The sequence below is a fragment of the Campylobacter sp. IFREMER_LSEM_CL1846 genome (genome assembly GCF_025772105.1).
Lineage (GTDB): Bacteria > Campylobacterota > Campylobacteria > Campylobacterales > Campylobacteraceae > Campylobacter_D > Campylobacter_D lari_D.
This window is the reverse complement of the sequence record NZ_JAKMRM010000004.1, coordinates 1-57,671: the sequence shown is the minus strand read 5'-3', so window position 1 is coordinate 57,671 and position 57,671 is coordinate 1. Positions and strand designations below refer to the sequence as shown.

General features: G+C 28.6%; 56 protein-coding genes and 2 pseudogenes (1 of these 58 running past the window's edge). 32 read left to right on the top strand and 26 right to left on the bottom strand.

Annotated features, from left to right (window positions below; genetic code table 11):
• The 15 genes from L8W40_RS03020 to L8W40_RS02950 form a co-directional block, all read left to right on the top strand.
• On the top strand, nt 1–9 hold the final stretch of the coding sequence (locus tag L8W40_RS03020) for a hypothetical protein (RefSeq protein WP_261529512.1). Its footprint begins 567 nt before the window's first position; the window shows 9 of its 576 coding nt (coding positions 568–576); its start codon lies off the left edge, out of view; the stop codon is at nt 7–9.
• Nucleotides 10–11: 2 nt separating this feature from the next.
• Nucleotides 12–524 carry a FixH family protein gene (locus L8W40_RS03015; protein ID WP_263664631.1) on the top strand — a complete coding sequence of 171 codons (513 nt, stop codon included), beginning with the start codon at nt 12–14 and terminating at the stop codon, nt 522–524.
• The gene (locus L8W40_RS03010) at nt 524–2,911 is read left to right on the top strand and encodes a PD-(D/E)XK nuclease family protein (protein WP_263664630.1); all 2,388 of its coding nucleotides are present in this window, start codon (nt 524–526) and stop codon (nt 2,909–2,911) included. Before L8W40_RS03015 ends, L8W40_RS03010 begins: the two co-directional genes overlap by 1 nt.
• Nucleotides 2,908–5,652 carry a RecB-like helicase gene (locus tag L8W40_RS03005; RefSeq protein WP_263664629.1) on the top strand — a complete coding sequence of 915 codons (2,745 nt, stop codon included), beginning with the start codon at nt 2,908–2,910 and terminating at the stop codon, nt 5,650–5,652. Before L8W40_RS03010 ends, L8W40_RS03005 begins: the two co-directional genes overlap by 4 nt.
• Nucleotides 5,653–5,750: 98 nt before the next feature.
• Entirely contained in the window at nt 5,751–6,842 is a 1,092-nt protein-coding gene (locus L8W40_RS03000; RefSeq protein ID WP_263664628.1) for a DUF4268 domain-containing protein, read from the top strand.
• A 152-nt stretch (nt 6,843–6,994) separates the two neighbouring features.
• The gene (gene rplM / locus L8W40_RS02995; RefSeq protein WP_039617653.1) at nt 6,995–7,420 is read left to right on the top strand and encodes a 50S ribosomal protein L13; all 426 of its coding nucleotides are present in this window, start codon (nt 6,995–6,997) and stop codon (nt 7,418–7,420) included.
• Nucleotides 7,421–7,422: 2 nt separating this feature from the next.
• Complete coding sequence (gene rpsI / locus L8W40_RS02990; protein ID WP_039617655.1) at nt 7,423–7,812, top strand: 30S ribosomal protein S9; 390 nt, start codon at nt 7,423–7,425, stop codon at nt 7,810–7,812.
• A gap of 244 nt (nt 7,813–8,056) precedes the next feature.
• Nucleotides 8,057–9,043 (top strand): OmpA family protein, encoded by a 987-nt coding sequence (locus L8W40_RS02985; protein WP_263664627.1) that lies wholly within the window; start codon nt 8,057–8,059, stop codon nt 9,041–9,043.
• 3 nt (nt 9,044–9,046) lie between these two features.
• Nucleotides 9,047–9,691, top strand: a complete 645-nt coding sequence (locus tag L8W40_RS02980; RefSeq protein ID WP_263664626.1) for an HAD family hydrolase — start codon at nt 9,047–9,049, stop codon at nt 9,689–9,691.
• Nucleotides 9,692–9,808: 117 nt separating this feature from the next.
• Nucleotides 9,809–13,363, top strand: a complete 3,555-nt coding sequence (nifJ, locus tag L8W40_RS02975) for a pyruvate:ferredoxin (flavodoxin) oxidoreductase (RefSeq protein ID WP_133319384.1) — start codon at nt 9,809–9,811, stop codon at nt 13,361–13,363.
• Between the two features lie 2 nt (nt 13,364–13,365).
• Complete coding sequence (locus tag L8W40_RS02970) at nt 13,366–13,689, top strand: hypothetical protein (protein ID WP_133319383.1); 324 nt, start codon at nt 13,366–13,368, stop codon at nt 13,687–13,689.
• Nucleotides 13,661–15,052: a pilus (MSHA type) biogenesis protein MshL gene (gene mshL / locus L8W40_RS02965; RefSeq protein WP_263664625.1), complete on the top strand. Its 1,392-nt coding sequence runs from the start codon at nt 13,661–13,663 to the stop codon at nt 15,050–15,052. The genes L8W40_RS02970 and mshL overlap by 29 nt, the downstream gene beginning before the upstream one ends.
• Nucleotides 15,033–15,362: a CDC27 family protein gene (locus L8W40_RS02960; RefSeq protein ID WP_263660516.1), complete on the top strand. Its 330-nt coding sequence runs from the start codon at nt 15,033–15,035 to the stop codon at nt 15,360–15,362. The genes mshL and L8W40_RS02960 overlap by 20 nt, the downstream gene beginning before the upstream one ends.
• Nucleotides 15,355–16,872: a GspE/PulE family protein gene (locus tag L8W40_RS02955; RefSeq protein WP_263664624.1), complete on the top strand. Its 1,518-nt coding sequence runs from the start codon at nt 15,355–15,357 to the stop codon at nt 16,870–16,872. The genes L8W40_RS02960 and L8W40_RS02955 overlap by 8 nt, the downstream gene beginning before the upstream one ends.
• A complete protein-coding gene (locus L8W40_RS02950) occupies nt 16,869–18,029 on the top strand; it encodes a type II secretion system F family protein (protein WP_263660514.1) in 1,161 nt (386 codons plus the stop codon). Before L8W40_RS02955 ends, L8W40_RS02950 begins: the two co-directional genes overlap by 4 nt.
• Here the strand turns inward: L8W40_RS02950 and L8W40_RS02945 are convergent.
• The 11 genes from L8W40_RS02945 to L8W40_RS02895 are packed head-to-tail and all read right to left on the bottom strand — an operon-like array spanning nt 18,026 to nt 25,946.
• Nucleotides 18,026–18,778, bottom strand: coding sequence for a TSUP family transporter (locus L8W40_RS02945; RefSeq protein WP_263664623.1), 753 nt, complete (start codon nt 18,776–18,778; stop codon nt 18,026–18,028). The genes L8W40_RS02950 and L8W40_RS02945 overlap by 4 nt on opposite strands.
• Nucleotides 18,763–19,512, bottom strand: coding sequence for a TIGR02757 family protein (locus L8W40_RS02940; protein ID WP_263664622.1), 750 nt, complete (start codon nt 19,510–19,512; stop codon nt 18,763–18,765). The genes L8W40_RS02945 and L8W40_RS02940 overlap by 16 nt, the downstream gene beginning before the upstream one ends.
• On the bottom strand, nt 19,512–21,341 hold the full coding sequence (gene flgK, locus L8W40_RS02935; protein WP_263664621.1) for a flagellar hook-associated protein FlgK: 1,830 nt from the start codon (nt 21,339–21,341) through the stop codon (nt 19,512–19,514). Before flgK ends, L8W40_RS02940 begins: the two co-directional genes overlap by 1 nt.
• Nucleotides 21,342–21,351: 10 nt before the next feature.
• Nucleotides 21,352–21,786, bottom strand: a complete 435-nt coding sequence (flgN, locus tag L8W40_RS02930) for a flagellar export chaperone FlgN (protein WP_133319375.1) — start codon at nt 21,784–21,786, stop codon at nt 21,352–21,354.
• A 42-nt stretch (nt 21,787–21,828) separates the two neighbouring features.
• Nucleotides 21,829–22,035, bottom strand: coding sequence for a flagellar biosynthesis anti-sigma factor FlgM (locus L8W40_RS02925; RefSeq protein ID WP_263664620.1), 207 nt, complete (start codon nt 22,033–22,035; stop codon nt 21,829–21,831).
• A 60-nt stretch (nt 22,036–22,095) separates the two neighbouring features.
• The gene (locus L8W40_RS02920; protein ID WP_207921002.1) at nt 22,096–22,461 is read right to left on the bottom strand and encodes a rod-binding protein; all 366 of its coding nucleotides are present in this window, start codon (nt 22,459–22,461) and stop codon (nt 22,096–22,098) included.
• Nucleotides 22,461–23,507, bottom strand: a complete 1,047-nt coding sequence (locus L8W40_RS02915) for a flagellar basal body P-ring protein FlgI (protein WP_133319373.1) — start codon at nt 23,505–23,507, stop codon at nt 22,461–22,463. The genes L8W40_RS02920 and L8W40_RS02915 overlap by 1 nt, the downstream gene beginning before the upstream one ends.
• 58 nt (nt 23,508–23,565) lie before the next feature.
• Nucleotides 23,566–24,222, bottom strand: a complete 657-nt coding sequence (locus tag L8W40_RS02910; RefSeq protein WP_133319372.1) for an RsmD family RNA methyltransferase — start codon at nt 24,220–24,222, stop codon at nt 23,566–23,568.
• On the bottom strand, nt 24,215–24,610 hold the full coding sequence (locus tag L8W40_RS02905) for a hypothetical protein (RefSeq protein ID WP_263659833.1): 396 nt from the start codon (nt 24,608–24,610) through the stop codon (nt 24,215–24,217). Before L8W40_RS02905 ends, L8W40_RS02910 begins: the two co-directional genes overlap by 8 nt.
• The gene (locus L8W40_RS02900) at nt 24,594–25,298 is read right to left on the bottom strand and encodes a hypothetical protein (protein WP_263659832.1); all 705 of its coding nucleotides are present in this window, start codon (nt 25,296–25,298) and stop codon (nt 24,594–24,596) included. The genes L8W40_RS02905 and L8W40_RS02900 overlap by 17 nt, the downstream gene beginning before the upstream one ends.
• A 9-nt stretch (nt 25,299–25,307) precedes the next feature.
• Nucleotides 25,308–25,946: a DUF5644 domain-containing protein gene (locus L8W40_RS02895; RefSeq protein WP_263664619.1), complete on the bottom strand. Its 639-nt coding sequence runs from the start codon at nt 25,944–25,946 to the stop codon at nt 25,308–25,310.
• A 97-nt stretch (nt 25,947–26,043) separates the two neighbouring features.
• On the opposite strand from L8W40_RS02895, the gene L8W40_RS02890 reads away from it, so the two are divergent.
• The 5 genes from L8W40_RS02890 to fldA all read left to right on the top strand — a co-directional run bounded on the left by L8W40_RS02890 (nt 26,044) and on the right by fldA (nt 29,557).
• Complete coding sequence (locus tag L8W40_RS02890) at nt 26,044–26,865, top strand: thiamine-phosphate kinase (RefSeq protein WP_263660509.1); 822 nt, start codon at nt 26,044–26,046, stop codon at nt 26,863–26,865.
• Nucleotides 26,834–27,967 (top strand): tRNA pseudouridine(13) synthase TruD, encoded by a 1,134-nt coding sequence (truD, locus tag L8W40_RS02885; RefSeq protein ID WP_263664662.1) that lies wholly within the window; start codon nt 26,834–26,836, stop codon nt 27,965–27,967. Before L8W40_RS02890 ends, truD begins: the two co-directional genes overlap by 32 nt.
• A gap of 86 nt (nt 27,968–28,053) precedes the next feature.
• On the top strand, nt 28,054–28,371 hold the full coding sequence (locus tag L8W40_RS02880; RefSeq protein ID WP_039666680.1) for a DUF2325 domain-containing protein: 318 nt from the start codon (nt 28,054–28,056) through the stop codon (nt 28,369–28,371).
• Between the two features lies 1 nt (nt 28,372).
• Nucleotides 28,373–29,065 carry a hypothetical protein gene (locus tag L8W40_RS02875; RefSeq protein WP_263664618.1) on the top strand — a complete coding sequence of 231 codons (693 nt, stop codon included), beginning with the start codon at nt 28,373–28,375 and terminating at the stop codon, nt 29,063–29,065.
• A complete protein-coding gene (gene fldA / locus L8W40_RS02870; RefSeq protein ID WP_133319365.1) occupies nt 29,066–29,557 on the top strand; it encodes a flavodoxin FldA in 492 nt (163 codons plus the stop codon).
• Between the two features lie 24 nt (nt 29,558–29,581).
• Here fldA and L8W40_RS08120 read toward each other — a convergent pair whose 3' ends face one another.
• The 10 genes and pseudogenes from L8W40_RS08120 to gap all read right to left on the bottom strand — a co-directional run bounded on the left by L8W40_RS08120 (nt 29,582) and on the right by gap (nt 38,707).
• Nucleotides 29,582–30,106, bottom strand: coding sequence for a methyl-accepting chemotaxis protein (locus L8W40_RS08120; protein ID WP_393921402.1), 525 nt, complete (start codon nt 30,104–30,106; stop codon nt 29,582–29,584).
• An 804-nt stretch (nt 30,107–30,910) separates the two neighbouring features.
• Nucleotides 30,911–31,579 (bottom strand): annotated as a pseudogene (locus tag L8W40_RS08115) (cache domain-containing protein); the annotation flags it as partial.
• A 130-nt stretch (nt 31,580–31,709) separates the two neighbouring features.
• Nucleotides 31,710–32,114 (bottom strand): hypothetical protein, encoded by a 405-nt coding sequence (locus tag L8W40_RS02860; protein WP_263664617.1) that lies wholly within the window; start codon nt 32,112–32,114, stop codon nt 31,710–31,712.
• Nucleotides 32,107–32,817, bottom strand: coding sequence for an EI24 domain-containing protein (locus L8W40_RS02855; RefSeq protein ID WP_133319362.1), 711 nt, complete (start codon nt 32,815–32,817; stop codon nt 32,107–32,109). Before L8W40_RS02855 ends, L8W40_RS02860 begins: the two co-directional genes overlap by 8 nt.
• Entirely contained in the window at nt 32,814–33,506 is a 693-nt protein-coding gene (locus L8W40_RS02850; protein WP_133319361.1) for a dUTP diphosphatase, read from the bottom strand. The genes L8W40_RS02855 and L8W40_RS02850 overlap by 4 nt, the downstream gene beginning before the upstream one ends.
• Nucleotides 33,507–33,518: 12 nt before the next feature.
• Nucleotides 33,519–34,067, bottom strand: coding sequence for an ATP-binding protein (locus tag L8W40_RS02845; protein ID WP_133319360.1), 549 nt, complete (start codon nt 34,065–34,067; stop codon nt 33,519–33,521).
• Nucleotides 34,068–34,192: 125 nt separating this feature from the next.
• Nucleotides 34,193–35,827, bottom strand: a complete 1,635-nt coding sequence (locus tag L8W40_RS02840; RefSeq protein ID WP_263664616.1) for a hydrogenase small subunit — start codon at nt 35,825–35,827, stop codon at nt 34,193–34,195.
• Nucleotides 35,828–35,830: 3 nt separating this feature from the next.
• Nucleotides 35,831–36,511 (bottom strand): triose-phosphate isomerase, encoded by a 681-nt coding sequence (locus tag L8W40_RS02835; protein ID WP_220566302.1) that lies wholly within the window; start codon nt 36,509–36,511, stop codon nt 35,831–35,833.
• Nucleotides 36,508–37,710 carry a phosphoglycerate kinase gene (locus L8W40_RS02830; protein WP_263664615.1) on the bottom strand — a complete coding sequence of 401 codons (1,203 nt, stop codon included), beginning with the start codon at nt 37,708–37,710 and terminating at the stop codon, nt 36,508–36,510. The genes L8W40_RS02835 and L8W40_RS02830 overlap by 4 nt, the downstream gene beginning before the upstream one ends.
• Before the next feature lies 1 nt (nt 37,711).
• Nucleotides 37,712–38,707 carry a type I glyceraldehyde-3-phosphate dehydrogenase gene (gene gap / locus L8W40_RS02825; RefSeq protein ID WP_220566300.1) on the bottom strand — a complete coding sequence of 332 codons (996 nt, stop codon included), beginning with the start codon at nt 38,705–38,707 and terminating at the stop codon, nt 37,712–37,714.
• Between the two features lie 59 nt (nt 38,708–38,766).
• Between gap and nadD the strand changes: the two genes are divergently transcribed.
• From nadD to L8W40_RS02810, 3 genes are read left to right on the top strand one after another with little or no spacing between them, the layout of a single operon-like run.
• Nucleotides 38,767–39,312 (top strand): nicotinate (nicotinamide) nucleotide adenylyltransferase, encoded by a 546-nt coding sequence (gene nadD, locus L8W40_RS02820; protein ID WP_263664614.1) that lies wholly within the window; start codon nt 38,767–38,769, stop codon nt 39,310–39,312.
• Between the two features lie 13 nt (nt 39,313–39,325).
• A complete protein-coding gene (gene rsfS, locus L8W40_RS02815) occupies nt 39,326–39,655 on the top strand; it encodes a ribosome silencing factor (protein ID WP_012661160.1) in 330 nt (109 codons plus the stop codon).
• A 9-nt stretch (nt 39,656–39,664) separates the two neighbouring features.
• Nucleotides 39,665–42,040 carry a tetratricopeptide repeat protein gene (locus L8W40_RS02810; RefSeq protein ID WP_263664613.1) on the top strand — a complete coding sequence of 792 codons (2,376 nt, stop codon included), beginning with the start codon at nt 39,665–39,667 and terminating at the stop codon, nt 42,038–42,040.
• Nucleotide 42,041: 1 nt separating this feature from the next.
• On the opposite strand, the gene L8W40_RS02805 is transcribed toward L8W40_RS02810, so the two are convergent.
• The 5 genes from L8W40_RS02805 to L8W40_RS02785 form a co-directional block, all read right to left on the bottom strand.
• On the bottom strand, nt 42,042–42,416 hold the full coding sequence (locus L8W40_RS02805; RefSeq protein WP_214099947.1) for a DUF1090 family protein: 375 nt from the start codon (nt 42,414–42,416) through the stop codon (nt 42,042–42,044).
• 238 nt (nt 42,417–42,654) lie between these two features.
• The gene (locus L8W40_RS02800) at nt 42,655–43,029 is read right to left on the bottom strand and encodes an HIT family protein (RefSeq protein WP_263664612.1); all 375 of its coding nucleotides are present in this window, start codon (nt 43,027–43,029) and stop codon (nt 42,655–42,657) included.
• A 41-nt stretch (nt 43,030–43,070) separates the two neighbouring features.
• Nucleotides 43,071–44,462, bottom strand: a complete 1,392-nt coding sequence (gene fumC, locus L8W40_RS02795; RefSeq protein WP_263664611.1) for a class II fumarate hydratase — start codon at nt 44,460–44,462, stop codon at nt 43,071–43,073.
• Nucleotides 44,463–44,590: 128 nt separating this feature from the next.
• Nucleotides 44,591–46,390 carry a glutamine--fructose-6-phosphate transaminase (isomerizing) gene (glmS, locus tag L8W40_RS02790; RefSeq protein WP_263664610.1) on the bottom strand — a complete coding sequence of 600 codons (1,800 nt, stop codon included), beginning with the start codon at nt 46,388–46,390 and terminating at the stop codon, nt 44,591–44,593.
• A gap of 3 nt (nt 46,391–46,393) precedes the next feature.
• A complete protein-coding gene (locus L8W40_RS02785) occupies nt 46,394–48,748 on the bottom strand; it encodes a nucleotidyltransferase (RefSeq protein WP_263664609.1) in 2,355 nt (784 codons plus the stop codon).
• A gap of 120 nt (nt 48,749–48,868) precedes the next feature.
• On the opposite strand from L8W40_RS02785, the gene mqnE reads away from it, so the two are divergent.
• The 9 genes and pseudogenes from mqnE to L8W40_RS02740 form a co-directional block, all read left to right on the top strand.
• Entirely contained in the window at nt 48,869–49,933 is a 1,065-nt protein-coding gene (gene mqnE / locus L8W40_RS02780) for an aminofutalosine synthase MqnE (protein WP_263664608.1), read from the top strand.
• A gap of 8 nt (nt 49,934–49,941) precedes the next feature.
• The gene (locus tag L8W40_RS02775) at nt 49,942–51,258 is read left to right on the top strand and encodes an NCS2 family permease (RefSeq protein WP_263661047.1); all 1,317 of its coding nucleotides are present in this window, start codon (nt 49,942–49,944) and stop codon (nt 51,256–51,258) included.
• Between the two features lie 9 nt (nt 51,259–51,267).
• Entirely contained in the window at nt 51,268–51,708 is a 441-nt protein-coding gene (locus L8W40_RS02770) for a phosphoribosyltransferase (protein ID WP_133319347.1), read from the top strand.
• A 61-nt stretch (nt 51,709–51,769) separates the two neighbouring features.
• Nucleotides 51,770–54,164: pseudogene (locus tag L8W40_RS02765) on the top strand (molybdopterin guanine dinucleotide-containing S/N-oxide reductase).
• A gap of 1 nt (nt 54,165) precedes the next feature.
• The gene (locus tag L8W40_RS02760; protein WP_263660495.1) at nt 54,166–54,699 is read left to right on the top strand and encodes a hypothetical protein; all 534 of its coding nucleotides are present in this window, start codon (nt 54,166–54,168) and stop codon (nt 54,697–54,699) included.
• Nucleotides 54,700–54,705: 6 nt separating this feature from the next.
• On the top strand, nt 54,706–55,863 hold the full coding sequence (locus L8W40_RS02755) for a hypothetical protein (protein ID WP_263664607.1): 1,158 nt from the start codon (nt 54,706–54,708) through the stop codon (nt 55,861–55,863).
• Nucleotides 55,860–56,600, top strand: coding sequence for a Tfp pilus assembly protein FimT/FimU (locus L8W40_RS02750; protein ID WP_263664606.1), 741 nt, complete (start codon nt 55,860–55,862; stop codon nt 56,598–56,600). The genes L8W40_RS02755 and L8W40_RS02750 overlap by 4 nt, the downstream gene beginning before the upstream one ends.
• Before the next feature lie 78 nt (nt 56,601–56,678).
• On the top strand, nt 56,679–56,852 hold the full coding sequence (locus tag L8W40_RS02745; RefSeq protein WP_263664605.1) for a hypothetical protein: 174 nt from the start codon (nt 56,679–56,681) through the stop codon (nt 56,850–56,852).
• 63 nt (nt 56,853–56,915) lie between these two features.
• On the top strand, nt 56,916–57,671 hold a 756-nt coding region (locus L8W40_RS02740; protein ID WP_263664604.1), incomplete at its 3' end, for a cache domain-containing protein.

Here is a 57,671-nt window from a genome sequence, read left to right as displayed (position 1 = left end):
AGAAAATAAAAATGGAAAATAAGAAAACATTTTGGCCTTATGGTATTTTGATTTCTTTGGGGCTTATTGTTATAGCTTGTATTGTTACGATTTTTATTGCAAGCAAGGCTCCTGTGTATGAAGATAATTTTTATTTTGATTCTTATCAAAATGTAGAGTTAAATTATAATGAAATTCAAAACAGACAAAAGACTTTTGATGAAAATTTTAAGCTAAGCATTAAAGACAAAGAAAGCCTTATGCGTAAGAAAAATCAAGTTTATTATATCAATGAAGGGCAAAATGAGCTTAGGATTGCAATTGAAAATTTAAAAGATTATGATTTAAGTAAGCTTCAAATCCAAACTTTACTTTCGCGTCCACATACAAATGTAAATGATGAGAATTTGCAAGTAAGATTAGAAGGAAGTGATTTGGTGTTTGATTTTAATATCAAAGAAAAAGGTGTTTGGCAAATACTTTTAAAAATCACTCAAGATGAAAATAGTGTAGGATTTTTTAAATTCTTTTTACAAACTAGATAATGAAGCTTTTTGTATTTAGCTCACTAAGGGCTTTAAGAAAATATTATGAGAAAAAACTACAGATTGATAGTTTAGTAGAACCGGCTATGAGTATAGCTGAATTTATGCAAAAATTAGTTTTTTCTCCACATTTTCAAGCAACTCATTATGAGTGTTTGCTTTTGATGAAAAAGGCTTGCGAGCAAACTAAAAATTTAGAGCAAAGTTTAAAAATACCGAATAATTTTTTTGCTTTCTTAAAAAACAATGCTTATTTATTTAGTTTCTTTAAAGAGCTTAGTTTGGAAAAAAAAGATATCAACTCATTAAAATTTCATGATGCTTATGCTCAATATGATGAGCATTTGCAAATTTTAGAAGAGCTTTTTAAAAATTATCTTACTTTATTAAAAGAGCAAAATTTATATGATGATATTTCTTTGCCACTAGATTATGAAATTAATAGCGATTTTTTAAAAAATTATGATGAGATTATTTTTGATTTTCAAGGTTTTTTAAATGCCTTTGAAGTAGAGCTTTTGTTAAAAGTTAAGGAAACAATTCCTCTTAAAGTGCAGTTTAATTGCACTAAATTTAATAAAGATTTTTTAAATACTCTTAGCTTTTTACAAGGACTTTCTCTTAAGGCAAATTATGCTTATTTGTTTGATTTAAATCAAAAAACAATTTTAAAAGAAGAGTGCTTTTTTAAAGAAAGTAAAATTAGTTATAAAAGTTTTCATTTAAGATCTTTGCAAGCTGCTTTTGTTTTTGAAAAAATTAATTCTTTTTTAAAATCCGGTATAAGTGCAAAAGATATTGTAGTGATTACACCTGATGAGAATTTTGTAGATATTTTAAGACTTTATGATAAAAACAATGTTTTAAATTATGCAAGTGGAGAAAGTATTAAAAATACACTTTTTTATCATAGATTAAAGTCTTTGTATGAAAGTGCTAAAGATGATGAGTTTGAGTATGAAGAAAGTGAAGAATTTTATGAAAGGTGTAATTTAAACAAACATTTGTGTAATTTACACTTTTTTTCTTCTAGTGTTGATTTTACAGAGTTTAAAAATCTTTTTGATGAAAATATTTCTTATGATTTTTTTGAGAATTTTATTTTTAATTTGCTAGAAGATAGTGATGAGGAATTAAAAAATTATATACATCAAGAGCTTATTTTTATCAAAGAGCTTATAAAAACACACGAGTTAAGCTTTGTGCAAATTTTAGAATTATTTTTCATGCAAATTGATGGTATAAAATTAAGCAGTGTTGGTGGTGGTGAAGTTACTGTAATGGGGCTTTTAGAAAGTAGGGGACTTAGATATGACGGGGTGATTATAGTCGATTTTAATGATGAATTTATCCCAAAAAGAGTTTCAAGCGAGTTATTTTTAAATAATGAAATTCGCAAAAAAGCAGGACTTATCACTCATGCTCAAAGAGAAAATTTACAAAGACATTATTATTATACTTTAATAGCCAAGGCAAAATTAGTTGGAATTTCTTATGTGGAAAATGAAGAAAAAATCAAATCAAGATTTTTAAACGAACTTGAACTTCCATTTTATGAAGACAAGACTTATAGTAATAATGCTTATGTGAAATATTTTCAAACTTATCCATGTACTTTTAATCTTGAGCCTATTGTAAGTATTAAAGCAAAGCACGATTATTTTCAAAACGATCTTTCTTTTTCAAGATTTCATCTTCTTGTGCATTATGGTTTGGATTATTATTATAAATATGTTTTAAGATTAAAAGAGCCAAAGACTTTAGACGATACACTTAGAGCAAATGAGTTGGGGAGTTTTATCCATAAGGCTTTAGAACTTTATTATACACAAAAATCTAAAAATCATTTTGATTATGAAGTTTTTATGCAAGTGGTAAAAAGCATTAAACAATACCGAGTTGATGCGCTAAATTTAGCTTTAATACAAACTATATTTAAAGAATTCCAAACACTTGAAAATGAGCATTTTAAGCAAGGTTATGTGGTAGAAAAATGCGAATTTAATCCACCAAGAAAAGAATTTATTGCAGAAAATGGAGTGAAAATTCACGCCATAGGCTTTTTAGATAGAGTAGATAATAATGGCAATGAAAGATTGATTATAGATTATAAAAGTGGCAAGGCAGATGAAAAGTCTTATCAACTTGCTTTTTATAAGTTTTTATTAGAAAATCAAAATGCCTTATTAAATACAAAAGCTTGTTTTTATGATCTTAAAAATATCAAAATCATACATGAAAATGCTAAAAGCAAGAGCGTGCAAGAACTGAAAGATTTACTTAATGAACTTGCTAAAGAACCTTTGGAAAAAGAATTTTTTAATCAAAAAAACGACAATATTTACAGCCCTTATACTATGCTTTATAAAAAGGAGTTTAAGCTTTGAGTTATCATTTTGAACCTTTTTTAGCTTTGGAAGCTAGTGCAGGAAGTGGGAAAACTTTTGCATTAAGTGTACGTTTTGTAGCTTTGGTTTTAATGGGAGCTAAGATTAATGAAATTTTAGCCCTTACTTTTACTAATAAAGCTACAAGCGAAATGAAAGAAAGGGTTTTTAAAACTTTTTTAGAGTTTGATGTGCTTGAAAATGGAGAGAATAAAGCAGAGTGTAATGAGCTTATGAAAATGCTAGGTAAAAGCAAAGATGAGCTTATAGTTTTAAGAGAAAAATACAAAGATGAGTTTTTAAGATCTAAGCTTAATATCTACACTTTTGACAGCTTTTTTTCACAAATCATTCGCTCTTTTGCTTTAAATTTAGGTCTTATGAGTGATTTTGACATTATAGAAAGTCAAGATAGTTATAAAAATTTCATTTCTAAATTAGACAAAGAAGAATTAAGAGCTTTAGCTTATTACATTGTCCAAACAAAAAGTAAAAGTGATTTTTTGCAAAATCTTGAAAGCTTGTATGAAAGATCTTGTGAGATAAAATCTATACAAAATGCACATTTTCCAAATAAAACTTTTTTAGAAAAAAGCTTAAGTGAGTTTATAACTTATGCAAGAAATTTAAGCACAGATAAAAACTATCAAAAAAATTTCGAATTTGAAAACATAGAAGATTTCTTTACTAAACCTATTATTTGTGATTTAGATAAAAAATATTTTGTAAAAGTCATCGATAGTGAATTTTTACAAAAAAGAGCAGAGTTTTTACAAAGCGCAAAAGAGTATTTTACTCAAATGGAAAATTATCGCATTGGTATGCTTGCAAAGCTTTTGAAGCATTTTAAAGAAGCAAGAAATGAAAATAATGCTAAGCAAAATGCATTGACTTTTTCAGATATAGCTTTAAAAACTCATGAGTTAATTAGTGATGAAACTAACAAAGATTTGATTTATTTTAGACTTGATGGTTATATTTCGCATTTATTAATTGATGAATTTCAAGATACTAATGTTTTGCAGTATCAAATTTTAAAACCCATCATTGCTGAGCTTGTTTCAGGCGAGGGAGTGAAAAAAAACAGAAGCTTTTTTTATGTGGGGGATAAAAAGCAAAGCATATATGGTTTTAGAGGGGGTAAAAAAGAGCTTTTTGATAAGCTTTTAAAAGACTTTCCACAAATTAAATTAGAGCATTTAGATACTAATTATCGTAGTAAAAAGATCATTGTTGATTATGTAAATGAAGTCTTTAAAGATAAATTTTTTGATAGCTTTTTAAATCCTAGCTTTACTTTGCAAAAAAGCATTAAAGAAGGTGGATATGTGGAAGTTTTGCAAAATCATATCCCACCAAAAAGTTCTTTACATGAAGCAAGTGGCAAAGAAGTTTTAAAGATCATCCAAAAGCTTTTAGAAAAAGGCGTAAAGCTCAGTGAAATTTGCATTTTGGTGTGGATTAACAAAGACGCTACTTTAATGAAAGAATTTCTTGAAGAAAATGACATTAAAGCTTATACGCAAAGCAATGTAGCTTTGATAGATTGTATTAGTGTAAGAGTGCTTTTTGAGTATGCAAAGGCTTGTGTGCTTAAAGATGAGTTTAGTTTGTACTTTGCAAGTAGTATTTTAGAAAAAGAACTTGAGTTTATAACGCTTGATTTAAACCGCAGTGTAGGTGAGATTTTAAAATACCTAGTACATGTTTTAAAACTTGATTTAAGCGATGTTAATCTCATTGCATATTTAGAGTATGCAAGTACTTTTGATAATTTTTTTGATTTTTTATTTGCTCCATGCGAGTTAAAGTCTTTACAAGCTCAAGATGATGGAGTAAGTATTATGACCGTGCATAAATCTAAGGGGCTTGAATTTGAAAATTTAATCGTACTTGATAGACTTAGTAAAAAAGCTCCGGATAATGAAACTTTAATGTTTGAGTATGATTTAGAGCAAGGTTGGGAAGTAAAATACCGACACAGTGCTAGAAAATATCTTGAAGATCAAAATTACAATGCCTTTTTAGCTAAAAGAGAAAAACTTCAAGCAGAAGATGAGATAAATTGTCTATATGTAGCCCTTACTAGAGCTAAAAACTCTCTTTCTATCATAAAAAATGATGAGAGTTTTAAAACCTTTAAGAGTTATTTTCAAGACTATGAAGAAAAACAAATAGGCATTATAGAAGAACAGCTTGTCAAAACAAAAGAGCCTTTAGAAAATTTAGAACAAATAGAGAGCTTTGAAGAATTTCAAAAGGTAAATTTGCAAGAAGTTAAAGTAAAAAGTCATCTTTCAAGCACGCAAATACATTTTGGTTTGGCTTTACATGAGTTTTTGCAATATTTTGACTTTAACGCTAAAAGTAATTTTGAATTTTGCAAGCAAATAGTGTATAAAAAATATCGTTTTTACTTAGATGATGAAGGTTTTAATGAGCTTTTTAAAAGACTTACTATGCTTTTAAAAGATGAGAGCTTTAACGCGCTTTTAGTGGGTAAAAAGCTACTAAAAGAGCAAATCATCACTTATAAAGGTGAGCAAAAACAGCTTGATATGCTTGCATTTGATGATAATGAAGCTATCATTATAGACTATAAAACGGGTTTAAATTTAAACGAGCATAAAAAGCAAGTTTTACTTTACAAAGAAGCCATAGAAAAAATCTTAGCCAAGACTTCCACTAAGGCTTTTTTGGTATATGTTTTAAAGGATAAAGTGGAGATAGCGGAGGTTTAGAAAAAACACATAATCCTAATTATTAAATAGAATGTATTGCAAAATATTAAATATTTTTATTTATATGAAATAGATAAAAATTTTCATGAGGGTGTAAAATGTATAAAATAAATAAATTAGAAAATTCCATAACAAAATTAGCTGAAAAGACTTTTAAAGAATTAGAATTTACAGAAAGGAAACATTTGCAAGAATGGATAGCTAAAAATCCTAGTTGTTTGGGCGAGGATTTGCTTGTTATTCAAAAAGAATTTGATGATTTTGATGGTACAAAAGAAAGATTTGATTTATTGGCTTTGGATAAAGAAGGAAATTTAGTCATTATAGAAAATAAACTAGATGATAGTGGAAAAGATGTTACTTGGCAAGCTGTTAAATACGCTTCTTATTGTTCTACTTTTTCTAAAAGTGATATAGAAAGAATTTATATAGAATATATAAAAAATGAAAATTATAAAGAAAAATTATGTGATTTTTTTGGTATAGAAAATTATGATGATGTAAAAATAGAAAATCAACAACAGCGCATTATTTTGGTAGCAGCAAATTTTAGAAAAGAAGTAACTTCAGCAGTTTTATGGCTTATAAATCAAGGTTTATATATACAATGTTTCAAAGTTACTCCATACGAATTTAATCAAGAATGTTTTTTAAATGTAGAACAAATTATACCTATAAAAGAAGCACAAGATTATATAATTAAAATGGCAAAGAAAGAACAAGAACAAAATTTAATTAACAATTCTGAAAAACAAAGACACATTATAAGATTAAAATTTTGGAATAAATTATTAAACAAAATTAAAGAAGAAAATTTTGAATTGTTTTCAAATATAAGTCCATCAAAGGATAATTGGATAGCAGCTAGAAGTGGTTTTGGTTTTTGTCAATATGGATTTATTTTTAATAAAGATTGTGCGAGAATAGAGCTTTATATAGATAGTAAAGATAAGGATAAAAATAAAATTATATTTGACAAACTTAAAGAAAATGAAAAAGAAATAAACAATACTTTTGAAAATTTAATATGGGAAAGGCTTGATGAAAAAAGAGCTTGTAGAATTAAATTTGAAAAAGAATACGATAGCTATGATGAAGCAAATTGGAATGAGATAATAGATTTTATGATAGAAAATATGAAAAAATTTGAAATTGTTATGAAACCTTATATACAGAAAATTAAATTATAGAATTATAAGTTAAATTATACAATTGAATTTCTATAAAAACTGATGGTTAAATAATTAGTATTATTAAGCTTTAAATATTCTTAAATTAAGTATTAATTAAGCTAAAATAATTATAATCTCATTTTAAAAAAATTTTTGGCAAAGGTAAGATGATGACAAAGATAACAAAGCCAAACGAAGTAAAACGCGAATGGATCGTTTTAGACGCTGAAGGAAAGCGTTTTGGTCGTCTTTTAACAGAAGTAGCGACTATTTTAAGAGGTAAAAATAAACCTTGCTATACTCCAAATGTTGATTGTGGAGATTATGTAATCATTATCAATGCTTCTAAAGCAGTTTTCACAGGTGCAAATAAAGCAGAAGATAAACTATACCACAGACATTCAGGGTATTTTGGAAGCGTAAAAAGCGAAAAATTTGGTGATTTATTAGAAAAAAATCCAGTTAAATTATATAAATTAGCAGTTCGTGGTATGCTACCTAAAACAAACCTAGGTAGAGCTATGCTTAAAAAATTAAAAATTTATGCAGGTAGCGAACATCCTCATACTGCTCAAATTGCTAATAAAGGAAAATAATCATGGCAACAACATACGCAACAGGTAAAAGAAAAACCGCTGTAGCTAAAGTTTGGGTAAAAGCTGGTAGTGGTAAAATCATCGTTAATGGTATGGATTTAAACACTTGGCTTGGCGGACATGAAGCTATAAAATTAAAAGTAGTTCAACCTTTATTAGTAACTAAGCAAGAAACTTCTATGGACATTAAAGCAACAACTTTAGGCGGTGGTTACAGTGCTCAAGCTGAAGCTTTAAGACATGGTATTTCAAGAGCTTTAGCTGCTATGGATGCAGATTTTAGAGCATTATTAAAACCAAAAGGACTTCTTACTAGAGATAGCAGAACTGTTGAGCGTAAAAAATACGGTCGTAGAAAAGCAAGAAGAAGCCCACAATTCTCTAAACGCTAATATTTTTTGGATCCATTTTGGATCCATTTTCTCTATTTTTTTAAAAAAATCATATTTTTTTTCATATATTTTTATTTTATTTAAAATCAAAGGATTTTTTGTTTAGAATAAATATTTATAATTCCAAGGTCCGATCAGGGAAACCTCCTTTTTGTAGTAAATTTAAGCCCCTTACCCAAAGGGGCTTATTTTATTTTAATCTTCTTTTTTATATAATCGCTCAATTTATTTTATAAGGATTGTTATGAAAAAAATTATAAGCTTAGTTAGTTTAGCTAGTGTTTTATTTGCTTTTGATGCTAGCAAAATAGAAATAACCCCGACCTTTAACTATACAACACCAGAAGGAAATTTAGATCTTAAAAATTATGGTGGAGTTGGCTTAAGATTTGGCTATCACTATGATGATTTATGGATAGATCAAGCTGAATTTGGTTTAGAGTATTATGATAATGCAAAATATAATAATCCAAATGATAATACACATACAGATACTAGTGTTTCAAGATTTTATATGAATGCTATTAAAGGAATTGATTTAGCTAATCATGTGTATTTATATGGATTGTTAGGAACAGGTTATGAATATTTAAGTCATGGGGCTTATGAAAATAAAAGTGGTATGTTTGCTCAATATGGTGCGGGTTTTAAATTCGCACTTGGAGAAGATTTAGCTTTAAGACTTGAAGCAAGAGATCAAATTAAATTCAACAATGGCGAACATAATTTAATTTCTAGTGTTGGTTTAAGTTTTTATTTTGGCAATAAAGCTCCAAAAACTCCTAATGTTGAAACAAAACAAATTGAAGAAAAGCCACAAGTAAAACAAATCGATAAAACATGTTCAGAACCAAGAAAAGGTGCTTTGCTTGATCATATAGGTTGTGAAAAAACAATAGCCCTTGAGGGACATTTTGGTTTTGATCAGACTAATATAAATCCAGAATTTGCTCAAAAAATTCAAGAAGTGGGTAAGATCTTAGAAGAAAATCCTCAATACTATACTATTTTAGAAGGCCATACAGATAGTACAGGTCCTAAGGCTTATAATCAAAAATTATCATTAGAGCGTGCTAATGCCGTAGCGAAGGAACTTGAAAAAACAGGTGTTGCTAAAGAAAAAATTGTAACTAAAGGCTATGGTTTTGAAAAGCCAAAAGCAAGCAATGATACCAAAGAAGGTCGTGCGCAAAATAGACGCGTTGAAGCAAAATTTTTTATTAAAGAATAAATTTTGCTAAAAAAGACAATTTTATTTGATTTAGATGGCACTTTGATAGATTCTACAAGTGCCATTTTAGATGGATTTGATGCTGCTTTTAAAGCTTTTAATGAGCCTTTAAGAGATCATGAAGCTATTAAGGCTTTGATAGGTTTTCCTTTGGATGTAGCTTTTGAAAAGCTTGGTGTGGCAAAAGAGAAAACAAGTGAATATATTAATGCTTATAGAAATGTATATCAAAAAATCTATATAGAACAAACTTCTTTACTTCCTTTGGCAAAAGAAAGTGTATATGAGGCTAGTTTATTTGCTGATTTAGCTGTTGTTACGACTAAAAGTTCTAAATTTTCTAAACCTTTGCTTGATCATTTAGGTATAGGGGAGTATTTTAAAGTTATTATAGGTAGAGACGATGTGACTTGTCCAAAGCCAGATGCTGAGCCTATTTTATTAGCTTTGAAGAAACTTTCTAAAAACAAAGAAAATGCTTTTATGGTAGGTGATACTCATTTAGATATAAAAGCTGCTCAAAATGCCAATATTATTCCTGTGGCTGTAAGTAGTGGTTATGAAAGTAAAGAAAGTTTAGCTAAATTTGAAATTCCGCTTTTTAAAAATACCTATGAAGCCATAAAATATATAAGAGATATCCGATAATTTCCCATTTAAACTCTATACCTATAAATAATAAAAAATTTTTATTATTGTTTAAGACAATTAAAGATAAAGTAGTTATTGACTTTAAGTAATTATTTAATTATAAGGATAGATTAAATGAGTAAAATAATGAAAACGATGGATGGTAATGAAGCAGCAGCTTACGCTGCTTATGCATTTACAGAGGTTGCTGGAATTTATCCTATCACTCCAAGCTCTCCTATGGCTGATTATACTGACATATGGGCTTCTCAAGGCAAAAAAAATCTTTTTGGAGTGCCAGTTAAAGTTGTAGAAATGCAAAGTGAAGCAGGTGCAGCAGGGACAGTTCATGGGTCTTTACAAGCAGGTTCTTTAACCACGACTTATACCGCTTCTCAAGGACTTTTGCTAAAAATACCAAATATGTATAAAATTGCAGGTCAACTTTTGCCTGGAGTAATTCATGTGGCAGCTAGAGCTTTAGCATCTCAAGCGCTATCTATTTTTGGAGATCATCAAGATATTTATGCTGCAAGACAAACAGGTTTTGCTATGCTTTGTTCGCATTCTGTGCAAGAAAGTATGGATTTAGCAGGTGTTGCACACCTAGCAGCTATTAAAGGTAGAGTGCCTTTTATGCATTTTTTTGATGGTTTTAGAACCTCTCATGAAATCCAAAAAATTGAAGTAATGGATTATGCACATTTTGATCGCTTATTGGATCGTAAGGCTTTATTGGAATTTAGAAATTCCTGTCTAAATCCAGAAAATCCAAAAACAAGAGGTACGGCTCAAAATGATGATATTTATTTTCAAACAAGAGAGTTGGCAAATAAATATTATGAAGCTGTTCCTGATATTGTTAATGAATATATGCAAGAAATTTCAAAAATTACAGGAAGAGAATACAGACCTTTTGTGTATTATGGGGATAAAAATGCAACGCGTGTTGTTGTAGCAATGGGTTCAGTGACTGAAGCTTTAAAAGAAGTTGTAGATTATTTGAGTAGCAAAGGTGAAAAAGTAGGGGTTTTAAAAGTTCATTTATATAGACCATTTAGTTTAAAATATTTATTTGATGTAATGCCTCAAAGTGTTGAAAAAATTGCTGTTTTAGATAGAACTAAAGAGCCAGGAAGTTTAGGCGAGCCACTTTATTTGGATTTAAAAAGTGCATATTATGGAAAAGAAAAAGCACCTTTAATCGTTGGTGGTAGATATGGACTTTCTTCAAAAGATGTGGATCCTGCTCAGTTAATAGCAGTTTTTGAAAATCTAAATCAAGCAAACCCAAAAGATGGTTTCACCATAGGAATTAATGATGATGTAACCTTTACCTCATTGCCTGTGGGAGAGAAAATTTCTTTGGGTGATGAAAGTACTATAGAGTGTTTATTTTATGGACTTGGTGCCGATGGCACTGTAGGTGCAAATAAAAACTCTATTAAAATTATAGGAGATAAAACAGATTTTTACGCGCAAGCTTATTTTGCTTATGATTCTAAAAAATCAGGTGGTTACACAAGAAGCCATTTAAGATTTTCTAAAAAACCTATTACTTCAACTTATTTAGTTTCTACGCCACATTTCGTAGCATGCTCAGTGGCTGCGTATTTAGAAATTTATGATGTTTTAGCAGGTATTAGAAAAGGAGGAACTTTCCTTTTAAATAGTATTTGGAGTGCGCAAGAAACTATTGAAAAAATTCCAAATGCGGTAAAAAGAGTTTTAGCGCAAAAGGAAATTAATTTTTATATCATTAATGCTACAAAACTTGCTAGAGAGATAGGACTAGGTAGTAGAACAAACACGATTATGCAATCAGCATTTTTCAAACTTGCTAATATCATTCCTTTTGAAGATGCGCAAAAATATATGAAAGAATTAGCTTATAAATCATATAGTAAAAAAGGTGATGCTATAGTTGAAATGAATTATAAAGCTATTGATGTAGGTGCAGATGGACTTGTAAAAGTTGATATTGATCCTTCTTGGGTAAATTTAGCTAATGAAGCAAAAGAAGAAACTATAGCTTATAAAGGTACTGAGTTTGTTGAAAAAATCGCAAAACCTATGAATGCAGCTAAGGGTGATGATTTACCAGTTTCGGCATTTTTGGGCTATGAAGATGGTAGTTTTGAGCATGGTACTACTGAGTATGAAAAAAGAGGCGTTGGTGTTATGGTGCCAAGATGGATAGAAACTAATTGTATTCAGTGTAATCAATGTGCTTCAGTATGCCCTCATGCAGTTATCAGACCTTTCTTGATTGATGAAGAAGAATTAAACAATGCTCCAGCAGGTGTAAAAGAGCACAGCTTAAATGCAAAAGGCGTGAAAGAACAAAAATTAAATTTCAAAATTCAAGTTTCGCCGCTTGATTGTACAGGTTGTGAGCTTTGTGTGCATGAGTGTCCTACCAAAGAAAAATCTTTAGTGATGGTACCACTAGGTGAAGAGCTTGATCATGGTGAGCAAGAAAATGCAGATTATTTATTCAAAAAAGTAAGTTATAAAGATAATATTTTAAATAGAGAAAATACCAAAGGCATCCAATTTGCTCAACCTTTATTTGAATTTCATGGAGCATGTCCAGGGTGTGGAGAAACTCCTTATATTACTTTAATTACTAGATTATTTGGTGAAAGAATGATTGTTGCTAATGCAACGGGTTGTAGTTCTATTTATGGTGGCTCAGCTCCTTCAACTCCATATAGAAAAAGCAATAAAAATGGTCATGGACCTGCTTGGGGCAATTCTTTATTTGAAGATAATGCTGAATTTGGTCTTGGTATGAAAATAGCAACTGAAACTACAAGACATAAAATAGAACACATAATGAATGAAAGTATGCAAGAAGTACCTAACGCACTTTCTGCATTATATAAAGAGTGGATTGCAAATAAAGAAGATTCTAAAGTTTCTTTGGAATTAAGAGATAAATTAGTTCCATTGTTAGAAGAAAATAAGCAAATCAAAGCAGTTAATGATATTTTAGAACTTAAAAGCTATTTAAGTAAAAAATCACATTGGATTTTTGGTGGTGATGGCTGGGCTTATGATATAGGTTATGGTGGACTTGATCATGTTTTGGCAAGCGGTGAGAATGTAAATATTTTAGTGCTTGATACTGAAGTGTATTCTAACACAGGTGGTCAGAGCTCAAAATCTTCAAGAACGGGTTCAGTAGCACAGTTTGCTGCAGCAGGTAAGCCAGTACAGAAAAAAGATCTTGGTCAAATTGCTATGACTTATGGTTATATTTTTGTGGCTCAAGTAAATTCTAATGCAAATTATGCACAATTGTTAAAAGCTGTAATGGCGGCAGAAGCTTATGATGGACCTTCTTTGATTATTGCTTATTCTCCTTGTATAGCTCATGGTATTAAAGGTGGACTTGGAAATTCAGGAAATCAAGCAGAGTTAGCTACAAAATGTGGATATTGGCCAACTTATATTTATGATCCGCGTTTAGAAGCTGAAGGTAAAAATCCTTTAACAATTTCTTCAAAAGAACCTGATTGGGATTTATATGAAAGCTTTTTAATGAATGAAGTTCGTTATAATTCTTTGAAAAAATCAAATCCTGAGCAAGCAAAAGAATTATTTGAAAAAAATAAAGCAGAGGCACAACGTCGTTACAGACAGCTTAAGCGTTTAGCAAGTGCTGATTTTAGCAATGAAAATTAATTTTGTTTCGAATTTTTTTTCTTGTTTTATGGGTAATTAATGCTTTTGGTGTTAATTATCCATTTTTAAATCAAAATTGTTATGTTGATAATTTAATTTCAATTCAAGATCCTTTTTTTAAAAAGACTACAAATATAAAATCTAATTTTTCTTTGCAAGCTATTGTTTCAAATAAGATTAAGATTAATGATAAGTGGTATGCTTTAAACGATTATATTGATGGTTTTAAAATAGTTGAAATTAGAAATTCTCAAGTTGTATTAAAAAAGGAAGAAAAAATAATGGTTGTAAATTTGTATGAAAAAAATAGTATTTTTATGTATTAATTTTTTGTTTTTTACAAATGTATTTGCCATGCAGTGTAATCAGCATTTTTTTAATATAAGAGTAGAAAACAAAACTTCTTTGCTTGAAATTTTAAATGAACTCGGAAGAGAGTGTGATTTTAGTATTATTATCAAAGATATTTTTGCTCAAGAAAAATTAATGCATGCTCAAAATTATTTACATATAAAGAAAATGTCTTTAAGAGAGATTTTTAAGCTTTTATTGGTGGAAAACAATCTTGCTTATGAATACGATAAAAATGCTTTAAAAATTTATGGAAAACAAGTTAAAACTTTTAAAGTGCATTATATAAGTTCTATTAGAGAAGGACAAAGTATTACTAAAGCTTCAGTGGATTCTAGACCAAAACAAGGAGATTATGATAATTATAAAGAAGTAGATAATTTAGTTATTAGTACTGATAAATTTGATTTTTGGGAGAAAATTTCAGAAGAAATTCAAGCTTTGTTGGATGAAAATACAACTAAACCTATTGTCAATACTAATGCAGGAATTATTACTTTAAATGCAACTCCATATGAACTTGCAAGAGTTGGAAAATATTTAGATGACTTAAATAAAAGACTTAAAAAACAAGTTTTAATTGATGTAAGTATTGTTGCTGTGCATTTAAACAAAAATCATTCAAGTGGAATTAATTGGCAAGAACTTGCTTTTAAACTTAATGGTGATGATAATGATTTTATAATTAATAAAGATGGTGTTAGAAATATTAACTTAAAAGCAAATATTGAAACTAAAGCTATTTTAAATTTATTACAAGAAAATGGTAAAACAACTATACTTTCTAACCCAAAACTTATGGCTTTAAACAATCAGCAAGCTATTATTTCTATAGGCGATACAATAAATTATCAAGTAAAAGAAAGTTCTAAAGGAACAGAAAATGGTACAATAGTTAGTGAAATATATAATAATTATTCTATTTTTGTAGGAATTTTACTTAATATATTGCCTGAAATTTCAGATGATCATAAAATTATGCTTAGGATTAATCCAAGCTTGAGTGATTTTAAATATAGTTTTGATAATCATAGACAAAGCAAACCAAGAAATATAGCGCCAGATACTATACAAAAAAAGCTTTCTACTGTAGTTGAAGTTGATGATGGGCAAACTTTAATTTTAGGCGGATTGATTAGTAAAAATACCATTAATAATCATAATGAAATAAGCATTTTATCTAAAATTCCACTTTTTGGAGCTTTATTTCAAGGAAAACAAAATTATGAAGATATTAGCGAAATAGTTTTTATTATCAAACCAAGTTTAGTAAAAACTAATAATAAAATTTTAAGTTTAAAAGACCTAGGTTTTCAGCATGAAGATGATATGTTTTAAAATCTTAATATGTTTTTCTTTTTTAAATGCTATAGAAATTCAAAACAATAGTTTCGATCAAAACATATTTTATGAAAAATTCATTAATCAACCAAACTATGAAAATGCTTTAAATTTAGCAAAATATTTTTATCAAAATAAAGAATACAAACAAGCAGTTTTTTGGGCTATGGAAGCCAATGATTTTGATTTATTGCAAAAAGAAGCTTGGCTTGTTTTTATTAATGCTAAAATAAAACTCGGAAGATATGAAGATGCTTTAATAGCTAAAAAAGAATACGAAAAGCTTTTGGAGATTTATTTTGAGTGATACACATCAAAAATTAAAAAACTTAAGTGAGTATTCTTTAAAAGAAATTGCTTCTCAATATAAAATGGAATTTTTAAATTTAAATCAAACTTTTGATTTTGAAAAATATCTTCACATTTTGCCTTTTTCTTTAATAGAACAACATGATATTTTTTGTTTTTATGAAGATGATGAAAATATCCATATAGCTTCCTTTAAACCATTGGAAGAGAATGTTTTAGAAAAAATACAAAATTTATATCGTTTTAAAACTATCAAGATTTTTCTTTGTGTTTTTACGCAATTTGAATTTTTGCTAGAAAGGGTTAAATTTTTAATTAAATTTCAAAATCATCTTAATAGATTAGAGCTTAGTTTGAAAAGTGATGAAAATAAAGATGAATTTTTATTAGAGCAGTTTTTGAATTTAATTTTAACTTATGCTTGTTTTTTAAGAGCAAGTGATATCCATTTAGAACCTTTAGAAAATGAAGTATATATAAGATTTAGAATAGATGGGGAGTTAAAATATATATATAGTTTTGATGCAAAATCATACCAAGCCTTATTGATGCATGTAAAAATTATTGCTTTGCTTAATGTAGCTGAACAAAGACAAGCTCAAGATGGGAGTTTTTCTAAAATCATTTTAGAGCAAAAATATGATTTTAGAGTTTCAATTATACCTTTATTATTTGGACAAAGCATAGTGTTTAGAATTTTAAAACAAGATGGATATGTTTTAAAACTTGATAAACTTTTTATCAAAGAAGAAAATTTAATTCAGCTGAAAATACACACGAATGCACCTTATGGTCTGATTTTGTTTTGTGGGCCAACAGGGAGTGGTAAAAGTACTTTTATGCATGCTATTTTAAATGAAATTGAACAAAGTAAAAAAATCATCACTCTAGAAGATCCTATAGAATATAAACTTAAATATGCTCAACAAATTCTTTTAAATTCTAAAGCTGGATTTGATTTTCATAAAGCTTTAAGAGCAGTTTTAAGACACGATCCTGATGTGATTATGATAGGTGAAATTAGAGATGAGGATAGTTTGGATATAGTTTTAAAAGCTTCTTTAAGCGGACATTTAGTTTTAAGTACCCTACACACTAATGGCGCTATAGAAGCTATTTTTAGAATGAAGCATATGGGTGCAAGAGAATACTTAATAGCTCATTCTCTTAATTTAATTATAGCTCAACGATTAGTAAGAAAACTATGTGAATGTAAAGAACCTAACAAGGAAAAATTTTACTTTCAAAATCAAGTTTTTGAAGGAAAATTTTACAAAGCAAAAGGTTGTGTTGAGTGTATGTATAGTGGATATAAAGGGCGTTTGATGGTAGCTGAATTTTTATTTTTAGATCATAATTTAAAAAATATGATAGAAAATAATGAAAATTATGAAAATATTTCAGCATACGCTTTAAAAAAAGATTTTTTGACTTTAGGTATGGATGCTTTAGAAAAGGCGAAACTTGGCTTAACAAGTATAGATGAGTTAAGAAAGATTAGTTTTTGAAAAAATTTGTTATTTTTTATGTATTAAATAAAGAGCAAAAACAATATATAATAAGGGCTAGAAATTTATATGAAGCTAGAAATTTTGCGTTAAAGTCATTTGTAAATATTATTAGTGTTGAAGAATATTTCAAACCGATAAAACATAAAATCAAAGAAGAAGAGCTTATTTTCATTCTTAAGGATTTAAATATGATCTTAAAGGCAGGATTAAGCTTACAGGAAGCAATTTTAGAATTTTTAAAATCAAGCTATGAAAAACAAAATATTAAAATTTTTAATACAATTTATAATAAACTCAATAATGGAAGTTCTTATAATGAAGCCTTTAAAGATATTTTAAATTCTAGAGAATGTGCTATTTTAAAAATTTGTGATGGCAGAGAAGATTTACATAAGGCTCTTGATATTATTATTAGTTTAAAAGAAAAAAATCTTCATAGTTTTAAGCAGTTAAAAAAGGCTATAGCTTATCCACTTTTCGTTTTTATGTGTATTATTTTTGCTTTTTTTATTCTTATAACTTTAGTTTTGCCTGAATTTAAAACTTTATTTTTACAACTTGAATTGGATTTGCCAAAAATCACTCAAATTCTTTTTATTATAGCTGATTTTTTTAGTCATTTTTATATGATTATTTTATTAAATATAGGATTTTTTATAATACTTACTTATTCTTTTAGGAAGTCTTTGTTTTTTCATAGAATTCTTTTTTATTCTCCCATTTTTGGAAAAATAATATTTTATCAAGATAAATTTTGTTTTTTCTTAATTTTTTCATATTTATTAAAAGCAGGGGTGGATATAAAAAGAGCTTTTGAACTTGCTTGTGAAGGTATAGAAAATCAATTCTTTAAAAACAAAATGTTTATTATAAAGACTTCATTTGAATCAGGACTTGATTTAGCTCAAGCTTTTTCTAACACAAAGCTTTTTGAGCCTTTTGTGATAAGAATGTTAAATTTAGCTTTAAAAAGTTCTAAATTAGATGAAAGTACTTATGAGCTTGCTTTGTTTTATGAGTATAAAAAAGAAAATTATACTCAAAAGCTTTTGAGTGTTTTGGAGCCTTTGATGACAATTTTTATGGCGAGTTTGATTTTAGTTTTAGCCTTGGGTGTATTTTTACCTATGTGGCAAATTAGTCAAGAAATTTAAGCAAGATAATCATAAGCAACCTTAGCTATAGTTAAAGCAACCATAATCAAAAAGAGTTTTTTGATAAAAGTTCCTTGTGTTTTTAAGACTAGTTTTGATCCTATAAAAGCACCTAAAATTTGGCCTATACCCATTAAAATACCAACTTTCCAAAGCACCTCATAAGAGTATAAAAATACCCCTAAAGCTACTACATTGCTAGTAAAATTTAAGATTTTAGTATTAATGCTTGCATTTTTCATGCTAAAACCAAGAAATATCACGCAAGCAAAAATCCAAAAAGATCCAGTACCAGGTCCTAAAAAACCATCATAAAAACCAAGTAGCAAGCCAAAGATAATTTGAAAGCTTGTAGTGCGCATTTTAGCTTTATTATGTACATGGCCTAAATCAGGCTTGAAAATAGTGTAAAAAAAGATTAAAACAAGGCAAATTAATACAATGATTTTAACAGCATTTTGATCTATTAGTAAGACTGCATAAGTTCCAATGGCAGCTCCAATAGCAGTAAATAAAATTCCCAAAGCTATCTTTTCTATATGCATAGATTTTCTATAAGCTAAAACCGCAGTGAGTGATCCAAAGGTACTTTGAAGTTTATTAGTAGCTAGGGCTAAATGAGGAGGAATACCACAAGCAAATAAAGCAGGTATGGTAATAAGCCCACCACCGCCTACAATCGCATCAACACAACCTGCAAAAGCAGCAACAAAGAATAAAATCACATAATAAGTTAATTCAAGCTCCATAAGCTTTCCTTGTTTTGTCCGATTCTATATAGAGCAAAATCATATTTTATAGGATCAGCAGGATCGAATTTTTTAAGACTTTGCGTAAGTTCTAAAACACTTTTAAAATCATAAATCTTACGCTTTAAAAGCTTAAGTTTTAATGAAACTTTATGAGTATGAGTATCTAAGGGTATGAGTAAGTCTTTTTTATCGATATTTTTAAACAAACCTAAATCTAATTCATCTTTTCTTACCATCCACCTAAGATACATATTATATCTTTTTAAAGGACCTTTTGGAATGTTAAATTCTTTTGAAAAGAAAAATTCATAACCATAACTTTTATAAGGATTAAGCTTGTAAATTGTTTCTATAAAAATTTTTATCGCTTGTGTGATATTTTGTTCTTTTTGATAAGTTTTGGTAAAAATATTTTCTATACTATCTTCATTTTTTAAGCGCTTGAGTGTGATAAAAATTTGAGCTATATCTTGAGAGTTTTGAAAGCGGTATTTTAGATTTTTACATTCTTTTTTAATAATCTCATCGCTTTTCTCAAGCAAGGAAAAATCAAGTTTATTTAAAAAATTTACAATATTTTTAGCATTTCCATAGGCAAATAAAGCACAAAGCAAGGCTATATTTTCATCTTTATAAACACTTGCAATTTGTAAAGGATCAGGATGAGAGAAAAGCTCTTTTTGAGTGTTTTTGCTTAAAATTGCTTCATCTAAAAGAGCTTTAATTTGCATTAAGATTTTAAACCAAGTAAGGTTTCAAGCATTTGATCAACGGTAGTTACGATTTTAGCTGCAGCGCCATAACTTGCTTGATATTGTATGAGTGCTGCTAATTCTTCATTGGTATTTACACCACTTTTTGATTGATATTCTGCATAAGCTGTATTAAATACCGTCATATTAGTTGCATGCGCAAAGCCATTGCTTTCAGCATCTGAAGCAATTTGGCCTGTAAATTTTCTATAATATCCATCTAAAGTCATAGTATCTACTGTACCATCTTTATTATAAAAATTTACTTTTTGATTTTGAAGTTGCAACATAGCATTAGCTACATCGTTATTTCCATCAACTCCGTTTGAACTTGCTTTTAAGCTATTTGGATCATTTCTAATGCTTGAATTTACATTAATGCTACTTGCATCTTGACCATTGAAAAATGAAGATACATTTAAAGCGCCTGGGAAATTTGTGCCATTGTCCTTAAAAGCTATTTTATAACCTTTTTTTAAGCCATTGATTTGGAAATTTCCACTATCACTTTTTCCATCATAATGATAAAAGGCTTGAAAATAATCATTTAAATCATTACCGCTAACACCATCTTTATTATCATCAACATCTGCATTGATTTGTTTAATAACATCTTCTATAGTGGTATTAACATCTATTTTTATAGTTCTAGTAGCAACCGGCTCACCTTTTTCATCATAAACTGTGATGTCAAAGCTTCCTGCTTGGATGTTTTTATCATAACTCATTAAAGAAGTATCAGATTTTAAACCTTTTAAATCATCTGAATTTACTTTATCGGTTGCTGCTTGAGCATAGACATTATTAGTTTGAGTTATGAGTGTTTTTGTAAAGGTATTGAGCATATCTTTATACTCTTGTAATTTTCCATCGCTGTAAGTATCATGATTGCCATCATAATTTCTACCTCTAAGATCAAGTTGAGCACCAAGCTGTCCGCCTGAAATTTTGCTTGTTAAATCATAGCGGTTTTCATCATTTACTTCATAATAAATTTGATAAAAACCATTAGGGTTGTTATTATCTAATTTTAAAGGGTGAAAGCTAGAGCCATTTACTATACTAAAACCTTGAATACTTAAATCATAATATCTTCCAGAATCAGTCATGGTAGATTCTAAAGTACTATCTTGAGAGCTTGTTCCTTTCCAAGCAACAGCATTAACTAACTTTGAAAGTCTAAGTTCAAGTTCATCTCTTTTGTCTCTTAGTTGATTTGCATTATCGGTAGGTAAAACTTCTTCATTTTCAAGTTGTTTATTAATATTTGCAATTTCTTGACCAATGTTATTAATCTCATCTACGGTTTGTTGAATTTGCTCATTAACGGTTTGTTGCATTTTGCTAAGATCTTGTAATGTTTTTTGTATGTTTTGAGCTAATGTGTTTGCACTATTAACAAGATCTATTTTACTTGCTCCATCGCTTGGGTTGGAAGCAAAGTTATTCCACGCATCATAGTAATTTTTATAATCTTGTAAAATACCAGTTCCTTGCATATCAGGAAATCTTTGACTTGCTTCTTGTAAAATTTGTCCTAAATAATTTGTATAGTTTTGTTGAGTAGTGGCGTTTTTTAGCTCATAATAAGAATGCTCATCATGCAATCTTTTAATAGTATCAATTTGCGTACCTGTTCCTAAGTGTAAGCCACCTCTATCAAGAGACATACCTGAACTTTGCACCGCTCTTTGTCTAGTATAAAATACTGCATTTGCATTAGAGATATTGTTACCTGTGGTATTGATTTGAAGTTCAGCAGCTCTTATACCACTAACCCCTGTATATAAACTATCAAAAATTCCCATGACTTAGCCTTTAAACATTGATCTTAAATAATGAATCTGGAATTGTCTTATTATCCCCATAAGCATTATTTGTTCCATTTTGTTCAAACATTGTATTTAAAAGATTGTCGTAAAAATTTTTAATAATAAGAGCCAATTTAGCATATTCTTTATTTTTTTGATGTAAGGTGTTTAAATTTTGCTTTAAAAGAGCAAGTTTTTCTTTATCTTCATCATCTAAAAGTTCGTCTAAACCCTTATTGTTTCCTTGATTGCTAAGTTCTACTAAAGCCTTATCAAGATTTTTTTTAGCAATTTGAAAATCATTTACAAGTTTAGTTTTTTCTTCTACGCTTTTGCTAACATGTTGGTGATTAGCAGCTTGAATTTGAGCTATATCTTCTAAAGTAAGATTGATGAGTTTTTCTAAAATAGAATTTGTTTTGTCTAAGTGTTGTTTAACCATTTTTTATCCTTTCTTAGGCACTAACCCAAAAAAGGATAAAAATTATAATAAAGAATCTACTATTGCTTTTGAAGTGGCTTGCAAGTCTATTTTATACTCGCCATTCTTTATTTGTGAAGCAATAAAAGATGCCTTATTTTCTTCTACCTTTTGAGTTTCTTTTGCCTTGCTATTTTCTTTGTTTTCTGTTTTATTTATATCGCTAGTAGCAACTTGAGCCACATAGCTTTGATGTATAGGGTTTATCATTTTAAGCCTCCAGTTCTATTGAAAAACTCTAAGAACCATATCGACACTTAAAAAAATAACTTAACGCCTTTCTTTTAAATAATCAAATAATAATTTTGAAAAACCTAAACCACCACTTAATGCTTTACTCATAGTATCATTATACATAGATGAATAAATTTCATCACTTGCATCTTTTCCAAATAAAGAATTTTCTTGTTTTAAAGAAATATCCAAAACACTTTTGATTAAGAAAGCTTCAAAAGCATCGGTTTGTTCTTTTAAAGCTTTATCTTCATCATTTAATGCTTGTATATGAGTTAAATCATTTTTAAAAGCACTATCTGCATAGTTTTTAGCAGCCTTATAGCTATTATTATGCTTGGTAATGTTTTCATAAAGCTCACTGCTGTAATTTTTGCTCGCTAAATAATTATCAACTCTCATCATATCACCTCTAATTCAGCACTGATTGCACCAGCTCTTTTTAGATTTTGCATAATAGCTATGATATCATTTGGTGCTGCTCCAAGTTTATTTAACATTCTAGCTATGTTTGCTACTGTTGTTTTATTGTTTGTGATTTTTAAAGTATTAGATACAGGGTCTAAAATACCACCATCTTTCATATCGATTTCATTTTGTCCTAAAGCTACGGTATTGTTTGGATCAATTTTTATAGTAATATCTTTATGAGTAATTAATATAGGTTCAACTTCTATATTTACTCCCGCAACGATAGTTCCTGTTCTTTCATCAATGATTACTTTGCTTTCTGGGGTATAAGCTATATCTTGTTCTAATACTCTTGCCATAAATTCAACATGAGAAAATTCTTCAGGTTTTGTTAATTTTATAGTTCTAGAATCTAAAGCTTTTGCTATATCTGCGTCAAAAATAGTATTTAAAACTCTTTCTATATTATTAGCTGTTTTAAAATCTGCTTCTTTTAAGCTTAAAATCAAATCTTCGCTTTGACTAAAGTTTTGTGGAATTTCTCTTTCTACTACAGCGCCATTAATAACATTTGCTGAGGTTGAGTGTGTTCCTGCTGCACCCGGTCTTGGGCTAAGTCCACCTATAGCTAATGAACCTTGAGCTACTGCATAAATCTCTCCATCAACTCCTTTTAGAGCTGTCATAAGTAAGGTTCCACCTTGTAAAGATTTTGCATCACCTAAAGAAGCTACACTTACATCAAGTTTATCTCCGCTTCTTGCAAAAGCAGGAAGTTTTGCTGTTACCATTACTGCTGCTGTATTTTTTGATTTTATATCGCCTGGGCTAACTTTTACATTCATACCTTGAAGCATATTTGAAATAGATTGTAGAGTAAATTCGCTACTTGTACCATCTCCACTTCCATTTAAACCAACAACCAAACCATATCCTATAAGTTGGTTATCTCTAACACCCACTACATTGGTAAGTTCTTTAATAGTAGCTGCAAAAACGCTTAGATTTAATACCAAGCAAAATAATAATATTCTCATCGATTCTTCCTTTAATCTATGCTATTTTCATAAAATTAAAGCAAAAAAAGTTCCAAATTTATATAAAGGAGTAAAAACTTAGAGTAGTTGAGCCAAATTTTTTTTCTTTAGTTTTTTCATAATCTTGTATTTTAGTTGGAGTTTTAAAAGTGCTGTGGTGTTCTATGATAATGATTTTTACATTTGAATTTTGTATATTTTCTATCAATTTTAAAGTTTTTTCATAAATATCAAAAAAACCTTCTCTAATATCAAATGGAGGATCAAGATATAAAATAATATCTTCTTTAGAATTTTGAATAATTTGAGGAGTTTTTTTAAAAGTATCATCATTAAAACAAAGGGTATTTTGATCAACACCAGAAGCGTTTTTTAAAGCTATTTCATAAGCCTTTTTATCTTTTTCTATGGCATAACTTTTTAAACAACCATTGCTTCTTGCTTCTAATGCCATCAAAGCACTTCCTCCAAAGGCCTCTATAAAAACCTTATCTTGTAAAGAAAAACGCAAAACATTAAAAACACATGATTTTACTATGCTTTTAGTGCTTCTTGTGGTATCTAGGCTAGGAAGTAAAATTTTTTTACCCTTATAAATTCCACTTTCTATAGTGGTGTAAATTTTTTGAGCTTGTTTTTTTGAGCTTGTTTTTTTATCCTCTTTGTAATTTTTTAAAAAATCTCTTACGCTTTGATATTCTTGTGTTTTATGCATTATTATTTTCTTCTTTGATAAGATTTTTTAACTCTGTTTTATAAAGATCAAATATTGCATCGATTTTTTCATGACTTTCTTGGCGTAGTTGTTCTAAAATGGCTTCACATTTTTGATTCATAATTTTTTTCTCACGCATTGCTATTTTATAGGCAATATTTTGCAAGCTTGCATTGAAATCATTTAAAGCACATAGCAACTCTTCTATGTTAAAAGGGTGAGTTAAGAAATTTGATTTTTTGTTGATGATAAATTGTGGCTTTTGTGTGTTGATTTTTTCATCACAGACTAAAAAATCACAATCTTTTTTTAAAACTAAAAAATCTTTTAAAGCAATTTCTAAAGTTTTTTCTAAAATTAAATCCTTGCATTCAAGAGCGATTTTCATTGACTAAACTCACTTTTAATTTGTGTTTTTTTAAAGTGTATGGTACTATACCTAGAGCTAAATTTGCAAGCTCTGCGAAACTTAAAATATAAAAATCTTCAAAATTTCTATTTGAAATTGCTTGTAATTCTTTAGAACACTTATCAAACATATAAAAAGAATAAAAATCTTCTACAACTAAAAAATCACAACCACTATCATAAGCATCTAAAATGATTGCTGCTGCACTTTTATAAGCTAATTGCGCATTTAAACTTAAGAACCCATAGCCACAACTCTTATATTTTCTTTCAAAATCAATTATATTTGCTTTAAGAATCTTAGCAAGTTCTAAAGAGCAATTAGCATAGGAAAATCCTTGATATACACCTATGTTAAATTTATCAAAAAAATATTTAATGTGTTCTGTTTTTAAGTATTTTAAAAAAAACTCTGGAGCGTATTTAATCTTATCGATTTTACTCATAATTTCATAAGAGCTATATTCGCAAGCTAAGATATTATTCTCATCCATCATTCTAGAATATTCATCTAAAATATCTTTAGGATCATAGTCAATAATAAAATAATTTTTACCCAAAGGTTTTTCACATAATGTGCTTTCAACACTGACTGTATCTAAGACATTTTTGATAATATCAAAATAACAAAATAAATCATTATTGCTATTGGTGTAAATTTTATACATTTTAATTCCTTAAAAAATACTTCTTGCAAGACCTGATTTTACAAGCATAACTTTTAATTCTTTGATGTAAGATTTATAGTCAAGCTCATTAGATGAAATAAAATTTTTGAATTTAGTATGATAATAAATTCCTTTTTCTTCATCTGCTATCAATTTTAAAAATTGTGGAGTTTTTTCTGGATATTTAAGTAGCATTTTATAGGCAAATATAAAGAAACTATCTCCTAGATATTCAGGTAGAAATTCTCTTACTTCGCTTGTATAATATAAAAAGTCATATTGCTTGTAAAGCTCTATATCATGTATGTCAATAAGTCCTTTAAAAAGCTCAAGTTTTTCTAAAAAATCACTCTTATCCATGATCAAGTCTTTAATAGCTCTTTTAGTATCGAGTGGTTCTATGATGAGTTCTTTCCCAAATCTTTCAATAATATTACTTAAATCTCTTCTTTGTCTAATGGTAACTTGATTAACTTTAATACAACTTTCTGGGTTTTCTTCAAAATCAAAATATATATCATCTTTTTTAATCTGACTTAAAATATCATAAACACTTTTAAAATTTTTACTATCATAAACATATGGTTTATAATAAGCTAAATAATCACTATCTTTATCAAAACGAAAAATTCTTAAAGTTATTTGCATTTTTTATCCTTGGTATTATTTTTGATTATATACATTTTAAACTTATAAAAATTTGATTATTATATAAAATTAAAAGCTTTTTGTATAAAATATTCACATGGATAAAGAAAAATTTATTATAAATGCTTTTGCAAATTCTATCAACGGAGATGATGGAGCAATCATCGATGGATATTGTTATTCTAAAGATTTATTTTGTGAGGATGTGCATTTTAAACGATCTTGGATGAGTTTAGAGCAAATTGGCGCAAAAGCTATGCTCGTTAATATTTCTGATGCAATTGCTATGAATGCTACACCAAAATACGCTCTTTTGGGGCTTTCTTTACCAAAATGTTTAGAAATGAAACAAGTTAAAGCTTTGCAAAAAGGCTTGCTAGATAGCGCAAAAGAATTTGGGGTGCAAATTATAGGCGGAGATACTATAGCAGATAGGAAAATTAATATTAGTATAACTATTATTTCTAAAGTGAATAAAAGGGCTATTTTTAGAAAAGGTTTAAAAAAGGGAGATTTGCTCGCTTTTAGTGGGAAATTAGGTGAGAGTTTAAAAGGTTTAAATATACTATTTCGCGGTGGAAAATTACATTCTAAACATCGTTTTATAAAACCAAATTTAAGGCAGAAATTTTTTTATGATATAGCAAAAAAAGTCAGAGTAAGTATGGATATTTCAGATGGTTTAAATAAGGATCTATCGAGAATGCTCTTTATAAATCAACTTGGTATAAAATTTCTTAAAAAATTAGATAAATTTAGCTTAAATAGTGCAGAAGAGTATGAAATTTTATTTGCTTTTGATAAAAAACATAAAGTATTTATACAAAATATGGCTAAAAAACATAGAATTAAACTAAATATTTTTGCAAAAACAACAACAGGAAGGTATAAATTTTATGGAAGAGAACATCATTTTTAAGCCCTTATATACTTTAAAACACAGCCCGATAAATGTGTATTTTTCAAAAAATAGTAATGATTTTGTAGTAAGAGAAAAGCCTTTGTATGAATTTAGTGGTAAAGGTGAACATCTTATTTTACATATACAAAAAAAAGATCTAAGCACTAGTGAAGCTTTGAGAATTTTAAGTGAGCAAAGCGGTGTTAAAATGAGAGATTTTGGTTATAGTGGTTTAAAAGATAAACAAGGCTTAACTTTTCAATATATTTCTATGCCTAAAAAATTTGAAGAGGGCTTAAAAAATTTTAAACATGATAAAATGAAAATTTTAGAAAGTTTTTATCATGATAATAAACTTAGAATAGGGCATTTAAAAGGAAATTCATTTTTTGTAAGATTAAAAAAAGTTTCAAAAGTAGATGCTTTAAAAATAGAACAAGCTTTCAAAAATATCCAAGAACAAGGTTTTGCTAATTATTTTGGATATCAGCGTTTTGGTAAATTTCAAGATAATTTTTTACAAGGACTAGAAATTTTAAAAGGTAAAAAAATCAAAAATAAAAAAATACAAGAATTTTTAATTTCTGCCTTTCAAAGCGAACTTTTTAACAGATATTTGAGTAAAAGGGTGGAATTATCACATTTTATCAATGATTTTAGTGAAAAAGAAATAAAACAAATTTATGATTTAGATAAAGATGAAATCAAAAGTTTAAAAAATCAAAAGCAGTTTTTTAAGATTTTAAAAGGTGAAGTTTTAGGGCATTATCCTTTTGGCAAATGCTTTGTATGTGAAGATTTGCCAAGTGAAGTAGAAAGATTTAATCAAAAAGATATTAGTTCTATGGGGCTTTTAATAGGCTCTAAAGCTTATGAAACAAATGAAGGTCTAGCTAAAAAATTAGAAGATGAGATTTTTTCTTTTGCATATGAGTTTAAAGATAAAATGCAAGGTTCAAGACGCTTTATGTGGTCTTATTTGCAAGATTGTAAAAGTTATTATGATGAAGAAAAAGCTCATTTTACTTTAGAATTTTTCTTGCAAAAAGGTTCATATGCTACAGTGGTTTTAGAAGAGATTTTACACGCAGATATTTTTGATCAAACCTATAATACATAATTTTAAAAATTGATATTGAGTATCAGTTAAAATTTATCTTTTATAAATTATAATAACAATTATCATTTTTATAAAAGGAAAGCTCAATGTCAGTTTTGGTTATAGGTGCAGATGAAATTACTCCAATTAAGGCAGTTTTGACAAATTTAGGCGCAAAAAGTATAGAGCATTGGGATGCTAGAAATGAAAATAGGGTAAATAGAAAACCCATTCCACAAAATACTGAATGCATAGTCATGCTTACTAGTTTTTTAAATCACAACACCATGAAAAAAATTAAAACAGAGGCAAAAAAACGCAATATACCTTTGGTTTGTGCTAAACGCAGTGTGAGTTGTGTATATTGTGAATATTGTAAGGTTTTTGGTCTTGATCAAACTTATGAATGTACAAAGAAGGCATAACATGTTTGGTTTTAATAACAAAGAGGATTTGGTACCTAAAATATTTAGAGATTTAGAACAAGAAAATATCAATTTTATTTTTTTGAATTTGTATAATTCTTTGGTGGAAAATGATCTAAAAATATCTTATATTTATGCAAAAAAAGCTACTAGTTTAAGAAATATTTTTGAGTTAAAAATCCAAAATATGATCACAGAAAGGGTTTTTAAATTTAGTAAAATAAAACAATTTTGTCCATATTCTCATAAAATCATCAAAGCATATAAAGAAGGAAATTTAAATAAATTACAGCTTGAAGCAAAGATGCCAAAATATGCTTTAGCTAGATTAATACAAAATGTTTTTATGTCATCAAATTTTATCTTAGATCCACAGGTGGCTTTTGAGTCTTTTGTATATGATAAAATTTGTAAAAGCAATGTAAAGGCAAGGGTAGATATTCAAGAAAATATCATTATTATCAATGATAAAATGGCTATTATGCCTTCTTTTTTTGAAGATAATAAAAAGGATATAAATTTAGCTTTGCAAATTATCAAAAAAAATGTTTTTGAAATATTTTATATTGTGTATCCAAGAAATAAAAATTTTACTCAACATAAAGAAATAAGACATAATTTATGTGAAAATAACAAAACTTTGCTAAAATTAGTTCCCTATACTATTAATAATCAAATTTTAAGGAGATGTTAAATGTCAGTAGCAGTAATTTATGGTAGCTCTATGGGAAATACCGAAGGTGCGGCAAATATGATCGCTCAAAAATTAGGAATTTCAGATGTGTTAAATATTGCAGATATTAATGCAGAAAAAATCAATTCTTATGATAAATTAATCTGCGGAACTTCTACTTGGGGAAGTGGAGATTTTCAAGATGATTGGGATAGTTTTGATTTTTCAGCTTTAAATCTTAGTGGAAAAACCGTTGCAGTTTTTGGTATGGGAGATAGTGAAAGCTACTCAGATACATATTGTAGTGCTATGGGAAAACTTGCTCAGGCTTTAAAAGCAGCAGGTGCAAATTTAGTAGGTTCAGTTTCTACAGGTGGTTATACTTTTGAATCAAGTGATGCGGTAGAAGGAGATAAATTTGTAGGGCTTGCATTAGATAATGATAACCATGAGGATTTAACCGAAAGTAGAATTGATGCTTGGTTAGAACAAATTAAACCTTCTTTTTCTTAAATCTAGATGCCAAAAAGGCATCTTTTAAAATTTCCTTTTTTTTGTTTCACTTAATATATCTTGTGCTAAAGAATCTACTTCATTTGCAATAGCATTTGTATGTATTGCTGTTTGAGAATTTTGTTGTGTAAGTTTTTCTATAGTAGCCACTGACTCATTAATTTGGCTAATATCATTAGCTTCTTCCTTTATAGCTTCACCCATATCATTTATAGACTGGGCTAAGATATTAGTATTAGCTTCAATCTCACCTAAAGACTTTTGAGTTCTTTCTGCTAAGTTTCTAACTTCATCAGCAACAACAGCAAAGCCACGACCATGTTCTCCTGCACGAGCTGCTTCAATAGCTGCATTTAATGCAAGTAGATTAATTTGATCAGCAATATCTGAAATCATAGTGGTAACACTTTTAATATCATTACTTTGTTTAACTACATCTTGTGCTTTGATAGAAATTTCACTCATAGTTGAATTCATTTGCTCTAAAGCTCTTGCACTTTCTTGTAATGATGAGGTTTGATGTGTGGCATCATTTGTAAGTTCATGCATACTTTGTTTGAGTGCTTCGGCTTTTTGATTTAATAACTCACCTTGGTTTAGTGATTTTGAAAGCATGTTTTTGATTTCATTCCCAAGGGCATTGATTGCTTTTTCAACATCGCCTTTTGGGGTATTAATAGCTGCAGTAAAATCTAATTGTTTATAACTATCAAATACCGCTTGAATTTCGTTTAAATTATTACCAATTTTTTGTTGTAAAGTATCAAGCATTTTATTTAAAACATCTATGAGTTCTTGAATTTGTGGATTGTTAGCATGAGAGCTAATGTGTAAATTAAGCTCACCTGTTTCTATTTTTCTAGCAACATTTACAGATTCTTCAATAGCTTTTGCATCTTTACTTAAAGCCTCTTTGATAATATTAATATTTTCATTAATCTCATCAGCCATTTTCCCAAATTCATCTTGAGTTTTTAGTTTAATAGGGTGTGAATGAATGTCTTTATGATTTAAATAGTTAAAGAAATTATGCAAGCCTGAAGATATAATAGCAATTGGCTTAAGATTATAAGAAATGATTATTCTAATAAAAATCAAAGTAATAAAAATAGCAATTAAGGAAATAATAATTTGTTCCATCAATGTTTGTTTAGCTGTATCGCTGTAAAAATCATAATCAGCTATAGAGCAAATAGTATATTTTGGATTGATACTACCATTACAAATTAAAGCTTTGATCCCTTCTTCTTTAGTTTGAATTTTGAAAATATCCCTAGAAAGACCTTTGTTTGCACCTTCAGTTGTTTTAAAATAATTTGAAATAATATCTTTACTAATATTAGTTGAGGTTAAGATTTTGGAAGAATCGGTATGAAAAAGATAAGTTCCATCATCAGCTAAAACAGCAGCATGTGAATAAGGTGTTTTACCTATAGCCAAAACTTCTTCTGAGAATTTTTTCAAATCATAATCAGCAGCAACTACACCTATAACTTTTCCATTGTCTATAATAGGACTAGCATAAGAAATGGTTGGTTTTTGCATGCTAGATGATATGTAAGGATCTGTGACAATTAACTCTCTTTTTTCCTTGGCTTCTTTATACCATCCTCTAGATCTAGGATCATAACCACTTTCTGGAGTTTGATTATTGCCATTTGATCTAAATATAGTTCCATCTTCAAAACCCACATAGGTTAAATCAAAACCCAAAGAATTTCCTATAGAATTTAATAAACTAGTATATTGTGTTGAATTTAGATTATTTTTATTTTCTTTGATGTATTTTGTTAAAGAATTGATCACATTGCGTCTATCGCTTGCGTATAAATCAAATCTTTTACTTACATCAAAAGCAACCTTTTGTTGAAACTGAACTAACAGTGTATGGCTATTGGATTTAGATTTAACATAATTAAAAAAACCTAAAACACATAGCAAAACTACAACAAAAATACAAACTAAGAAAGCTATTTTGTTGGAAAAATTACCTAGTAGGTATTTCTTAATAGAAGAGAGCATTTTTTCTCCTTGATAAAGTCAATATTTGACTTTATGATTATGATGGTTTGTATGATTTTATTAAAAAAATATTTAAAAAATTATAAAAAAATTAATTTTTATTAAAAAATATTATATTTTTAGGATATTTTTAAATAAAAAATTCTAATTTTTTAGAAAGTAGAATTTTATTATCGGTATATTTTGCCCATTGTATATTTAGAGCAAAAATACAAGCTTTTGCAAGTTTTGCAAAGGGAAATTTTTCATAATATATTTTTTCTTGTTTTGCGGTAGCTTTTCTAAAAATAGCTTTAATTTGCACTCCTTTAATAAGATTGATAATATTTGTATCTAGTGCTATATTAACTCCTACTTTTGGATTTTTATAAGAAAGCTGAATGTGTCTAGTATGTTCTTCGCTAGCAAAAATCAATGCAAGATTTTTATCATCAAAAGTATAATAGCAACTTGCGCAATATATTTCATCATTATCTTGCACGCTCAAGGTTAAGAGTTTTTGAGAATGAATGAATTTTTTAATTCTCTCATCCATTATTTTTAGCTTCTAAATTTAAGATCTTTTGGTAACTTAAATGAGTTAAAAAAATTACATAAAATACTTGTAAAAATAGTCCAAGTAAAGGAATGCTTGATAAAATAAAAAATATTAAAGTACTTATTTTAAAGTTCAAAGGTGAAGAGTTCTTATAAAAATTATTAAAAGAATTTTTATCCAAGACATTGCTTAATACATCTAAGAGTAAAAGTTTATGAAATAAATAATAAAAAACTCCATAATAAATCACAATACTTATAAAAGGTATGATTAGTAAAAAAGTAGCGATTATAAATAATACGCAAAAAGTCAATATAAATTTAAATGTTTTGAGTAAAACTTCTAAAGAATTTACTTCTTTTTGTATGAAATAGTTGTAGTATTTTTGATTTATTTTTTTTACTATATAAGGCGTTAAAAAAGAAATAATTAGCATGGATAAAAATACTGAGGCAAAAACTACTATGAAAAATCCACCTATGGCACTCAAAAATGTAAGTGAAAATTGTACTATGGAAAAGCTAAAAAACCAAGCCATGAAAGTTCCGCTAATGACATCTTCAATATAAGAAAAAAAGATATCATAGGTGTAGAATACAAGCAAGGCTAAAATAATTAAACTAACAAAAAAAGGCAAAAAAGAAAATTTTAAAAAAGGTTTACTAAAAAAATTTTGCAAGCTTAGATATAAAATATTCATTTTAATTCATCGTAATAATTTTGAAGTTTTTTGTAAATTTCTTTATAATCTAAGGTTTCTTTTAAAATTTGATTTAAAACTTCATTATCTTCTACACCATTCCATGTTTTTTTATATGTGCCTTCTTTATAGCCATTTTCTTGTCTGAATTGATTTAAAATATTTTTTCCAATATATGTTTTGTAAAGTTTAAAGAAATTTAAGCCACATTTTCTAGCTAGAATAAAATAGACACTTAAAAGCTCACCTAAATCATAATCAAATCCACTGCATTTATGGATAATAAGCTCAATATCATTTAAAATTCCATAAATATCTGCTTCATTTGGATTAGAAGTTTCTTTGCAAAAATCATCAAAAAAACTTACAGAAGAAACTTCTTCTGCTATGAAATTTTTATCATTAATTTGTTTTTCTTTGTATTCTTCTAAAATTAAACTCAAGATAAAATGCCATATATCTACTATTTCAATACATACATTATCCCAGTTTGCAGGAGTGTGTATACTTTTCCAATGCTTCCAAGCAAAAGAGTCAATAAGTTCAGCACACTCCATATAAATGCATCTTCTAAAGCTAATTAATTTACCTTCTTTGGTATAGCCATTTTCCCATCCTATACCATTAGTATCATCATTTAATTTTTGCTGGAGTTCTAGCATGCTTTTTAAAATATCTTTTACTTGCATTTATTTTCCTTCTTAAGCGTAAAATCCAAATTCTTTATTATTTTCTTCTTCTTTTTTCTTTTCTTGATTGTTATATTGCTTCCAAATTTCTTCTAATAATTTAGCACTATCTTGGAAAATCTGTTTTTTAATATCTTCAAGATCAGTTTTTGTCATTTCTTTATTTAAACTTTTATCCATAATATTAAATAACTCATGCAAGGTTGCTTTTTTATGCTCTTCATTTTTTGGTATAGGCAGAGCATCGCCAATTTTCATCGCAGTGGTGATAAGCTCTTTTGGCTTTAAGGTTCCTACTCTTGAGTTTTTCATAAATTCATCAATTTGAGGCTGTACTTTGGCTACTGCTTCTTTAATTTCTTCAATTTCTTCTTGCGAAAGTTTTGTGCCACTATATGAAAACGAAAAACCAAATTGATTTCTTAAACTCAAAGATGCTGAATTTCCATCTTTATCTAATTTTGCTTCTTTTTTATCGTACATAGAAAAAGAAAGATGATTGCCGTTTTTTGTTTTTATATCCATAGAAAAATTTTGAGAGTTGTAGCTAGAAATTTGCATAATGTTCCTTTCAAATCAAGATAAAGTTATATCGTCAAAATAACTAAATCTTAAATAAATTTGCAAAGTTTTTAAGCTTTGCAAATTTCAAATACTAGGGAGATAAATATTTTATCATTAAGTCTTTAAACACTCGTTAAATCCCAAAATAATTTTAGTATTTTTTCATTATTTGAGTGTATTAAAATTTGTTTTTTGTTATGTATATTTTTACATGCTTTTAAAGCCTGTTTTAAATTTTCTTTTAAAGAAAAAATCAATCCAAAAGCAATAGCTTCTTTATCTAAACCACCTAAAATATAAATCAAAGGCATACGCATTGACTTAGAAATATCAAGCTTTGCTTGTTCATTAATGGTAGTTTTAAAATCAAATTTGCTAGGATGTTTGAACTTATAAGCTAAAGCAAGATCTAAAAACTCATCTAAATGGCTTAATTTTTTTCCGCTAATAAAAGGATATATAAAATAAAATAAATCTAAGATGTTATTGCTAATTTTGCCTTCATTATTATAATTTTCTTGTATAAAATTATAATATGTTTTAAATTGCTCTTGGTAATTTTGCACTAAAGTCATAGCCATTTTAGTTTTTGCAAAATTATTTAAAAAAACTTTAGGATTAGCTTCAAAACTAAAGTCTAAAAAATTAATCTTTGTGTCATTTTGATAAAAAATTCCACTAATATCGCTTTCTAAATCTAACAAAATATTATCTGAATTAAGCTCATTATTAGAGCTATTATGGACTATTTTATTATCCAATATAATAGAAAAATTATTATAAGCAAATTCATTGCTCATAGGTTTTTCATAAAAACCAAAATCATCCCAAAAATTCTCTTCACTACAGGCAATACAGCCATGTCCTGCAGCTACTGGCCAAGAGGTTTTGGAGTTAAATTTAACCTTAGGGCAATTATTATAAGCATAAGGTCCTTTACAACCTACTTTAAAAAGACAATAACCTTGTTTTATATTTTCATCGTTAAAACTTTGAGCAAAATTACCTGCTTCAAATTTAGCTTTTCTTTCACATAAATCATGCAAACATTTACCATAAAAAGCCAAAGGTCTATTTTGTTCATCTAAAGCCATGTCTTGTTCAAATAATATATAAAAGCAAAGCGCTGCGATGATATTTACATCACTTGGAGGACAACCTGGTATATTGATTACTTTTTTTTCCAAGACTTTGGAAATTCCTATGCTTTTGGTAGGGTTTGGATGTGCAGCTTGAATTCCTCCATAGCTTGAGCAAGTTCCCATAGCAAAGATTGTTTTAGCATTTTTGGCACATTTTTGTAAAATTTCATATCCATTTTCACCATGTGCTCCTATAGTTAGATAAAAAGGATCTATAGCACAAACCCCGCCTTCAACGGCCAAAAGAAAATCTTTTTTTTCTAAAACTTCCTCTAAATGCGATTCTGCTTGGTGTCCGCTTGCACTCATAAAGGTTTCATGATATTCTAAAGAAATGAAATCAAAAATCAGATCTAAAAAGTCAGGCAATGAAGTTCTAAGCAAACTCTCACTACACCCTGTGCATTCACTTAAATGAAGCCATATGAGACTAGGTGGGGTGTGAAGTTGAAAATATCTATGTGCTAAAGGGCCAAAATCATTTGGCAAACCTAAAATTTTAATGATGGAATTTACGGCTTCTAATGAGATATTTTTCTCTTCTTTGTGCGAGTTTTCTAATAGAGCAATTTTATGCTCTAATATGCTTTTTAATTCTTCATTGCTTAAAGACATTTTTTAACCTTTGGCTATTTGTATCATATTTAAAAAATCATTTGCAATTAATGCGGCTGAACCTATTAATACTCCATCACAATTTTTTAAAGCACAAATTTCTTTAATATTGTTTTGATTAACACTTCCACCATATAAAAGCTTAGCGTTAGTAAATTCTCTTAAAAAATTAAGTATGGTATTAATATCATCAAGATTAGCACTAACTCCTGTGCCTATAGAATAAATAGGCTCATATGCTATGATAAGTTTTTTATAAGATAAATCAATATTTTCAATTTGTTTTTTTAAAAAATCTAAGCTTTTATTAGTATTTTTGGTTTCTAAACTTTCGCCTATACAATAAATGATATTAAAATCAAGATTTTTTGCAAAATCAAATTTAGCTTTTAAAAAGCTTTCATTTTCATTTAAAGCTCTTCTTTCAGAATGACCTATTAAAACACTTTTGATATTAAATTCTTCTAAGTGAATTTTACCAATTTCTCCGGTATAGGCTCCATTTTCACAAGGGTAGAAATTCTGCGCGCCTTGCTGAAATGAAAAATTGTCTTTTAAGAAAGCTATGCTAGGTGGGAAGATGAAAATTTCATCTTCTTTGTTTAAGTTTTGGTTTAATTCTTGAGCATAAAGTTCAAAGCTTGATCTTGTATGATTGCACTTTAAATTTGCTGCAAAAATCATTCATTATCCTTTATAGTCAAAGGTTTTACACCAGGAAGTTCTTTTCCTTCTATAAGTTCTAATGATGCTCCACCGCCAGTTGAAATGAAAGTCATCTCATCAGCATCACCAGCTCTTGCTACAACATCAGCAGTATCGCCACCACCTATTACAGTTGTTGCGTGAGATTCACTAATATAATGGCTCATTTTAATGCTACCTTTTGAGAATTTATCGATTTCAAAAACCCCCATAGGCCCATTCCACCATATAGTTTGAGCATCAGAAAGTGCCTCTTTAAATAATCTTACGCTAGCAGGACCTATATCAAGTCCCATCCAACCTGCAGGAATTTCTTGCACAGGGGTGTATTTCATCACTGTCTCTTGGGAGCAAGTTTGTGCTGCTGTAACATCCACAGGAAGGTAAATTTTTACACCTAGATTTTTACCTTTGAGTAAGATTTTATTTGCTTCTTCAATTAAATCTTCTTCTAAAAGAGAATTTCCTATATCATAACCTTGAGCTTTTAAGAAAGTAAAGGCCATACCTCCACCTATGATTAATTTATCTACTTTTGGAAGTAAGTTAGTCAAAGCTTGTAATTTTCCACTTACTTTAGAACCACCTACTACGGCTACAAAAGGACGCGCAGGGTGTTTGATAAGATTGCTTGCAAACTCAATTTCTTTTTGGAGTAAAAATCCCGCACCCTTGTTTGTATTATCAAAGTATTTTGTAATAGCTTCAACGCTAGCATGGGCTCTATGACAAACCCCAAAAGCATCATTAATATAAACATCAGCCATAGAAGCAAGTTCTTTGGCTAAATTTTCATCATTCTTAGTTTCACCCTTTTCAAAGCGTAAATTTTCTAAAAGTAAGATTTCACTTGATTTTAATTTGCTAGCTTTTTTCTTTGCATCTTCACCTATAACATCTTTAGCCATGATGACTTCTTTAGCCATTAAGCGTGCAAGTCTTTTTGCAACTGGTTCTAAAGAGTATTTTGAAGCTATTTCTTTTGGACGCCCTAAATGTGAAGCTAAAATAACTGCACAGCCATTATCTAAACAATACCTTATAGTAGGGATGGCCGAGCGAATACGACGATCGTCGGTGATATTTAAAAACTCATCTTGAGGAACATTAAAATCACATCTTATAAATACTTTTTTCTTTGCAAGATCAATATCTTTAATCGATAAAATACTACTCATCTTAAGCCTTTGCTATAAATACTGCCATATCTACTAAACGAGAAGAATAACCCCATTCATTATCATACCAAGCAACCACTTTAACAAAATCATCACAAATAACTTGAGTTAAATCACTTGCTACAATTGCACCATAAGAACAAGTTATAAAATCACTTGAAACTCTTTCTTCATCATCAACTAATAATATGCCTTTTAAATTACTAGCAGCTGCTTTTCTAAAGGCTTCATTGATTTCTTCTTTACTTACTTTTTTCTTTAAAGTTGCAGTTAAATCCACAGTTGATACATCAGCTACAGGCACACGCATGCTTTGACCATGTAATTTTCCATCAAGTTCAGGCATAACAAGCTTCATAGCTTTTGCTGCACCGGTAGAAGTAGGGATGATATTTTGCGCAGCAGCGCGTGATCTTCTTTTATCTCTTGCTTTTGCATCAATAATACTTTGACCATTGGTGTAAGCATGTATAGTAGTCATTAAACCTTTTTCTATGCCAAAATTATCTTGTAAAACTCTACAAATTGGTCCTAGACAGTTAGTGGTACAACTTGCATTTGAGATGATATTTTCGCCTTTATATTCGTGAGCATTTACTCCTAAAACATAGGTTGGAGTTTTATCTTTTGCAGGTGCACTCATGATGACTTTTTGCACCCCATGATCTAAAAATCCTTGACATTTTTCCATAGTTAAGTGTGCACCGGTACACTCTAAAACAATTTGTGCGCCATATTTTGCAAAGTCTAAATCTGCTACATTTCTACTTTTTAAAACTTTTATTTTTTTATTATCAATTATTAAATCATCATTTTCATTTTCAACACTACCATCATATACCCCATGAACGGTGTCGTATTTAAAAAGATATTTTGTGAGTTCAATATCAGTAGTATCATTAATCGCTACAAGTTCTATATCATCGCGTTTCATGATAATTCTTGCAACACATCTTCCAATGCGTCCAAAGCCATTTATTGCAACTTTTACAGCCATTTTCATTTCCTTTTTATGATTAAGTAGATAAAATTCTACTAAAAAAAGGTTAAATTTTAATGAAAATCGCACTTTTTGGCGGTAGTTTTGATCCGCCTCATTTAGGGCATAATGCTATAGTCTTAAATGCATTAGAAAATTTAGAGCTTGATAAGCTCATTATTATGCCTACTTTTATTAGTCCTTTTAAGCAAGAATTTACCGCAAATGAGCAAAGACGCTTAAAATGGTGTGATATGATTTGGGGAGGTTTGGAAAAAGTTGAAATTTGTGATTTTGAAATAAAAAAACAAAGACCTGTGCCTAGTATAGAAAGTGTTGATTTTTTGTATAAACAATATACAATTTCTAAATTTTATCTTATTTTGGGGGCTGATCATTTACAAAGTCTTGAAAAATGGCATGAATTTGAAAGATTGCAAAATTTGGTAGAATTTGTTGTAGCTAAAAGAGATGATATTTTTATACCAAAACATTTTAAAACCTTAGATACTAAAGTAAATATCTCTTCTTCTTTTATAAGACAAACCTTGCAAACATCACAAGTTTGTGAGCAAATCAAAGAAGAAGTTAAGCTTTATTATTCTAAATTTAAAAATATTTAGCAAAAGGAAAACAATGCAAGAAAGAATTAACAATATAGTGCAAATTTTAGATGATAAAAAAGCAGACTTAATAGAAACTTTTGATATGCAAGATAAGGATTATTTTGTCAAATTTGTAGTGATTGCTACCACTATGGGAGAAAGACATGCACTTTCTTTGATTGATGATTTAAAAACTAATCTTAAAAGTAAAGGTGAAGAGTTTTTAAATATAGAAAGTAGTGAAGAATGGACTGTACTTGATTTGGGAGATATTTTGATTCACTTAATGAGTGAAACTTATAGGGCAAAATATAATATAGAAGAATTTTTAAAAAGTTTAAACAAAGAAAATCAGAACTAGGAAATAAAATTGGATAATTTAATTACTGAGTTATCAGATTTAGCTAAAGAATATTTTGAAAATTCAGAATTTGAAAAATGTGATGAAGTCTTAAGTGAGCTTATAGCTTTTTGTAAGGGTGAAGTTACGCTTGCTCAAGATGGTAAAATGATTTTTATAGATGATGAAGATAAACACCGTTTGCTTTTAGAGGCTTACCATAATAGAGCGTTTTGTAGATTTAATTGCTTGAAATTTCAAGAAGCGCTTGAAGATGCAACTATAGCTGTAGAATTTGATCCTAGTAATGTATTTTTGTTTAATCTTTTGGGCTTGTGTAATTTTAAGTTAGATTTATTACAAGAAGCACTTTTGGCTTTTAATAAAACTATAGCACTGGATAATACATATTATTTAGCATATTTTAACAGAGCTAGGGTTTATATACTTTTAGATGAGCAAACAAAAGCTTTAAAAGATTTACAAACTTGTATTGATTTAGCTCCAGAATATTATATAGCTTATTATACTAGAGCCATTGCCCTGCTTAGTGTTGATCCAAAACAAGCTTTGCTTGATTTTAAGAAGTCTCAAGATTTGGGTTTTGAATCTTCGCAGATTTTTTATTATCAAGGGGTAGCTTATGAGAATTTAGAAGATTATCAAAAAGCTATAGAATTTTTTACTAAGATGATTGAGCAAGATGAGAGTTTTTCTGATGCGTATTATAAAAGGGCTAATAATAAACGTAAAGTCGATGATTTAGAGGGGGCTTTGCAAGATTGCTTAAAATCCATTGAATTAGATAATGAAAATGCAATGGCATATTTGATTTTGGGACATATTTATAAAGACTTAGAAAAGATAGAATTATCAATAGATGCTTTTAAAAAATCAATCGAATTAGATGAAAATTTACAATATCCATGTTTTGCATTGGCTAGAGTTTTGTATGATTTAGAAGATTATGAGCAAGCTTTGAAATATTATGATAAAACAATTGAGCTTTATGAAGAATATGCCCAAGCATATATTAATAGAGGCAATACTAAAATCAATCTAAAAATGATTGAAGAGGCTATAGAGGATTTTGATTTAGCAGCTAAATATTATCAAGAAAGAGCAAGAAAGCATGATTTTACTCCATCAGAATTAGCAGAACTTGAACACGCAGTTCCTTATGGTTTTTATCATTTGGGCAATAGTTTATATGAAATAGACAAATATGATGAAGCTTTGATAAGTTATGAAAAAGCTTTGAAATATCAAAAAGAATATCCTGATGTGTTTTTTAATAGGGCTTATTTAAAATCTGATCTTGAAAAATACGAGGAAGCTTTAAAAGATAGCGAACTAGCTGTTAAATATTATAAAAAGCAAAATAATACCCAAGATTTTGTTAATTCCCTTTCTCAAAGAGCTTGGATTAAAAGCAAGCTTGAAAGATTTCAAGAAGCTATAGATGAATATAATGAGCTTATAAAAACATATAAAGATTATATTGATTTAAAAGATGTATTATTTGAAAGAGCATATTGTGCAAAAGAGCTTGAGTCTTATGAAGAATTAATAGCTTATTGTAATGCAGCACATAAAGTGGATAAAAATAATTTTAAGCTTTATTTTTGGCGTGGAATTGCTAAATATAATTTAAGCTTAGAAGAAGAAGCTATAGAAGATTTAAATAAGGCTTTAAAAATTGATAAAAATCATAATGGCGTAAAGTATTATAAGGGGCTTTGTTATGAAGATCTTTATATGTTTGAAGAAGCGATAAAATGTTATGATAGTGTGATTTTAAGCAACGAAGAAGAAGATGAATCGTATTTTCATAGAGCAAAATGTAAAAGAAATCTTGAAAAATACAATGAAGCTTTAAAAGATATCAATGAATGCTTAAAAATAATTGATGATGTTGCGGAATATTGGATAGAAAAAGCACAAATTTTAAGCTTTTTAGGAAAATATGATGAAAGCTTTGAAGCAGCAAAAAAAGCAAGTGAGCTTGAACCAAAATCATATGAGTGTTATCATTTTATGGGTGCAGTTAAAGTATATTTGCAAGATTTTAAAGAAGCTATAAAATATCTTAATATGGCTTTAAATTTAGATGAAAGTCAAAATTGGACACATTATTATAAGGCAGAGTGTTTAAGAAATTTAGGTGATTTTCATGATGCATTGCAATGTTATGAAGATTGTTTAAAGATAGTAAATGAAAATACCGATGCTTTAGTGGGAAAAATTCAGTGTTTAGAAGAGCTAAAAGAATATGAGCAAGCTTTAGAGTGCACTAAAGAATTGTTAAAGCTTGATGGAGAAAATGAGTTTGCATTAAAAAATCAAAATATTTTAATGCAAAAATTAAAACAACAAAATAAAAAATGGTGGCAAATTTGGAATTAAATTAGAGTTTGTTGATATATTCTTCAATCTCTTTTTTAATTTTGTCTTTTTTGTCTTTTAAAGCTTGTTTTTTATTTTTATACTCTGTTTTACTCATATAATCTTTTTGTTTTTTTAATTCTTTTAACTCTTGTTCGATTTTTTCTATCTCTTGCTCTTTAAGTTTTTTAGCCTCTAATTTTTTATCATAAAAAAGAGGATCTTTTGCACAATTTGCCTGAACTTCTTTTAAGGCTAATTCTAAACTTAAAGCTTTTTCTTGATGATTGTAATTTTTAGCATAAGCTATTTCTTTTTGAATTTGCTTTATTTTAACCTCACATTGCGTGGAAAATGCAAGTGAGCAAAGTGTAAGTAAAAATAACAATTGCTTCATAGTTTAAACCTTTCTTTTTTTTGATATTTTAGTTTGTTATATTAAATAATTTATTTGCTGTTTTTAATAAAAACATGAGTTTTAAAAAAAGTTATTTGACCTTTTATAAAAACAAAGATGAATTATTATCAAGCTTATAGTTTGATTTTCTCATATTTTAAACTTATATGATTTTTGTACTAAAATAATCCTAAGTAGATGATGTGATAGGACTTGATAACTAGAATTAATAAATTTTTTAAACATAAATATTTTTTATTTTTTTAAGTAATATTGATGTAAATCCTTCAAAATCAGGTAAATTTAAATCCTTAATTTCTCTTTGCTGTTTTCCCCACATACTTTCAGGAAAAAACCCATCTTCTTTAAAACGTGCCATAACATGAAAATGCACTCTTGGTACATAGTTTGCAAAGGAAGCTATGTTGATTTTTTCTGGGTTGTAGTATTCTCTAAGGCTTAACTCACAAGCTAAAACATACTGAAAAAGCATATTTTGCAAAAAGGTTGGACAATCACTTAATTCTTTGTAGTTTTCTTTAGTAAAAATTTTCACCCAAGGAATTTGAGAATCTTCTTTTTCTATAAATACAAAATCATTTTCATAAATCATTTAAATCCTTAAAAAGACTAGGGTTATTCCTAGTCTTTTGATTATTTTTTTACTCCTATCATTTTTGTAGGATCTACAAATTTAGCAAAGTCTTCTTCGCTTACTAAGCCAAGTTCCATAGCACTTTCTTTTAAAGAAATACCTTTTTTATGAGCATTTTTTGCTACTTTAGCTGCATTTTCATAGCCAATATGTGGATTTAGTGCAGTTACTAGCATTAAAGAATTATGTAAATTATGATCTATTTTTTCTTTATTTGGCTCTATACCAACAGCACAATGGATATTAAATGAATGCATAGCATCAGCTAATAAATCAAGGCTTTGCAAGAAGTTATAAATAATCACAGGTTTGAAAACATTAAGCTCGAAATTTCCTTGGCTTGCTGCAAAGCCAATAGTTGCATCATTTCCCATAACTTGCACTGCAACCATAGTTAAAGCTTCACATTGAGTAGGATTAACCTTGCCTGGCATGATAGAACTTCCTGGCTCATTTTCAGGTATGTTTAATTCCCCAAGACCACATCTAGGACCACTTGCTAGCCATCTAATATCATTTGCTATTTTCATTAAATTTGCAGCTAAGCCTTTCATGGCTCCATGAGTAAAATTAATTGCATCATGGCTTGTTAGGGCATGGAATTTATTTGGACTTGAAACAAATTTAGTGCCTATTAGCTTGCTTAATTCTTCACTTACTTTTTCACTAAGTTCTGGATGCGCATTCAATCCTGTACCAACAGCTGTCCCACCTATTGCAAGTTCTCTTAATGTAGGTAAAGAAGCGATGATTTGCTCTTTTGAGTGAAGTAACATAGAAAGATATCCGCTAAATTCTTGAGCTAGGGTAAGTGGTGTAGCATCTTGAAGGTGAGTTCTTCCTATTTTAATAATTCCTTCAAATTCTTTTACTTTTTTTTCAAAAGTTGCAATAAGCTCATCTAAAGCAGGGATAAGTTTTTTCTCTACTTGCTCTACCGAAACTATACTCATAGCAGTTGGAAAAGTATCATTTGAACTTTGACTCATATTTACATGATCATTTGGATGAACAAGCTTTTCTTTTCTAAAATCTCCACCCATAATTTCAGTTGCACGGTTTGCTATAACTTCATTCATATTCATATTGCTTTGAGTGCCTGAACCTGTTTGCCATATTGCTAGCGGGAAATTATCGTCAAATTTTCCTGCTACAATTTCATCACAAGCTTGCACGATAGCATTTTTTTTAACATCATCTAATTTGCCAAGTTTATTATTTACTAAAGCTAAAGATTTTTTAAGATTTGCAAAAGCATAAATTAAAACTTTTGGCATTTTCTCACAACCAATTTTAAAATTTTCAAAACTTCTTTCAGTTTGTGCTCCCCAATATTTATCATTAGGAACTTTTATCTCTCCCATAGTATCGTGTTCGATTCTGTATTCCATGGCCTTTCCTTGTAATAAAATAAGTTGTGATATTTAAACTAAATAAACCCTAAAGTTTGCTTATAATTTAAGAAGTATTTATAAAATTTTTGAAAAAAGGTGTAGTTTTTTTCAAAACTACACAAATATTATTCTACTGTAACACTTTTTGCTAGATTTCTTGGCATATCCACATCATTGCCAAGTCTTATAGAAACTTCTAAAGCTAGAAGTTGTAAGATTACCATCATTTCGAAAAATTCGCACATATAATGCTCTTGTTTTGAAGTTTTTATAAAATCATCACTTAAATCAAAATCAAGTGGAGAGATAGCAAGTAAAGTAGAATCCCTTGCAGCCAATTCTTCTACATTTGATTTTGTTTTTTCATAAAGACAATTTTGCGGCATTAATGCAACGGTAAAAAGCTCACTATCTGCTAGAGCAATAGGTCCATGTTTCATTTCACCTGCTGGATAGCCTTCAGCATGTAAGTATGAAATTTCTTTAAGTTTTAAAGCTCCTTCTAGTGCTAATGGATAAAATACATCTCTTCCTATAAAGAAAAAGCCATGGCCATGTAGGTATCTTTTTGAAATTCTATGTACTTTTTCATGTAAGTTTTGTTCAACTTTAACTATACTTGGCAAGCTTCTTAGAGCTTTGATTTCTTTACTCATATCTAAATTTGCTTTTTGTGCAAGATAGATTGCAAGCATCCATAAAGTTGCTACTTGAGTGGCAAATGCTTTAGTTGAAGCTACGCCTTTTTCAATACCCGCTCTAGTAAGTAAAGATATATCAGCCAAACGCACGATGTTAGAATTATCCACATTGCATATTGCTAAAGTTTTAACTCCTTGTGTTTTTGCTATTTTTAAAGCTTCTAGTGTATCAGCTGTTTCACCACTTTGAGAGATTACTATAAAAAGAGTATTTTTACCTATAATGGCTTCTCTGTATCTAAATTCACTTGCTACTTCAACTTTAGTTTTAATTTTTGCAAGTCTTTCAAGTAAATAAGCCCCACTTAATGCTGCATGATAGCTTGTACCACAAGCACAAAGTGTGATTTCATCTATGTTTTGTAAAAGAGTTTCATCTATATCTTCAAAAACAATCTGCTCACCTTGTAATCGTCCCATTAAAACTTCGCCTAAAACTCTACTTTGCTCATAAATTTCTTTTTCCATGAAAAACCTATAACCATCTTTTTGAGCATAACTTTTATCTTGACTTAAAGCCACAAAAGTAGGTTGTATACAAGCTTGATCATGACAAATTTTGCATTCATTTAAATTAACATATCCATAATCTCCATCTTCAAGATAAGCTACTTTATCCACTAAAGAAACTAAAGGTGCATCACTTGATGCAAAATAATATTCATTTTCATCGCCATTTTTTCCGATGATGAGTGGCACAGCATTTTTAGTAAAATAAATTGTATTAGGATCTTTTTTACTCACAAGCAAGATTGCAAAAGCACCTTTTAGTTCAGCTATGGTCTTTTTAAAAGCTTCAAATGGTTCTAAATTACTCGCATGATATTCAAATAAATGTACAATAACTTCAGTGTCAGTTTGACTTAGAAAATTAATACCTTCTTGTGTGAGTTTTGTTTTTAATTCTTGGTAATTTTCTATGATTCCATTATGTATTACACAAGAGTATTGTCCTAAATGTGGATGCGCATTTATTTCGGTTGGTTTTCCATGAGTTGCCCAACGCGTATGGCCTATAGCAAGCCCAAATCCATCACTATTAAAATTAGCAGTTTTGTTAGCTAAATTTTCTAATTTTCCAACTGCTTTAAAAAAGTCTAATTCTCCATCTTTCATTACTGCTATACCGGCGCTATCGTAGCCTCTGTATTCAAGCTCTTTTAAACCTTCTAATATGATTTTTTTCTTTTCTTTAGTTCCTATATAACCTACTATTCCACACATCTTTTACTCGCTTATTAGTGATTTAAGAATTTGATCTTTATGATCTTGCAAGCTTTCATTTTTATGCAAAATCAAAACATTTCGCGTTCTTTCTTTTATGGTTTGAATTTTTGCTGCACTTAAGATAATATCATATCTTGCAAGTACATCCATTACATAAGCCATTAAACCTTTTTGATCTTTTGTGTTTAAGGTTATTTTGGCATAGCTTTTGGAATAATTCATGTCTAATTTTAATTCATCTTTTTTAATGTTTGGTTTTTTTGCTTTTTTTTGTACTTTTAAATGTAATTTAGAATTAAGTAAATTTTCTAAACTTTGTTTTTGATTATCACTTACTATATCTGAATATTCAAATTTCAGATAAACTTTTTCATCAAATAATTCAAAAAAACTCATAAAGACTAAATTTAAAGAACTTAAAGTGTTGAGTATATTTTCAAGATTATTTTTTCTATTCATTATAAGCTCTAGAGTAAAATTATCTTGATTGTCAAGCCAAAAAGTAAAATTTTCTTTTTGCGCAATCTGTGTTATTTTAATAATTTTTTCAAAGCTATTTTTTATAAAAAAGAGATTAGATTTAATATGAGTGATATTGTTTTGAGTTTGCTCATCAAGATCTAAAAAAGCCTTGCTTCTTTTTAGAGTTTGTTCTTTTTTTACCCTTCTTTGACTCTCATCAATTAAATTTTCATCCTCAAAACCTTCTAGTGCATTTTGAAACAATCTTTCTAAACTTTTATAATAAAAATGATTTTCTATACCCAAAGCTTTAGCATTGCAAAAAGATAAAAGATGTAAGGTTTTTAGGGTATGAGTATCATTTAATTTGGAAATAAAATTTAATACAATAGTAGAATTATAAATATCTTCTTTTTCTATAATATCTTTAAAAGCATTGAAATTTTTAAATAATCTTAAGCCAAAATCTAAAAGTTCATTATCAACTTGGAATTTTCCAACATAAGCTCTGTAAATATTAGCTAAAGAAATTTCATTTTCTTCATGAATAGCACTTAAAAGTATGGTAAGCTTTATTATTAGAAGTGTTTTTTTATCAAATTTGCAATCTTTTTCTTCAAAGTATTTTAAGCAAAGTAATGCTCTATCTAATGCACTATAAATACCTTCTTCTTCGAGTAAAAATTTACTTTGAATTAATGGTTTGCAAAAATCTTTTAAAATGTTTGCATTGTTTAGTAGTTTTAAAATACTAAAAGAATGTTTTTTTTCTAATATACCTTTAAATAACTCCAAATTTTCATCATTATTTTTTGCTCTTTTTAATGCAAAAATTAGTTTAATATCAAAAATAAAATCCTCATCTTCTAGTTTTAAAAATCGATTGAGTATTAAATTTAAATTTTCATTTTCATCTGAATGAGTAAAAAAGTTATCTTGTATTTCATAAAGTTTATTTTCTTTATAATGTTTTTCCTGGATGCATCTTGCTAAAAAATGTGTATAAATTCCACAAATTTGCATACTTTGCATTGCTTTTTGAATGAGTATGGATTTAAGATCTAAATTTTTCTTTTCTTTTTTATGCATTAAGTTAGCAAGTTCTTGTGAATTTTGTATTAAAAATAAATTTGTGTTTTTACCTTCTAAAAGATTCATTGCACATTTAAGTGAAAATAAAAAATCACTCGCAAGCTTAAATTCGCTAAATTCTTTTTCATTGATAAAATTAAGCATATAATTTTTGGGAGAATCTTTAAATAAAATATTTAAATTTTCTATATTAAGTTGCTCATCTAAACCGCCAAAATTTTTATTAATATCAAATTCTTGCTTGATTAAAGGTTGATAATAAGGGTTAAATTCATGCAAGATTTTTAGAGCAAATTCTTCTTTTAACTCATCTTGAGCTTGGGAAATTTTTTCTTTGATTTGTTTAAATAAAATCTTAGAGCCACTAATATAGCGATATTGTAAAATATTTTGTTTAAGCTCATTTTTAGCTATATTATAAAGTCCATTTATTTCACAAATTTGATAGTTAATGCTTAAACCAATATCGTTTAAAAAAGTAATAAATGCTTTCATTAAAGGCTTAATATTATAAGCTTTTATATCTTTATAAATAAGCAATAAATCAATATTTTCTTTTATGCTTAAATTCATTTTAGCATATTGTTTAATGGCGATAATACAAAAAGGAATTTTGTCATTATGTGGAAAAAAATCATCAAAAAAATCATTTAAAACAAGTTCATAAATATCTTCTATAAAACGATCAATCTCTTTAGAATGGTAAAAGCTAAAAGAGCCTTGCTTTAAAAAAAGTCTAGAACAATATGCTTCATAGTCTTTTAAAGAATTTTTTAATTTTTGAATTTTTTGCATATCCATTTTTGAAAATTATTCCTTGCTTTAAATTTTTGTTAAAATCATACCAAAAAATACTTTGTATTAAATTTTAAGTAAGTTAAAATTATAATTGTAGTTTAAAATTAAAAATATGGTAAGAATATGCAAACAATTATAGAAAAATTAGAAAATCAAGAAAGATTAAACGAAGAAGAGGCTAATAAACTTTGGGATTTAGAGCTTTTTACTCTAGCTAAATATGCACAAAAAATTCGTACTAATTTGCATGGCAAAAAGGTTTATTTTAATATCAATCGACATATTAATCCTACAAATATATGTGCAGATACTTGTAAATTTTGTGCTTTTTCAGCACATAGGAAAAATCCTAATCCTTACACTATGACACATGAAGAGATAATGAAAATAGTTGATGAGACAGTTTTAAGAGATACGAAAGAAATTCATATTGTTTCAGCGCACAATAAAAATACATCATGGCAGTGGTATTTAGAAATTTTTAAAATGATTAAAGAAAAATATCCATTTTTACACATTAAAGCTCTAACTGCTGCTGAGGTTGATTTTTTAAGTAGAGCTTTTGATATGAGTTATGAAGAAGTGATAGAAAAAATGCTTGAGTATGGTATTGATTCTATGCCAGGTGGTGGAGCTGAAATTTTTGATGAAGAAGTTAGAAAAAGAATTTGTCATGGTAAGGTAAGTAGTGAAAATTGGTTAAAAATTCACAAACTTTGGCATGAAAAAGGCAAACAAAGTAATGCTACTATGTTATTTGGGCATATAGAAAGTAGAGAAAATAGAATTAATCACATGATAAGATTAAGAAATCTCCAAGATCAAACAAGTGGGTTTAATGCTTTTATTCCTTTAGTTTGGCAACAAGATAATAGTTTTATTACAGGTAAAAAGCCACTTGGCTCGGTGGAAATTTTAAAAACTTTAGCTATAGCAAGAATAGTGCTTGATAATATTAAAAATATCAAAGCTTATTGGGCAACTATGGGTATAAATTTAGCTATGGTGGCTCAAGATTTTGGCGCAAATGATTTAGATGGTACCATAGAAAAAGAAAGCATACAAAGTGCAGGTGGAGCAAAAAGTTCAAATGGCTTAAGTTTAAAAACCTTCATAGAGATGATTCAAAGTTCAGGTTATATAGCAATAGAGCGAGATAGTTTATATAATGAACTAAAAATTTATTAAGGATTAAAATGGATTTTTTTAAACTTAAAGAGCATAATAGCGATGTAAAAACTGAAATTTATGCAGGTATTGCTACCTTTTTAGCAATGATTTATATTATACCAGTTAATGCTAATATAATGAGCAATTCAGGTATGCCACTAGAAGCTTTAATCGTAGCAACCGCTTTGGTAACTATTATAGCTACTACTTTAAGTGCTTTTTTCTCTAATACTCCTGTGGCTATGAGTGTAGGCATGGGATTAAATGCGTATTTTACTTTTAGCGTGTGTAATACTTATCAAATTCCTTGGCAAAGTGCTTTGGGGGCTGTTTTTTTATCAGGTATTGTTTTTACTTTATTATCTTTTACTAATTTTAGAATTTGGGTTATAAAAAGCATACCAAATGATCTAAGAAAAGCTATATCAGCGGGTATTGGAACTTTTATAGCTTTTATGGGACTTGTGCAAATGGGAATTATCACCAAAAGCGAAGCAACTTTAGTAGGCTTGGGAGATTTTTCAAGCACTAAAGTACTTTTTGGATTATTTGGTTTGTTTTTAGTTTTTGTTTTTTGGGCTTGGAGGATTAAAGCTGCTTTTATCTTAGCTGTTTTTGTAAGTGCTTTGTGTGCTTGGATTTTTGGTATTGATGGAGCTAGGTTTCCAGAACAACTTTTGTCGATGCCAGTTATAAACGGAGATAATGGCTTAAGTGCAATATTTGGTAAGCTTGATATTAAAGGAGCTTTAGAGCTTAGTATGATTCCTATAGTGCTTACTTTTTTTGTTACTCAGCTTTTTGATAGCGTAGGGACAATCACAGGCGTAGGCTCAAGAGGAAAAATATTTGATGATCCAAAACAAGGTGATAAAAAACTAGGAAAAACTTTAGGAGTAGATGCTGTTAGTTCAGCTATGGGAGCAGTTGTTGGTACCTCTACTGTAACGGCATTTGTGGAGAGTTCAGCAGGAGTTGAAGCAGGCGGTAGAACAGGTCTTACAGCTTTAGTTACTGCTATATGTTTTGTTTTCACTTTATTTTTACTACCGGTATTTAAAGCTATTCCTGCAAATTCTATTTATCCTGTATTGGTTCTTGTTGGAGTTTTAATGTTTATGGAAGTTGCAAATATTAATTTTAAAGATAAAGCAATAGCTGTGAGTGCGTTTTTTATTATTATTATGATGCCGCTGACTTATTCTATTACAACAGGTTTTGCTTTTGGTTTTATTGCGTATTTATTTATGCGTATTATGCAAAAAGAATTTGATAAAATTAATCTCGGAATTATCATTTTAAGTGCAATTTCATTATTGGTATTTTTATTACAATTTTTATAGGAAGTGATTATGTATTATTATGCTTATGAAGAATTTCAAAAAGAAATTATCCCTTTTACGCGCAAAATAAAAGAGGAATTTAATCCCGATGTTTTACTTGCTATAGCAAGAGGTGGTATGACTTTGGGCCATTTTTTAGCAGAAGGTATGGGTAATAGAAATTTATTTTCTTTAAATTCTATCCATTATGAAGATACTCAAAAATTAGATACGATTAAAATTTTTAATATTCCTGATCTTAGTTCATATAAAAAAGTTCTTTTGGTAGATGATATCATAGATAGTGGCGAAACTATGATAGAAATTAAGAGAGTCTTAAGTCAAAAGTTTCCTCATTTAGAGCTTAAAGTAGCAAGTGTTTTTTACAAAACTTCAGCATTATTAATCCCTGAATTTTATATTAAAGAAGCTAAAGAATGGATTGATTTTTTCTGGAGTATTAAAATTTAGTTTATTATTAGCTATAAATAATACAATATAATTAAATACTAAACTAAAAGGAAGGACAAACATGAGTTTAACAAGAAGAAAATTCTTAAAAGGTCTTGCTGCAACTTCAGCAGTTGCTTCCGTTAATCCTTTAATGGCAGCACAAACAAAATTTTACGATACTAAAAAAATTCCTCATGCAACTCACTTTGGTGCTTTTTGGGCTGAAGTAAATTCAGAAGGAAAAATAGTAAAAGTTACTCCACAAAAATCTGATAAACATCCTTCAGTAATAACTGATGCCATTATCGATAGAACTTATTCAGACACTAGGGTAAAGTATCCTTGTGTTAGAAAAAGCTTTTTAGAAGGTAAAAAAAGACCTAAATTAAGAGGTAAAGAACCTTTTGTAAGAGTAAGTTGGGAGAAAGCTTTAGAGCTTGTATTGGAAAAATTAAAAGAAACCCCTATTGAAAATTTATTTAATGCAAGTTATGGTGCATGGGGACATGTAGGTTTATTGCACAATTGTAACTCAGTAGCAGGAAGATTTTTTAATACCGCTTTAGGTGGCCATATTGGTACTGATGGTGAGTTATAGTAATGGTGCTGCTGGTAAAGTAAATGCTAGTATAGTAGGAGATTTGGAAGTTTATTCTTTACAAACTTCTCATGAAGTTATTTTGGAAAACACTCAGGTTTATGTTTTATGGGGAGCTGATCTTTATAAATGTAATCAAATTGATTTTAAAGTTGCAAATCGTGGTAATGATGATTATTATAAAAAATACAGCAAATCAAAAATTAAATTTATAACTATTGATCCTCAATATACTCAAACAGCAGAAATTTTAAATGCCCAGTGGATTAAGATTCGTCCAAATACTGATGTTGCTTTAATGCTTGGTATGATGAATTATTTATATAAAAGTGGAAAATATGATAAAAAATTCATTGAAAAATACACTGATGGTTTTGACAAATTCTTACCTTATTTGCTTGGAAAAACTGATGGTATTGATAAAACTCCAGCTTGGGCTGCAAATATTACCGGCGTTGAAGAAAAAGTTATTACCGCATTAGCAGATACTTTTGTAAAAAATAGAACCTTTTTAGCAGGTAACTGGGCTATGCAAAGAGCACACCATGGTGAGCAAGCTGATTGGACTTTAATGGTTTTAGCTTCAATGATAGGTCAAGTAGGCTTACCTGGTGGTGGATTTGGTTTTTCCATGCATTATTCAGGTGGTGGTCAAGCATTTTCAGGTGTAAGATTACCAGTAGGTTTACCACAAGGTAAAAATAATCTTGATACTAATATTCCTGCAAGTAGAGTTTCAGAAGCTATTTTAAATCCAGGTAAAACAGTTAAATTTAAAGGTAAAGAAATCACTTATCCTAAAATTAAACTCATGTATGTAGTGGGCGCTTCTGTATTGGGCCATCATCCAAATACAAATGAACTTATCAAAGCTTTAAGAACACTTGATACATTAATTGTACATGAGCCTTGGTGGACTCCTATGGCAAAAATGGCAGATATTGTATTACCTTCAACTGCAACTTTAGAAAGAGATGATATTAGCTTTGGTGGCTCTTATTCTCAAGATTATGTTTATGCTATGAAAAAAGTAATTGAGCCTTATTTTGAAAGTAGAAATGACTATGATATTTTCGAAGAATTAGCAAAAAGAATTGGCGAGAGAGAGCATAAAAAATTTACAGGTAATAAAACAAAACAACAATGGCTTGAAGGTTTTTATGGAAGAAGTGATTGTCCTTATTATATGGAATTTGCTGACTTTTGGAAACAAGGTTTTATCCATTTTGAACCACCAAAAGAAGCTTATAATTTTGTAAGACACTCTGAATTTAGAGCCGATCCTGTGGCAAATAAACTTGCAACAGAAAGTGGAAAAATCCAAATTTATTCTCCAAAATTTGAAAAATACAATTTAGATGATTTTAAAGCACATCCAACATGGTTTGAACCTGCAGAGTGGCTGGGCAATGAAAAATTAGTTAAAAAATATCCTTTCCATTTAGTAAGTCCACATCCAAGATATAGAGTGCATTCTCAACTTGATAATACTTGGGTGAGAGATTTGTATAAAATTCAAGGTAGAGAGCCTGTGATGATTAATACAAATGATGCTAAAAAACTTGGTATTACCCACGGAGAAGTTGTAGAAGTATATAACGATCGTGGATCACTTTTAGCAGGTGCTTTTGTAACAGATAATATCATGGAAGGAGTTGTTAGTATCCAAGAAGGTGCTTGGTATGACCCTGAAGATGTAAGCGATAGCAAGCCAAGATGTAATGCAGGCCATGTAAATGTTTTAACAAGCTCAAGACCAACTTCAACTATGGCTCAAGCAACTAGTGTAAATACTTGCTTAGTGGGTATTAAAAAGCTAAAAGAAGTTATAAAACCTTATAATTCAACTACACCACCAGAAATCATAGGAGCTTAAAATGAAGAAAATTATATTGACATTAACTTTTTTAGCTAGTGCTTTGTTTGCTAAAGATATGTTTATTTTTAATGAAAAAGTAGATCTTTTAGATAGTGCTAGTAAAAAAGTAGTAGGACAAATTTATGAAGGCTCTAAAGTGGAGCTTATAAAAGAAGAAGGTGAATACTCTTTAATTAAAGTCAAAGGTGAGGTTGTGGAGTCAAATCCAAAAAGCCTTGCTTATACCAAAGATGGAATTTATCTTTTACTTACTTTAAATGCTAAAAATGCAAACAATGAAATGGAATTTTTAGTTAAAAGTAAAGATTTGACCGATCAAGAAATTCTTGCTTGGGATGAGATAGAATTAACTTATTATGATACTTGCACAAGTTGTCACGCAGCACATAAACCAAAAGAACATTTAATGGAAGAATGGGATGCATATTTATCTGCTATGCAAGGTTTTGCTAAAATCACTGATGCGGAAAAAGATAGAATTTTAAGATTTTTACAATCTCATGCAAGTAATGGGCCTGTAAAACTTGACTAATCAAAAATGAAAAGGTATTTATTAGCCGTTTTATTTTTTGATTTTTGTGCTTTATTATATGGTGTAAGCACTTTATCTATCAGCTATAATGAAGCACAAATTTATTTTTACGATCATAGCTTAATTGCTATGATTGCTAGATTTGGTACTACTCTTCTTGGACAAAATGATTTTGGATTAAGACTTCCGTTTGTTTTGTTGCATTCTTTAAGTTGTATTTTGTTGTATATTTTGGCTTTAAGATACACCAAAACTTCTTTTGATGCTTTTATTTCTGTTGCGCTTTTTATATTACTTCCTGGTAGTGTAGCCAGTGCTTTGCTTATCAATGAATCTAGCGTAGTAATATTTTTTACGCTTTTGATTTTGGTGCTGTTTGAATATAAAAAAATTTTTTTATTTTATATCTTGTTTTTTTTAGTTCTTTTTGTAGATGGAAATTTTGTAATTTTATATTTATCTTTTTTCTTTTTTGCTATATATAAAAAAGATAAATTACTTATTGCATGCTCTTTGATTTTATTTGCTATTGCAATGAGTATTTATGGTTTTGATGCAAGTGGAAAACCTAAAGGATATTTTTTAGATACTTTAGGTATTTTTGCAGCTTGCTTTTCACCTTTAATTTTTCTTTATTTTTTTTATGTTATTTATAGAATTCTTTTACAAGATGATAAACCTCTTTTATGGTTTATTAGTGCAACTACTTTTGTTTTTTGTTTGATTTTTTCTATAAGACAAAGACTTTTTTTAGAAGACTTTTTACCTTTTTGTGTAGTTTGTACTCCATTATTAGTTCGTTATTTAATGTCTTCTTATCGCTCAAGAATGCCACAATTGCGCCTAAAACATAAAATTTTTATAGAATGCTCTTTAGTTTTTTTACTATTTTTTTATCTTGGTATTATTTTTAATCAAAGTTTTTATTATTTATTAAAAGATCCAAAAAAACATTTTGCTTATGATTATCATATTGCTAAAGAATTGTCTTTAAAGTTAAAACAACGAAATTTTACACATATTTTCACTAAAGATAAAGAGTTAGCTTTAAGACTTAAATTTTATGGTATTTCCAAAGGTAAATTAGAACTTCATTCTAGTAAAAAAGCTAGTAAGATATATGTTAGTTTAGGTAAGCATAAAATTTATTATTATATAAAATGAAACAAGCTTTTACTTTAATAGAACTAGTTTTTGTTTGTATTATATTATCTTTATTGTTTTCTATGGGGTATTTTTATTACAAACCTGACTATTTGCGTTTAGGGGCTGAACAAATTTTAAATGATATTAAATACACAAGACATTTAGCATTAATACAAAATGATTTTAGAGTAAAAGAATTTAACATTGCTAAACGAGAGTGGTTTAAAGCCAAATGGCAATTATATTTCATACGCTCAAAGTCAGCTACAAATAATGAACAAACTTATACTATTTTTTTAGATAAAAATGGTGATGGTAATGCAAATATAGGTAAAAATATGATCAATAAAGACAGAGAAATAGCTGTTGATTTGATTAATCCAAACTTATTGATGAACTCAGGACAAAGCGGAGTAATAAATCAAAATGATTCTAAGGCGAATTTAAAATATAATATAGAAAAAACATATGGTATTTCAAAAGTTTTGTTTGAAGGTGCTTGCAAGGGAAGTACGCGTTTAATTTTTGATGATTATGGTCGCTTATATACACCTTTGAAAAATGCTATGCGTCCTTATGATAAGCTCTCATCTTTTAATAATAACTGCATTATAAGATTATCTAATAAACAAGATCAGCATATATGTATAGTTATAAATCCTATCAACGGTTATGCTTATATACCTAATTTTTCTTCACTAAACCAGCAGAGTATTATTTTAAATAATAAACAAATATTTTGTCATAATATATAATTTTTATTAAAATTTATTATTTTTTTGATAAAATATATTTACTAAAATACTTCAATTTAAATACAAAAAAGGAGATATATGAATGTAAATACACAAATGAGTGTGAAAAATAAATTGTCCATTGTTGTTGGTGTTATTGTCTTTTTAGCTTTATCAATAATCACTATAATGGCATTTGTTTCTAGTAGAAATAATTTAATTTCAAACAGTAAACAAGCGAATGAAGATTATTTATTGATCACAGAAACTTAAGTAGAAGGATATGTTGATGGTTATATAGATATTTTACTTGCCATAAAAAAATACATTGATTCTTTGGGAAAAAATCAAGTTTTAAATTTTGATTCTATGGAGCAAATACTAGGAGATGATTTAAAAATTTTTAAAGATGGATCAAATACTTTAGCTGTCTATGTTGGTTTTCCCGATGGAACTATGCTTGTAAGCGATACTGTTTCTGATAAAAAAGGAGTTAATTTTAGAAAAAGAGGTGGTGGAGTTTCTTCTTATGATGATCCAAGTTACGATGCTACTTCTAGAGACTGGTATAAAGGGGCTATTGCAAATGATGGAGTGTTTATAAGCGATGTTTATGAAGATTCTGTTACAAAATTACCTAGTTTTACTTATTCTACCCCGATCAAGAAAAATGGTAAGTTGATAGGTGTTTTAGGTGTTGATTTGCTGCTAACATCTTTGCAAAAGACCTTTGAAAAACTTCCAGGAAATGTTTTTGTTTTTGATACAACAAGCTCTATTCCTTTTGCATCAAATAATAAATCACTAATCTTAACCCAACATCCAAGTATAGAAGAGATAAAAAAATATCATCAACAATTTGGAGATTATAAAACATTTGAATATATAAGCGTTGATACACAAGAAGAAAGATTTGGAATTTGTGCTAATATAGATAATTCAAAAGCTAAAGTAAGCTATATTGCTTGTGCAACTCAAAAGCAAGATGAGTTGGAAATGTTGGTTTTAAAAGATGCATATAAGCAAATTATTTTTTCTATTGTTATATTGTTTATTTCATGTTTTGCTATTTATTTTTTTTCTTCAAAATTA

Bases quoted from the DNA above. Each gene is read 5' to 3' on its own strand.
- L8W40_RS03015 (WP_263664631.1), top strand. From the start codon at position 12: ATGGAAAATAAGAAAACATTTTGGCCTTATGGTATTTTGATTTCTTTG.
- L8W40_RS03010 (WP_263664630.1), top strand. From the start codon at position 524: ATGAAGCTTTTTGTATTTAGCTCACTAAGGGCTTTAAGAAAATATTAT.
- L8W40_RS03000 (WP_263664628.1), top strand. From the start codon at position 5,751: ATGTATAAAATAAATAAATTAGAAAATTCCATAACAAAATTAGCTGAA.
- rplM (WP_039617653.1), top strand. From the start codon at position 6,995: ATGACAAAGATAACAAAGCCAAACGAAGTAAAACGCGAATGGATCGTT.
- rpsI (WP_039617655.1), top strand. From the start codon at position 7,423: ATGGCAACAACATACGCAACAGGTAAAAGAAAAACCGCTGTAGCTAAA.
- L8W40_RS02985 (WP_263664627.1), top strand. From the start codon at position 8,057: ATGAAAAAAATTATAAGCTTAGTTAGTTTAGCTAGTGTTTTATTTGCT.
- nifJ (WP_133319384.1), top strand. From the start codon at position 9,809: ATGAGTAAAATAATGAAAACGATGGATGGTAATGAAGCAGCAGCTTAC.
- mshL (WP_263664625.1), top strand. From the start codon at position 13,661: ATGAAAAAAATAGTATTTTTATGTATTAATTTTTTGTTTTTTACAAAT.
- L8W40_RS02960 (WP_263660516.1), top strand. From the start codon at position 15,033: ATGAAGATGATATGTTTTAAAATCTTAATATGTTTTTCTTTTTTAAAT.
- L8W40_RS02945 (WP_263664623.1), bottom strand. From the start codon at position 18,778: ATGGAGCTTGAATTAACTTATTATGTGATTTTATTCTTTGTTGCTGCT.
- L8W40_RS02940 (WP_263664622.1), bottom strand. From the start codon at position 19,512: ATGCAAATTAAAGCTCTTTTAGATGAAGCAATTTTAAGCAAAAACACT.
- flgK (WP_263664621.1), bottom strand. From the start codon at position 21,341: ATGGGAATTTTTGATAGTTTATATACAGGGGTTAGTGGTATAAGAGCT.
- flgN (WP_133319375.1), bottom strand. From the start codon at position 21,786: ATGGTTAAACAACACTTAGACAAAACAAATTCTATTTTAGAAAAACTC.
- L8W40_RS02925 (WP_263664620.1), bottom strand. From the start codon at position 22,035: ATGATAAACCCTATACATCAAAGCTATGTGGCTCAAGTTGCTACTAGC.
- L8W40_RS02920 (WP_207921002.1), bottom strand. From the start codon at position 22,461: ATGAGAGTTGATAATTATTTAGCGAGCAAAAATTACAGCAGTGAGCTT.
- L8W40_RS02915 (WP_133319373.1), bottom strand. From the start codon at position 23,507: ATGAGAATATTATTATTTTGCTTGGTATTAAATCTAAGCGTTTTTGCA.
- L8W40_RS02910 (WP_133319372.1), bottom strand. From the start codon at position 24,222: ATGCATAAAACACAAGAATATCAAAGCGTAAGAGATTTTTTAAAAAAT.
- L8W40_RS02905 (WP_263659833.1), bottom strand. From the start codon at position 24,610: ATGAAAATCGCTCTTGAATGCAAGGATTTAATTTTAGAAAAAACTTTA.
- L8W40_RS02900 (WP_263659832.1), bottom strand. From the start codon at position 25,298: ATGTATAAAATTTACACCAATAGCAATAATGATTTATTTTGTTATTTT.
- L8W40_RS02895 (WP_263664619.1), bottom strand. From the start codon at position 25,946: ATGCAAATAACTTTAAGAATTTTTCGTTTTGATAAAGATAGTGATTAT.
- L8W40_RS02890 (WP_263660509.1), top strand. From the start codon at position 26,044: ATGGATAAAGAAAAATTTATTATAAATGCTTTTGCAAATTCTATCAAC.
- L8W40_RS02880 (WP_039666680.1), top strand. From the start codon at position 28,054: ATGTCAGTTTTGGTTATAGGTGCAGATGAAATTACTCCAATTAAGGCA.
- L8W40_RS02875 (WP_263664618.1), top strand. From the start codon at position 28,373: ATGTTTGGTTTTAATAACAAAGAGGATTTGGTACCTAAAATATTTAGA.
- fldA (WP_133319365.1), top strand. From the start codon at position 29,066: ATGTCAGTAGCAGTAATTTATGGTAGCTCTATGGGAAATACCGAAGGT.
- L8W40_RS08120 (WP_393921402.1), bottom strand. From the start codon at position 30,106: ATGCATGAACTTACAAATGATGCCACACATCAAACCTCATCATTACAA.
- L8W40_RS02860 (WP_263664617.1), bottom strand. From the start codon at position 32,114: ATGGATGAGAGAATTAAAAAATTCATTCATTCTCAAAAACTCTTAACC.
- L8W40_RS02855 (WP_133319362.1), bottom strand. From the start codon at position 32,817: ATGAATATTTTATATCTAAGCTTGCAAAATTTTTTTAGTAAACCTTTT.
- L8W40_RS02850 (WP_133319361.1), bottom strand. From the start codon at position 33,506: ATGCAAGTAAAAGATATTTTAAAAAGCATGCTAGAACTCCAGCAAAAA.
- L8W40_RS02845 (WP_133319360.1), bottom strand. From the start codon at position 34,067: ATGCAAATTTCTAGCTACAACTCTCAAAATTTTTCTATGGATATAAAA.
- L8W40_RS02840 (WP_263664616.1), bottom strand. From the start codon at position 35,827: ATGTCTTTAAGCAATGAAGAATTAAAAAGCATATTAGAGCATAAAATT.
- L8W40_RS02835 (WP_220566302.1), bottom strand. From the start codon at position 36,511: ATGATTTTTGCAGCAAATTTAAAGTGCAATCATACAAGATCAAGCTTT.
- L8W40_RS02830 (WP_263664615.1), bottom strand. From the start codon at position 37,710: ATGAGTAGTATTTTATCGATTAAAGATATTGATCTTGCAAAGAAAAAA.
- gap (WP_220566300.1), bottom strand. From the start codon at position 38,707: ATGGCTGTAAAAGTTGCAATAAATGGCTTTGGACGCATTGGAAGATGT.
- nadD (WP_263664614.1), top strand. From the start codon at position 38,767: ATGAAAATCGCACTTTTTGGCGGTAGTTTTGATCCGCCTCATTTAGGG.
- rsfS (WP_012661160.1), top strand. From the start codon at position 39,326: ATGCAAGAAAGAATTAACAATATAGTGCAAATTTTAGATGATAAAAAA.
- L8W40_RS02805 (WP_214099947.1), bottom strand. From the start codon at position 42,416: ATGAAGCAATTGTTATTTTTACTTACACTTTGCTCACTTGCATTTTCC.
- L8W40_RS02800 (WP_263664612.1), bottom strand. From the start codon at position 43,029: ATGATTTATGAAAATGATTTTGTATTTATAGAAAAAGAAGATTCTCAA.
- fumC (WP_263664611.1), bottom strand. From the start codon at position 44,462: ATGGAATACAGAATCGAACACGATACTATGGGAGAGATAAAAGTTCCT.
- glmS (WP_263664610.1), bottom strand. From the start codon at position 46,390: ATGTGTGGAATAGTAGGTTATATAGGAACTAAAGAAAAGAAAAAAATC.
- L8W40_RS02785 (WP_263664609.1), bottom strand. From the start codon at position 48,748: ATGGATATGCAAAAAATTCAAAAATTAAAAAATTCTTTAAAAGACTAT.
- mqnE (WP_263664608.1), top strand. From the start codon at position 48,869: ATGCAAACAATTATAGAAAAATTAGAAAATCAAGAAAGATTAAACGAA.
- L8W40_RS02775 (WP_263661047.1), top strand. From the start codon at position 49,942: ATGGATTTTTTTAAACTTAAAGAGCATAATAGCGATGTAAAAACTGAA.
- L8W40_RS02770 (WP_133319347.1), top strand. From the start codon at position 51,268: ATGTATTATTATGCTTATGAAGAATTTCAAAAAGAAATTATCCCTTTT.
- L8W40_RS02760 (WP_263660495.1), top strand. From the start codon at position 54,166: ATGAAGAAAATTATATTGACATTAACTTTTTTAGCTAGTGCTTTGTTT.
- L8W40_RS02755 (WP_263664607.1), top strand. From the start codon at position 54,706: ATGAAAAGGTATTTATTAGCCGTTTTATTTTTTGATTTTTGTGCTTTA.
- L8W40_RS02750 (WP_263664606.1), top strand. From the start codon at position 55,860: ATGAAACAAGCTTTTACTTTAATAGAACTAGTTTTTGTTTGTATTATA.
- L8W40_RS02745 (WP_263664605.1), top strand. From the start codon at position 56,679: ATGAATGTAAATACACAAATGAGTGTGAAAAATAAATTGTCCATTGTT.